We start from the raw sequence: 57,671 nt of genomic DNA, 5'->3' as shown, positions 1-57,671 counted from the left end.
GGCCGCGAGGAACTTCTTTTCCCTGGTTGTTTCCCCTATACTGGAAGCAATTAAGAGACGAATGGAAAAGAAGGAGGACAATCCGCATGAGTTTGATGAGGCACGCGATGCTGGGACCGCAGGAATCCCGGATCACCGGTTCGCATTTATCCGCGGCGCAGCGGCTGATCGATTACTATTTGCTGCCTGTCGAAAAAGAAAACTGGAACTTCAGCAAGCAGATGATCCATCTGGAACGGTATGCGGGCGAGGTGGGATTCGAACGGGCGGCGTCCCGGGTGCGTCTGGCGGATTATGCGCTGCACGGATTGTCCTTGTTGATTCTGTTTCTGATTCTGGGCACGGCGGGGCTGGATCTGGTCTGGCCTGCTCTTGAACTGCGCGAGACGGTGCTTGTCGGAGTCGCGGCCAACCTGGAAGCGGCCATGCTCGCGGTTGCGGCGCTGCTGATGTGGGTTGTCGCTTTGATGGGTCTGCGGCGTTCCCTGGGCAGGGAACAAGAGAAGCATCTTGTGCTGCTGTGGCAGCGTGTGCTCGAAGTCGTCAATCCCGCGCTCGATATGCCTGCGGATTCGCCTTACGAATTGTCCCAAGCGCTGAACGACTGGATGAACCGTCAGACGGCCCGGGACGAAGTCGCGAACCCGGACAGTCTGTTCTAATCTGTACCTATCTATCGGAATCGGTCACGGTGCAAGCGCGTCCGATTTCGTCGAAGTCTTAAGCGGTTTTCGAACGGGAGCTCCCGTCGGAAGCCGCTTTTTTGCCGCGCGGATACGGAAAAAGGCACCCGTTTCCCTGAGCTAAAACAGGCTTAGGACTGCACCGGATGATACGAACACGATGCAAACAGTTTGTTCTTCTGGTACACTGGGACTCAGACTAAATGCGATGGGGGAAAAGCCTTGAGAGAGCGAGCATCGGAAGAGCGGTGGAACGAAAAGATGATCAAATCGTTGTGCGGGGCAGGTCCCTATCGCAAAGGCGAGACTCTGTTTCGAGCGGGCAAAGTGGAGCTAAGCCGGCTGCCCGAAGAAGGCCCCGGCGTATACGAGGCTTTTGTCCGCGACGGAGAACTTCTGCATATCACGATACGCTTCGGAGCGGACGACGGGTTATTTGCGGAATGCGAATGTTCGGCGGGATTCGCTTTCGATCGCAGCTGCAAGCATACGGCCGCGGCTCTGCTGCAGCTGCTGCATCTGCGTAGGGAAGGCAAGCCGCCGGGAGCCCTTCAAAAAAGCGAAGACGATTCCGCGCAGGCCGAAGAGGAAAAAGGAGATCGGACAGGCGATTTCCCGTTCCTTCCGGAACATACGGAAATGCCGCCCGCAGCTGCCCGGACTCCGCAAACCGTTCGATCCGGATCCGCCGATGCCGACCGTCCCGAAGACCGGCTGGTCGGCCGCGTCATGGATTTGTTCCGTCAGCAGCCGAGAGCGCTGGCCGGCTCGCGTTCGATCTTCGAGTCGCGGCGGGAGCTGACGGCGGAATTCCGGATCTCGCCTTATCCGCACGGACCGCGCCGGGGACTGCTCGGTATCGAACTGCGGGTAGGCTTCGAACGGACGTATGCCGTGCCGGATATCCGGGAGTTTCTGGTCCGATTCGAACGGGGCGAAATCTATACGTTCTCGCGCCATTTCACGTACGATCCGGCGCGCGACTGCTTCGGTCTGCGCGACGATGCCGTGCTGCTGCGGTTGGCCGAGATTCGGCGCAGCGAGAAGATGCAGCGCGCTTCCGCGGGTGCGCTGTATACGGGCGAGATCGGCGATCCTCCGTCGCTGCCGCTGCCGCCGCACGCCTGGGACGGACTGTTTCCGCTGCTCGAAGCGGCCCCTTTGTCATCGATTCGAAGCGGCAGCCATACCTATCCCGGTGTGGAACTTTCAAGCGATCCGCTGCCGCTGCGCTTCGAGTTCGAACGACGCGGGGCAGAGGACCGATCGCTGCGTATGACCGCACGCGGTATGGCCGATACGCTGGTGCTGGAATCGTACGGACTGACGCTGCATGCGGGACAGTTTTACCGGTTGGGGACCGCGGAAGCCCGCCGTTTGGCCGATCTGCAGCAGATTCTGCGCATGGAAGAAGAATCGGGAGGCGAGGCGGAACGCGTGACGATTCCCGAAGCGCAGGTCGAAGCTTTTATGGAAAGGGTTGTACCGGGCCTGATGAAACTCGGCGACGTCTTCATGGATCACAGCGTATCCGATCAGGTGGTGCGGATTCCGCTCGAAGCCCGCATTTATCTGGACCGGGTGGCCGATCGCCTGCTTGCCGGATTGGAATTCCAATACGGCGATATCGCGATCAATCCTCTTGAGCGCGGAGGAGACCGGCGCGGGGAGAGCCGTATTCTGATTCGCGAAGGCGGCAAAGAACTGCAGATCCTCGAATTGATGGAAAATGCGGGCTTTACCCGGACGGAGAGCGGCTATTATATGCAGGAAGAAGAGCGGGAATTCGTTTTTTTGCATACGATTGTTCCGCATCTCGAACGGCTGGCGAAAGTGTACGCGACCACGTCCGTCAAGGAACGGGTGATCCGCGTCAATCCGCCGCCCAAGATCGCGGCGAACTTTGACGAACGCACCAATTGGCTGGAATTCCGCTTCGAGATCGACGGAATTCCCGAAGCGGAAATCCGCGAGACTCTCGCGGCTCTGCAGGACAAACGCAAATATTACCGGCTGCGCAGCGGGGCTCTGCTGCCGCTGGAGACGCAGGCTTTCCGTACACTGTTGGAGTTTCTGAACGGAAACCGCCCTTATCTGTCCGAAGAAGATTCGGCTGCATTTCGTCTGCCGGCTGCGGAAGGACTGCATCTGCTGGCCGAAGCATCCGGCACGGCAGACAGCCTGATCCGGGCCGATCGCGGACTGCGGCGGCTGCTGGACAGCCTGCGCAGTCCCGACCTGCTGGATTTCCCTGTGCCGGAATCGATGCTTCCGGTGCTGCGCGATTATCAGCAGACCGGCTACCGCTGGCTGAAGACGCTGGCGCATTACCGGCTCGGCGGCGTACTCGCCGACGACATGGGGCTGGGCAAGACGGTGCAGAGCATCGCCTATCTGCTATCGGTGCTGCCGGAGATCCGGCAGGACGGCCGCCCTGCCCTGGTCGTCGCACCGGCTTCGCTGCTCTACAATTGGCGCAGCGAACTGGAACGCTTCGCGCCGCAGATCCGCGCCGCGGTCGCCGACGGCACCAAGGCCGAACGCGAAGCGGTGCTCCGCCTGGCCGGAAGCGGGGAGACGGATGTGCTGATCGTCTCCTATCCGCTGCTGCGCCGGGATCTGGCGCAGTATGAGCGCCTGGATCTGCACACGCTGGTGCTCGACGAAGCCCAGGCGATCAAGAATCCCGACACGCAGACGGCCCGTGCGGTCAAAGCGCTGCGTGCCGGCTTCCGCTTCGCGCTGACCGGCACGCCGATCGAGAACTCGCTCGAAGAGCTGCGCTCCGTATTCGATTCGGTCCTGCCGGGGCTGTATCCCGACCGCAGAAAGTTTGCGGAACTGACGCGCGAACAGATCGCGAAGCGGGCGCGTCCGTTTCTGCTGCGCCGGCTCAAGTCGGACGTACTGGGCGAGCTGCCGGAGAAGATCGAGTCGATTCGGGTGACCGAACTGCTGCCCGAACAGAAAAAGCTTTATGCGGCCCATTTGGCGAAGCTGCGCTACGAGACGCTGGAGCATTTGGACAACAGCGAAGAACTCGGCCGCAGCCGGATACAATTTCTGGCCGGGTTGACCCGGCTGCGCCAGATCTGCTGTCATCCTGCGCTGTTCGTAGACGATTACGCCGGCCGGTCGGCCAAATTCGAGCAGCTGCTGGAGACCCTGGAAGAATGCCGACGCGCCGGCCGGCGCGTCTTGGTCTTCTCCCAGTTTACCGAGATGTTGGGCCTGATCCGGCGGGAACTGGGATACCGCGAGATGCCGTTTTTGTATCTGGACGGCAGCACGCCTCCCAGAGAGCGGGTCGAACTGTGCGATCGGTTCAATGAAGGCGAGCCGGACATTTTCCTGATCTCGCTCAAAGCCGGAGGCACCGGACTCAATCTGACCGGAGCGGATACCGTTATTCTCTACGACCTCTGGTGGAACCCCGCCGTGGAACGTCAGGCCGAAGACCGGGCGCACCGGATGGGACAGACGAAGGTGGTCCAGGTAATCCGCCTGGTCGCCAAAGGCACGGTCGAAGAGAAGATGCACGAACTTCAGCGGAAAAAGACAGCTTTGATCGACGACGTCATCCGTCCCGGCGAAGACAGCATCACCTCGCTGACCGATGCCGACCTGCTCGATCTGCTGAATACGGACTAACAAAAAGGACGGCGCATAAACGCGCCGTCCTCAGGCTGTCGAGAAAGTCCTATTCGTTTAGTAAGCTCGTCGGCTGCGGGAGAAATTCGTTCCGGTCGCGTGTTGAAATCGGGAAAAAGGATTGGATTTTAGCGGAATTTTCCCGATTAACGGTGCAAGTTCATATCCTGATTTTGGATGAACTTGCACCACAAAGGCGAACACTATCGTTCCTACACTGAATTTCTCCCTCCGCCTCCTTGCTTCTCTCGGAATCAGACTTTCTCGACACGTTGAGGACGGCGCATAAACGCGCCGTCCTTTTTGTTGATTCGGTTGAGAGCTATTCGCTTGGCAAAAGGGCCGCGATCAGATCTTGAAGCGTTCGATCGAGGTTTGCAGGTCTTGGGCCAGTTTGCTGAGATAAGCGGCGGAACCGGTCACTTCCTGGACGGAAGCGAGCTGTTCTTCGGTGGCGGCTGCCACGCTTTGAGCCATGTCTTTGGAACCCCCGGCAATTGCGGCGGACGATTCTACGGTAGCCAGCACCTGTTCCGAGCTTGCGGACATCTGCTCGGTTACGGCGGAGACTTCATGCAGCTGTACGGACAGATTGCGCGTGCTGCTCATGATTCCGTCGAATACGCGGGAAACGTCGTTCATGACGACCCGGCCGTTCTCCGCCTGATTGCGGCTGAGCTCCATACTTTGGAACGCGATTTTGGTCTCCGATTGAATATCATGGATAAGGCTTGAGACGCTGGATGAAGATTCCTGGGTTTGTTCGGCCAACTTTTTCACTTCGGCCGCGACGACGGCGAATCCGCGGCCTTCTTCGCCGGCCCGGGCTGCTTCGATGGCCGCGTTCAGCGACAGCAGGCTGGTCTGATCGGCAATCGCTTTGATGGTATCCGTAATTTCGCCGATACTGGTCGATTTTTCGTTCAGCGAAGTGACGACTTCGGACAGGCTTCCGATCGAGCGGTGGATTTGTTCCATTTCGCGAATAGCTTCTTCCAGCTTGCGATGGCCCTGCATAACATTGGCTTCCGAATCTTGGGAATCCGATGCCAATTCGGTTGCCGACTCGGCAATCCGCTGAATTCCTACGTTCATTTCTTCCATCGTGCGGCTCATCTCGACGGTGCCGCGCGCCTGGGACTCGGTTCCGTCGCTGATATCCTGAATCTGCGAAGAAATATGTTCCGTGGCTTGGGCACTTTGTTCGGAACTTGCGAGCAGCTGCTCCGAACTTGACGCGAGCGTCACGGCATTTTCCGAAATTTGCTTGACCAAGGCGCCCAGCGATTCGACCATCGTGTTGTAAGAACGGGTCAGGGCGCCGGCTTCGTCTTTGTACAAGTGAGTGCCGACGGCTGTGAAGTCTCCCTCCGCCGCCTGCTGCATCAAACCCTGAAGTTTGCGAATCGGGCCGGTAATCGAGCGGATAATGAACAGCGAGAGCAGGACCATGACAATAACTGCCGCAGTTACACTGGCGACACTAACCGTTTTTGACAAAGCTCCGGCCTGGATATTTTCTTCGTTGCTCTGCTTCGCAGCGGCTTCGGCCAGATCGGCCAGCTGGTTGTACAGCGCTTCAGTTTCGTTCTTTTTGGGCTCCAGTTTATTGAGGTAAAGTTGGTACGCTTCGGCATTGCGATTTTCCAAAGCGATTTCTGCGACTTCGTCTTGGAGCGCGCGGACTTCTTTGCGAGAACCCAGGATCGTGTCGTAAATGGTCTGCTCTTCCGCATTCAGTGCGAAATCTCCGTACGAGGTAAGAAGTTTGGAATTCCTATCGGAAGTTTCTTGGAAATGCTTGTTGAGCTCGGTGTTTTTATCCGGATCTTGATTGATCATGAGCTGCAGGATGTCGTTCATGATGCTATTGAAATTGGTCATGACCTGGTTGATCGATTTGACTTTCATCAGGCTTTCTTGGTACATGGCGCGCGAATTGACTGTCATCTGATTGACGTATACAAAACTGACCGTACCGATCAGCAGCAGAAATACGATAGCCGCCGCATTCAAAATGAAAAGCTTGGAACGAAGCTTGAGGTTGCGAAATACAGTCATCTTGTCACTCTCCATTGTTTTAAAATAGGTCGATCCGCAGGCTAACCCGTGCAAACTGCCGGATTTATTCTCTTATGTCATATTTATCAGCATATCCGGGTAACGGGTTAGCGAGGGAGATAGGAGGTTTTTCTTAATTTTGCGAAACGGAGCGGACTGTTTTTTGGAATCCGGCTATGCAAAAAAAACGCCGATTGGCGTCCTTTTCACAAAAACAGTATTCTTTAGGGTTTATCCGCTTGTCATCGGTCTGCATCAAAAGGGGAAGTCCGATCCGCACCGAAGGCGATGCCTGCGTCCAAGCGGGCCTGTTCGGCCACTTCCATGACGAGAACGGAACGACGCAGGGCTTCCAGGCCCTGTTCCCACTGGCCCCCGTGGTATATGGCGGCGAACGCCCGGAACTCTTGGCTCATATGATTGTCCGGCACGTCGAACGTAAACGTTTCTTCGCGGTCTTTCGTTTGGAGGGTGACCGAACTGCACAGATTGGGCGGACCGTTTACCCGGATCCTGCCGTTTTCGCCTTGAATGACCGTGAAGCATTCGCCGTCGGAGTCTTTTGCCGCGCAGCAGACGGCCGCGAATCCGCTGTACGCCAGCGTCAATATGCCGGATGTGTCGATGCCGTTGTGGCCGATATTGCCGATATAACGGGCTTCATTCGGGCGCCCGAACAGTCCGATCGCCGTATGCAGATTATAAATGTTCAGATCGTACAGCGCTCCCCCGGCAAGCGCCGGATCGAAAGCGGGCCGTACGCTGCCGTTCAGATAATCGCTGTAGCGTCCGGAACGTTTGGAGAAGCTGCTCTGCACAAGGCGGATCGGCGCGATCTGCGGCAGCAGCTCGCGGACGTGCAAATAATCCGGTGAATACGGAGTAACCACGGCTTCGAACACATACAGGGCACGGCTTTCCGCCAGACGCAGCAGCTCCCGGGCTTCTGCCGCCGTAGAGGTGAACGGTTTCTCGACGAGGACATGCTTGCCCGCTTCGAGCGCTTTTTGGGCATACCGATAGTGCAGACTGTTGACGATGCCGATATAGACGAATTCGACCGCCGGATCGGCCAGCATCCGCTCGTAGTCCGTATACACGGTGTCGATCCCGAAAGATTCGGCCAATTCTTTTCCCGCCGCAAGACTCTGCTCGCGTACGCAGATGGCGGTGACGTCAATCTCTTCGATAGGCCGCAGGGCATCCAGTGCCACCCGTACGATCATGCCGCTGCCGGTGATTCCAATTTTCATCAGGTGTTCCTCTTTTCCAAGAATGGGTGTAGGACTGTCATACTTGCGCAAGCGCTCCCGTCTAATCTATTGAAGGAACGGTCGGCCCGATTTGAACGGCCGTCTGCGTTCCCAATCCCCTATAGAGGAGTGTTTTCCCATGAAATCCATCCGTAAAATAGTCGCGCTGACCGCTTCCGTGATTCTGGCCGCACCGTTCGTTTCTCCCGACTCCGGTTTGTTCGCAAATCGGGCCCAAGCCGCGGTGCAAGCCGACTCTTCCACATCCGCATCCGTCGGCTCGCGTCCGGCGACCCAATCCTTTGCCCTTATGATCAAAGGGAAGAACGTGACCCGCAAAGCCCAATTAAAGCAAGGAAACGGCTATTCGCTGTATGTGGCCGGAGGATATACGTTCAGTCCCGCGAAAAACAAGCTGTACCTGACCGATTATCCGGCCTACCAAGCGCAGATCGAACCGCTGCCGGCGGGATTCGATATCGACAAGCTGCGTAAGCAGGGCCAAACGGAATTGAAAAAGTACGGCAAAGTCAACAGCTATGCAAACGATCAATTGTTCGAAAGCCCGATGGCTTCGGCGGATCTTTTTTTGCAGACAAGCGGCACGAAAGGCATTCATAACTACATCGTCTGGACGTCGGCAAAAGGGGATTCGTATCTGCTGCGCATCCACGTACCGGAAAGCGGATTTGCCGGAACGTTTAATCTGATCGCTTCGACGTCGTTGTCCACCCTTTTGCGGAACTGACCTATAAGGTCCTGGGGCCGCATGCCTATTATAGACGCTGCCAAACGATTGTAGAGTGGAGCGGCGGACATTATAATTAAGGTACAAATGAACGGCTCCGCCTCCGGTTTGTGTGTACTTGAGGTACAGGCCAAGCCGGAATCGGTACGGGAAAAGAGGGAATCCATGCTGCTTGAAAAACTGCGCCGCGCCGAAGGGTTGTCCGGGAGCGAACAAGAGATCGCGAAGTTTATACTCGAACAGCGGGAAGAGGTGCTGGGCATGACGATCCGTCAATTGTCCGAAGCAGCGTATGCGTCGAACCCGACCGTTGTGCGCTTATGCCGGAAGCTCGGAGTCAGCGGGTTTCGCGAATTGAAGATTGTGCTGGCTTCGGAGTTCGAGCGCACGGCCGGCCGGGAAACCGTCGATGCCAATCTGCCTTTTCGGACCCGGGAAACGTCGCAGACCATAGCCGCGAGGATGGCGGAACTGACCCAGGCGACGGTCCGGGAAGCGGGAGAGATGCTGGGCGGAGAAGACCTGGATGCCGCCGCGACGATGCTCGATCGGGCACGCGGCATCTATCTGTTCGCGACGGGCGATTCGATGGTGCGGGCGCTTGGTTTTCAGGGCAAGCTGCTGAAGATCAACCGTCCGGTGCAGATCAGCAATCTGATGCAGGAGCAGGGTTACCATGCCTATAATGCTTCGGCCGGAGACTGCGCCGTGTTTCTCACGTATCACGGCCGTCAATCCGGATATACGGAATATGCGGCAGGGATGAAGGAAAAAGGGGTAGATCTGATTGCGATTACCGCCAACAGCGAAGGAAGCCTGGCGAAGCTCTGCGACGTCGTGCTGCCGCTGCCGATCAGCGAAGAACCGATCCGGAAAATTGGAACGTTCTCTTCCCAGATTGCGATCGATTATGTGCTGAATGTGCTGTATGCGTGCGTCTTCAATCTCCAGTACGAAGACAATTTCGAGATCAAGCAGTCGGCGCAGGCTTATGTGGAGCGGATCCATCCGCTGTAAGCGTCCGTCGGCGCAAAAAAAAGCTGTTCCCTAACCGGGTACCGGTTAGGGAACAGCTTTTTGGTATACAGCGGCAGGCTGCTGGGCAGGGCGCTGGTTTATCGAATTTACATTTCTTTGCGGAGGACGGCGGACAGCTCTGCCGGAGCGTCGTCAGCGCGGCTCACGCGAATATGCTCTTCGTCCAGCGCAACGCGGACAGCCGTCACTTCTTCTTCGTCCAGCAGCAGATCGGTAATACCGTCTTCGACATGCTGCTGAATCATGCGGCGGAGAGGGCGGGCGCCGAAAGCCGGATCGTAGCCGAGTTCCGCCAGTTTGCGTTTGGCTTCGTCCGTCACTTCGAGTGAGATGCCGCGCGTCGACAGATTGGCCGAGATCTCGCCGAGCATATTGTCAACAATCACGATCAGATCTTGTTCCTTGAGCGAAGCGAACGGTACGATGCTGTCGAACCGGTTCAGGAACTCCGGACGGAAGTAACTGCCGAGCGAGCCGAGAATCGAACGCGTTTCGTCGGTCTTCGCCGTGAAGCCCATCGTGATCTTCTTCTCAGCGGCCGAGCCGGCATTGGAGGTCATGATGATGACCGTATCTTTGAAGCTGACCGTACGGCCTTGGCTGTCGGTCAGGCGGCCGTCTTCCATCACCTGGAGGAACATATGCTGCACATCCGGGTGGGCTTTCTCGATCTCGTCGAGCAGGATGATGCTGTACGGATTGCGGCGGACTTTCTCCGTCAGCTGTCCGGCTTCTTCATGACCGACGTAGCCCGGAGGCGAGCCGATCAGTTTGGACACGGAATGGCGTTCCATGTATTCGCTCATGTCGAGGCGGATCATCGATTCGCTGCTGCCGAACAGCTCGTCCGCGAGCGCTTTGGACAGTTCGGTTTTGCCGACGCCGGTCGGTCCGACGAACAGGAAGGATGCGATCGGTTTGCCGCTGCTGCGCAGTCCGGCCCGTCCGCGGCGAACCGCTTTGGACACTTTGTCTACAGCTTCGGTTTGACCGATGACGCGGTTCTCCAGACGAGCGGACAGATTTTTCATTTTGCCGCGTTCGTCCGCCTGCAGTTTGCCGACCGGAATACCGGTTTTGCGTTCGATGATCGCTTGAATATCTTCGACGGATACTTCAAGCACTTCTTCGCCGGAAGGTTCGCCGCCGAGACGTTTGTTCAAGGCGGTTTCTTCGTCGCGCAGTTTGGCGGCGCGTTCGTAGTCTTCTTCTCGGGCAGCGGCGTCTTTCTCCAGTTTGATCTGCTCGAGGCGGGCCTGGATCTCGTCGCTGCCGCCGGTGGAAGCGCGCAGGTTCAGCTTGGCGCCGGATTCGTCGAGCAGGTCGATCGCTTTGTCGGGCAGGAAGCGGTCCTGCACGTAGCGGCTCGACAAACGCACGCAGGCTTCAAGCGTTTCGTCGGAATAGCGGACGCCGTGGAACTGCTCGTATTTCGGACGCAGTCCCTGAAGGATCAGGAACGTTTCTTCGGCGGTCGGTTCGTTGACCATGACCGGCTGGAAGCGGCGTTCAAGCGCGGCGTCTTTCTCGATATGGCGGTATTCCTTCAGCGTGGTGGCGCCGATGACCTGAAGTTCGCCGCGTGCGAGTACCGGCTTGAGGATATTGCCCGCGTCCATGGAGCCTTCCGCGGAACCCGCGCCGACAAGCAGGTGAATCTCGTCGATGAACAGCAGGATATTCTGGCGCTGTTCCAGTTCGGCGATCAGCTGTTTGACCTTTTCTTCGAATTGTCCGCGGATGCCGGTTCCGGCGACCAGAGAAGCCACGTCCAGCGAATAGACTTCTTTGTTCAGCAGCTTCGAAGGCACCCGGCCTTCGGTGATCCGCAGCGCCAGTCCTTCGGCGATCGCGGTCTTGCCGACGCCCGGCTCCCCGATCAGTACCGGATTGTTCTTGTTCCGGCGGTTGAGGATCTCGATAACGCGGTCGATTTCTTCATCGCGGCCGATGACGGTATCGATCTTGCCGTCCCGCGCGGCATCGTTCAGATTGCGTCCCAACTGGTCCAGCAGGCCGCCGCGTTTGCCGCCCTGAGCGGAAGACTGCGGACGCTGCGAAGCGCCGTTCGACGCTTGATTCGACTGCATGAAGCCGCGGAACATTTCTTCGAACGAAGACGGACCGGAAGCACCGAATCCTGCCGTGAACGGCACCCCGCCGTTTACTTTGGCATAGCAGTCTTCGCAGAGAAACATTTTCTCGGATTTATTGTTAACGGTGAGGCTGAGACCGACGGTCGCTTGATTCTGGTTACAGTGTTGACAGCGCATGAAGGCATGCCCCTTTCAGGTTTGAGTTTGAAGTAAATAGGGAAGTGAAAGTCAAAGGGTGAAGCGAACGAAGATCGGAATTGAACAGACTCGAAAGGTTCTTTTCAAGGGAAAAGTTTGATCTTTCGCTCTGACTTTGACTTTCTTTGACCTTATTATACCGCAATAAAAAGCAGAGTCAATAGTTTTTCGGTTATTTTTAGTAAGTTTATTGTGAAAGGTGGGATAGGCTTTGAAAAAGGCTTGACCTTGGGTCTGACCCAACCTTTATAGTGAAAGCAGAAGGTCAGCGAAAGGGGTCCGAACATGAGCGACTTTTTGAGTATTCGGGAGTTTGCCAAGATGATGGGCGTATCGATTCATCAAGTACGTTATTTCGAGGAAAAAGGACTGCTGCTTCCCGCTTATGTCGAGCCAAACGGATACCGCCGCTACGGGACCGGCGAAATGTACCGGCTGGCGCATATTCTGCTGCTGCGCGAGCTGGATGTTCCCGTGGCGGAAGCCGGCCGGGCACTAAGCGAATACGGAGAGGAAGAATACGAAGAACTGATCGGAGCTTCGCTTAAGCGGGTTCGCGGAGAAATCGCCAGGCTGCAGCGGCTGGAACGATTTACGGAGGAACTGCTGCAGGAACGAAACCGGAGCAGAATCCCGGAGGCCGAGGGAGAGCTGAAGTTTCGTACGCTGCGGCGGCTGCGGCGCTGGGTGACGCTTGCTGCGGACGGACAGGGGCCGACGGCAAGAGAACTGTTGGAGGCGTCCGAACGTCCGGAGCGTTTGTTCGAGACGGATTTGTTCTATATAAGGCAGGGGCGCGGCACGGCTATGTATTTCGAGACGGCAGACAGCGATCCGGGCCAAAAGGATGATCTGCTGCTGGAAGAAGGGTTGTACTGGTGCGAGGCTTTTGCGGCGGAGGACGACAACGAGGTCGAGCTTCGGATCGAAGCGGCCTGTGGGCAGGTCCGCGAACGGTTCGGCCTGCAGCCGGACAGACTTATGCTGAAGGAGAAATCCTATCTTTCCCTGTTCGGCGGCGAAGCCGTGCAGGTGGAGCTGGAGATTCCCGTCGGAGCGCGGAAGGGCCGGGAGGAATCCGACGATGGAAACGAATAAACCGTCTGACGGCAGGGAAGCAGGGCTGTCTGCAACGATCCCGACCGGATGTAAGCTTCTCCGCCGCGAATCCGGTCCCGGAGACCCGCCGGCGATGCCGCGGATTCGGATTGCGGCCTGCGACGCCCGGAGCCACGAAGAGATCTGCGCCTTGTTGGCCGAAGCTTTTCACGCCAAGTTCCATACGCTGCTGCGTCTGGATCATCGGCGTACGGCGCAGCTGCTCGAGCGGGCCTGGCCGTTTGAACAGACGAACGGAACGCGGCAGTTTGGCTTGTTTGACGAAAGTTCCCTACCGGAGGACGGAGGAACGCCGCTCGGCACGATCGCACTCAAATGGCAGCCGGACAGCCTCAAGGGCGGCAGGCAGGACGGTGTCAAACAACCGGAACTGCGGCCTCTGCTGCGGGAATTCGGACCGGTCGCCGGACTGAGGTTTGCAGTCGGGATGGCGGTACTCGCTTACGAACCTCCGGCGGGAGAATGTTATATCGAACATCTTGGCGTACGGCCGGACTGCCAGGGCCATGGATTCGGAAGGCTGCTGCTGGAACACGCTGCGGATTTTGCCGAAAAAGTCGGATCGGGCAGCTTGTCGCTGCATGTGTCGCAGCGGAGCGAAGCCGCAGTCCGGCTGTACGAGAAAGCCGGCTTCGAATCCGTGCGCACCGAACGGCGGAGGTTGTGCGGGTATCTTTTGGGGGAGCCGCAGTGGCGGTTTATGATTCGCGGAATAAGAAAAGAGGAGACCTGAAGCATGAAGAAAACCGGGAAAAAGAAGCTGTGGATCGCAGGCGCTTCCCTGCTGCTTGTCTTGGCGGCGCTTGCGGTCTGGGCGGTCGTTGGAAATACGTACCGTATGGACGAACGTCCGGTCGTGATCGAGACGCCGGAAGGCCGTCTGACCGGCACGCTTGCCCTGCCGAAATCGCCGGACGGCCCGGTGGGGCTTATCGTGTTCGTACATGGCGACGGCCCGACGAATTCGACTTACGACGATGGATATAAGCCGCTGTGGGAAGCTTTTGCCGCGGAAGGCTACGCGTCGCTGTCGCTCGACAAACGCGGAGTAGGCGGTTCGGAAGGGGATTGGCTGGATCAGGATATGGAAGACCGGGCACAAGACACGCGGCTCGCGATCGAATGGGCGCGTTCACAGCCTGACATAGACCGCTCGAGAATCGGTCTATGGGGTGCCAGCCAAGCGGGTTGGGTGATTCCGAAGATTGTGCGGGACGAGCCGGAGCTGGCATTCAGCATTCTGGTCGCACCGGCGGTGAACTGGATCGAACAAGGGCGTTACCACACGCGGCGGACGATGGAGCGCAGCGGATCTTCGGCGGAAGAAATCGCGGCGGCCGAGCGGAAGAACGCCGACGTGCTGAAGCTGCTGCGGCGCGGGGCTTCTTACAAAGAATATCTGCGGGAAGCCGATTTGAAGGCAGCGGAAGCTTTATCAAAAGAACGCTGGACATTCATTTTGAACAATTTCGAGTCGGATTCCACCGCCGAATTGTCCGCATTCAAACATCCCGTGCATCTGGTGCTCGGCGGACAGGATCTCAATGTCGACTCCGAGGATACCGAAGCGGTCTACCGGGCTCATATCCCGAAGGAGCTGCTGAGCGTGACACGGCTGCCGGAAGCCGATCACTCGATGCTCAAACGCGGCTTGGCCGAGTCGGAGACGCTGATGACCCTCACCGCGATCTGGATGCCGAGAAAACTGTTCGACGACGGATATTTGAGCGATATGCGGCAGTTTTTGCGTACAATGGAAAAAACACAAACCAACTAAAGCAAAAAGTATGCCGGCCGGAAGAGCGGCGGCATACTTTTAGGAAGCGGGAAGGACCGATTAAAATGGGAAGTCTGTTTAAGCGGGTCAGCGTAGTGCATACTTTTTTGATTCAAGAAGGAAACATCCTGCTGCTCAAGCGTCAAAATACAGGGCATCAAGATGGACAATACGGTCTTCCCGCGGGCAAAATGGAGGCGGGCGAACAAGCTCTCGACGCCGCACTGCGCGAAGTATACGAAGAATGCGGCGTACAAATCCGGCGTGAAGATTTACGAATGACCGGGGTCATGCAGATCGGCGCGTCGGAACCAAGTCAAGACGAACGAATCGACTTTTTTTTCGAAGCGGAACGCTGGAGCGGAACCCCCGTCAATTGTGAACCGGACAAATGCTCGGAGCTGGCCTGGTTTCCTGCCGAACTTCTGCCTGGAAATACGATACCGTTCGTGCGGGAAGCTTGGAATCGTGCGCGTCGGGGCGAATGGTACGGAAGTTTCGCGATGGACAAAAACCTCCCGGTCGAATCGGGTCAAGAACTTATGGATCCGGGGAGAAGCCTGGAGTAGACGAAAGACTGCTGAACCCGCGAGGCCTGTCCGTTCCGGCTCGGCGACCAATCCGTTAGCGGGCTGACTCCTGTTCAAGCTTCAGCGTTTCGCCGCCGCTTGCGATGACCTGCTTGTACCAATAGAAGCTGTCTTTGCGGGAACGGTTCAGCGTGCCGCGGCCTTCGTTGTCTTTATCGACATGGATAAAGCCGTAGCGCTTCTTCATCTCGCCGGTGCCGGCGCTGACCAGGTCGATACAGCCCCAGGGGGTGTAGCCGATCAGGTCGACGCCGTCGATAATCGCTTCTTTCATTTCTTTGATATGCTCGCGCAGGTATTCGATCCGGTAATCGTCGTGGATCGAACCGTCCGCTTCTACCGTATCCACCGCGCCGAGGCCGTTCTCGACGACCATCATTGGCAGCCGATAGCGGTTGTACACGTTGTTGAGCACCCAGCGCAGGCCCTGCGGATCGATCTGCCATTCCCAGGCGCTCGCTTTGAGGTACGGATTTTTGAGACCCATCGACATATTGCCGCCGATTTTCTCCTGCTCCGGATCGGCGCTGACGCAGACGGACGAATAGTAGCTGAACGTGTAGAAGTCGACCGTGCCTTCGAGCAGCGTTTGTTCATCGCCTTCTTCGAAGACAAGCTCTACGCCTTTTTCCGCAAAATAACGCTTGGCGAAGCCCGGATATTGTCCGCGCACCTGCACGTCGCCGCACAGGAAGTTGCCGATATTGTCTTTTTGCTGCGCGAGCAGCACGTCGGCCGGATCGCTCGTCAGCGGGTAGGCGCACATATAGGCGATCATGCAGCCGATCTTGAAGTCGGGATCGATGGAATGACCCAGCTTGACCGCTTTGGCGCTGGCGACGAATTGATGGTGGAGCGCCTGAAAGCGGGCTTGATCGGTGCTGGAATCCGGATTCGTCAGCTCCATGCCGCCTTCCGGAATCATCGCACCGGCCAGGAATGTGCCGAGAGGCATAGTCAGGATATTGATCTCGTTAAAGGTCAGCCAGTATTTGACGATCCCTTTGTAGCGCTTGAACAGCGTCTCGCAGTAATGGACGTAGAAGTCGACCAGGCGGCGGTTCGACCAGCCGTTGTAATTCTTCGCCAGCGCGAACGGGGCTTCGTAGTGCGAGATCGTGACCAGAGGCTCAATGCCGTGTTTGCGAAGCTCGGCGAATACGCGGTCATAGAACTTCAAGCCTTCTTCATTCGGCTCCGTCTCGTCTCCGTTCGGGAAGATGCGGCTCCAGGCGATCGAGAGGCGGAACACTTTGAAGCCCATTTCGCCCAGCAGCGCAATATCCTCGGCATAGCGATGATAGAAGTCGACGGCTTCGTGGCTCGGATAATTTTCGCTTGGCAGCAGCTCCGTCGTGATACGGCGCGGCACCGTATGCGTGCCGGCCGTCATCATATCCGCGGTGCTCGGTCCTTTGCCGCCTTCGTTATAACCCCCTTCAAGCTGGTTGGCTGCGGTTGCGCCTCCCCACAGGAAGCCTTCGGGAAAACCGGTCGGAATCTTGTTCATGTTGTTCCTCCTTAATCGATTTTGAATAAATTCAGACCACAACGGTCAGCAGATGATCGGCGTAGCCGATATTTTTCTTTTCCGTTTCGATGACGTCCAGATAGCTGCCCGTATTCGAGATGATGATCGGGGTCGTCAGGATATAGCCTTCTTTGCGGATCGCGTCCATGTCGAATTCCATGAGCAGATCGCCTTTTTTGACGGCATCGCCCTGTTTGACTTTGGGAGTGAAGTGTCTGCCTTTGAGTTTCACCGTATCCTGGCCGACGTGGATCAGAATTTCGACGCCGGTGTCGCTGGTGATGCCGATCGCGTGTCCCGAAGAGAACAGGGAGGTCAGCACGCCATCAACCGGCGAGTAGACTTTGCCTTCAAGCGGTTCGATCGCGACGCCTTTGCCCATGGCTCCGGTCGAGAACGCTTCGTCTTTGATCGTGGACAAAGCGATGACATTCCCTTTCATCGGGCTGCCTACCGTTTCTTGTTGGATCACGGAATCGGTTTTTTTGATCGGCGTGTCGCTTTCCGTAACCGGATCGTCTTTGAACGTAAAAAGAGTGAGGACGACGCCGAGTACGAAACTGACGATAATGCCGATGATCGCTCCGTAGAAGCCGGCATCCAGTCCGTTCGGACCGATATAAGAGGGAATACCGAAGATGCCGAGGCCGCCGATACGGTAGCCCTGCGTGCCCATGGCGCCGATAATGCCGCCGCCGACCGCCGCCGCGATACAGCTGACGATGAACGGTTTTTTGCGCGGCAGCGTGATGCCGTAGATGGCCGGTTCGGTGACGCCGAAGATACCGGAGATGAACGCCGGGATCGACAGCGATTTAAGCTTTTTGTTTTTCGTTTTGAGCAGGATGGCCAGCACGACGCCCGTCTGGGCGAACGAAGCGCCGAACATGCCCGCGAGGACCGGATCTTTGCCGAGCAGGGTCAGGTTGTTGAGCGCGATCGGAACGAAGCCCCAATGCAGGCCGAATATGACGAACACCTGCCAGAACGCGCCCATGATGATGCCGGCCGCGATCGGGCTGAAGTTGTAGACGGCAAGCGTGCCGTTGCCGATCAGCGTGCCCGCCCAGGTGGCGATAGGTCCGATCAGGATAAACGTAAGCGGGACGATGACCAGCAGCGTGCAGAACGGAACGAGGAACGTCCGGACGACGCTTGGAATCGTATTTTTGAAAAATTTCTCGATCTTCGAACCTACAAAAGCCGCGATGATAATCGGAATGACGCTGGATGAGTAGGTCATCAAAATAACGGGGATGCCCAGGAACGTAATATAGACGGGCGATTCAAACAGCGTGCCGCCGAACAGCGTATACAGCGGCGTACTGCCGGGTGCCGATAGGGCGGTAATATTCGGATAGACGAGCGCTGCGCCGATTGCCATGCCGATAAAGTGGTTGCCGCCGAATTTCTTCGAAGCGGTGAAGCCCAGAAAGATCGGGAAGAAATAGAAGAGGCAGTCGCCGATCGCGTTCAGAATCTGGTAGGTGCCCGAAGCTTCGGTCAGCCAACCCAACGTCAGGAACAAGGCATTGAAGCCTTTGATCATCCCGGTCGCGGCCAGGACGCCAAGCGTCGGGGCGAATACGCCGGAGATCATGTCGACGAAGCGGCTGAACAAGCTCACTTTCTCGCCGGAACCCGAACCTTCGCTGTCGCCGGATTCGGAAGAGAACCCGCCGGCCGCGTTCACTTCCGCATAGACGTCCGGAACATGGTTGCCGATCACGACCTGATACTGCCCGCCGCTTTTGACAACCGTAACGACGCCGTCCATATTTTTGAGCACATCGGTTTGGGCTTTGCCCTCGTCTTTCAGTCTGAACCGCAGCCGGGTGACGCAGTGTTCCAGGCTGCTGACATTTTCCCGGCCGCCTACGTTTTGAATGATGTCTTTGGCCAACTTTTCGTATTTCCCCATGGTTCTCGCTCCTTATTAGGCAGATGGTCATCCAGGAAGAACTTATGAAAAAAGGCGAACCCCGGAAGCGCACGTCCCCGGAGGACAGGCTTCCTGTAGGTCTCGCCTGCTTTACCAGTCACGATCCGTCAAGGTATGAAATTGAATGCGCTTACGCAGTGCGGCAAGGATCGGCGGAATTCCGAATGTTCAGGGAGCCGCTTCCCGTGTTACGCGGTGGATATGCAGGGTCAGATACAGCTTTTCCTCGTCGGGCAGTTCGATCTGCAGATACTTTTCGACTTTGAGCATGCAGTCGTACGCCCGCTTGTACTTCGATTTAACCTGTTTCAGCAGAAAGTCGTCTTCGAGTTCGCCGCGCGCCGGCTGGTCGATCCGCTGAAAGAAAAAGCGAAGATGGGTGATAAAGCGTTCATAGCTCAGCGAACTTTCGTCCGGAGCCGAACCGTAGGTGTACTTGACGATGTTCAGAATATCGCTGATCTTGCCGGTCTGGGCGGAAATGTTCTCTGTCCGCCGCGAGGGCCGGTCGATCTGTGCATTGATCAGATGCATGGCGACATTCGCCGCTTCGTCTTCCGGAAGTGTTTTGCCGAGCGATTCTTCGATGAACGCCAGAGCCTTTCTGCCGATCCCGAATTCTTTCGGGTAGATGCGCCGGATTTCCCAGCTCAGCGGATTGGTCGTGGTGATACCTTCGTCGAGCAGCTTCAGCGCATTGTTCATGTGGTCGGTCAGCGTCACATAGATGTAATCGCTCAGCGGCACGTCGAGCATGTTCTTGCCGTATTCGATAATGTCGTAGCACAAGGAGATATACTCGGGCGGCACATCTTCCAGCAGCAGTTTGAATTTCTCCGAAGCTTCTTTTTGCTGAAGAACAAAAATCTTCTCGACCAGACTCTGGTCTACCGGTTCTCCGACTTTTTTTTTGAAAGCGATTCCGCGTCCCATGACCACGAATTCGCTTTTGCCTGTATCGCTTGCAATGATGGCGTTATTGTTAAAAATTTTACCGATAATCACATGCCGCCCTCCTTATCCAGCGAGATTGCGAAACGGGCAAGATAAGCGCTTACACCCCGAACTGCAAAAAAGGAAAGTTACGAAAAGAAGGCAAACCCCAGCACATGTACGCCTCGTACATGCAGTGGGTTTTGCCTTCTTCAGTAACAATCCCAACGCCATCATAGCAGGAACTACATCGCTTGACAAGAGAAAAAGTATGCGCTTTCTTCTTTTTTATTTTACCGCTGTAATCTTCTGCTGGTAGAGAAAAAAGCTGCAGGCGGCCGCAGCCGAGGTGGCGACAACCAGTACGATAAAGACCGGCAGCAGCATGGAACCAGGCAGGAAAGCCGAGAACAGCATCAGCAGGCCGCCTGCCATAAAGCAGAAAGCCATCCGCCGCCGGCCTTTGCGCCAGGGGTCGGAAGAAGGATTGGGTCCGCTCTCAGGGGAGGAAGCGTGATTTACCAGAGGCAGATAGTTGCCGACCGCGATAAATACGATACCGGTAACCAGCGGAGCAATGATTTGTTCGTCGACAGCGTAGCCCATGCCGTAGGCCAGAATAAGTCCGTGAACAAGAGCCAATCCCACATAAACGGCATTCATGACGGCGAACAGAGGGCGCTCCGTACGAGAGAAAGCCGGGTTCCGTTTCGTCAGGGAAGCGACCAGCAGGGTAAGAATCGTCAAGGCGAACAGCAGGGCCGGCATGATCGACACAGCGGCCATTTTGGACAGGAAAACGGTATTGTAGCGGGTGTTGGTTTCGATCAGATCGGGCAGCTTCGGATAAAACCAAACGCTGGCGGTCATAGAGAACATCAACAGAAGCAGGGGCAGAAATGTTTTTTTCATGGGTCACGCTCCCTCGTTCGAATTGAATTTCAACATCCAGGTCATCAATTCCTCAAACATGGTCAGATTGATCGAATAATGAATATGCTGGCCCTTTTTCTCGTTCACGACCAGTTCCGCCTGCTTGAGCAGATTCAAATGGTGGGAGATCGCCGGTTTGGTCATTTCGAAATGATCCGCGATTTCGCCGGCCGTCATATCTCTTTCTTTCAACATATCCAAAATAGTGCGCCGGGTTGGATCGGACAGGGCTTTAAAAGTGTCGTTGAACGACATGATTTCCTCCTTTCGGCTGCATTTAAGTATTTAAACAATTATTTAACAATTTAATAAAAACACGATTTTGAAACAAAGTCAATCCTTCTTATGGAAAATTTCCGATTGGGTTTTCCTGGTCCATCAAACGCCGGAGTTTAGCTTCGGTGGAGGTGCCGGAGGCCGGGGTATAGATGCTGAGCCGCAGATCGTCCTGCCCGGATGTACTGAGCGAAGTCAGTTCGTAGACCATCCGGCCCGCTTTGGCATGGCGGAATTCGAGATGGACCTCGGGAGCGTAGCTGACCTGCCCGTGTTCCCACATCTCCCGGAATTCCGGATACCCGGCCATCATTTCCTGCAAAAAGCGATCGTACCATCCGTCGCCGACATAACGGCCGTAGTAAGAGCGGAACAAGGACAGGAAGCTGCCGGCGAACTGTGTCCAATTAACGGCCAGACGCCGGAACTCGCGGCGTTCGAACAGCAACCGGATCATATTGCGTTCTTCGGCGGGGATCCGCTCGAAGTCCAGGAACACGAACGAAGCGGCCCGGTTCCACGCGACGATATGGCACATCCGGTCGGAGACGATGACGGGGCAGTCCGTCAGTTCGCCGATGATTTTTTGCAGGGAAGGAGGAATCGGCGAAGCGGCTCGCTCGACCGGATGGGCATCGGAGCCTCCGTCGGATGCGAGCGAATACAAATATTTGCGCTCGTCGGCGTTCATGCGCAGCGCAGTCGCCACGCAGTCGAGGACGGAAGGGGAAGCCTGGATATCGCGGCCCTGCTCGAGCCAGGTGTACCAGGTGGTGCTGACCCCCGCGAGCTGGGCCACTTCTTCCCGGCGAAGACCGGGGGTTCGGCGCCGGCTTCCGGCAGGAAGACCGGCCGATTCGGGCGAGATTTTGGCACGCTGGCTTTTGAGAAAAGCGGACAGCGCTTGAAGACGGGCAGCGGAATTCATGGACGACTCTCCTCTCGGCCGTCTATACGGGCAGTTCTTATACCCGTATAAACGATAACTTGTACTAGGATATTATCCATGCCATTATAGCGGTAAAGGAAGCCTGCGACAAGAAAACGAGAGGAGCAACAGAAGATGGAAAGCAAAAGGGAACGGGTTGTGATTACGGGAATGGGCGTGGTGACGCCGCTCGGCAGCGGGGTGGAGAAGTTCTGGTCGCGTCTGGTCGAAGGGCAGTCGGGAGTCGGTCCGATCGAAGCGTTCGATACGGCCAAGCACAAAGCGAAGATTGCGGGAGAAGTTCGGGATTTCGATGCGGCGGCGCTGCTCGGAGCCAAAGAAGCGCGCAAGCTGGACCGCTTCTGCCAGTTTGCGTTGGCTGCGGCCGACGAAGCCGTCGTGCAATCGGGACTGGATCTCGGGCAGACGGACCGCGAACGGATGGGCGTCTATATCGGATCGGGAACCGGAGGAATCGGCACGCTGATGGACCAAAGCGAAACGCTGGCCGCACGCGGGCCGGGGCGGGTCAGCCCTCTGCTGGTACCGGCGATGATTGCCAATATGGCCGCGGCGCTCGTCAGTATCCGCTACGGGGCGCTGGGTCCTTCGCTTGCGCCGATCACGGCGTGTTCGATCGGCAATACGGCAATCGGCGAAGCGTTCTACCAGATCCAGGCCGGCCGTTCGGATATCATCCTCGCGGGCGGCAGCGAAGCGGCGCTGACGGAGATCGCATTGGCAAGTTTCTCGAATGCGACGGCCTTGTCGACGCGTAATGACGAGCCGCAGCGGGCCAGCCGTCCGTTCGATGCGGAGCGTGATGGTTTCGTGATGGCGGAAGGAGCCGGCATTCTGGTGCTGGAATCGCTCAGCCACGCGCAGGAGCGGGGGGCGGTCATTCTGGGCGAAGTCATCGGATACGGAGCAAGTTCGGATGCCTACCATATGGTGGCGACGCCGGAAGACGGAAACGGAGCGGCCCGGGCGATGCGGACGGCACTCCGGGAAGCGGATATAAGCGCGGCGGAGATCGATGTGATCAGCGCCCATGCGACCAGTACGGTGATCGGCGACCGTTCGGAAACGGCGGCGATCAAGACCGTGTTCGGCGAAGACGCGTACCGGATCCCGGTGACGGCAAACAAGTCCATGACCGGGCATATGCTGGGGGCTTCGGGAGCGGTGGAAGCGGTGGCGCTGGTCAAGTCGCTGCAGACGGGACTCATTCCGCCCACCATCAACCTGGAACAGCCCGATCCGCTGTGCGATCTGGATTATACGGCGGGCGAAGCGAGAAAAGCGGAACTGCGGATCGCTATCTCGAACTCGTTCGGATTCGGAGGACATAATTCGGCGATTGTGCTGAAAAAGTATGAAGCGTAACAACAGGCGGAGCATGAACACGTAAAGAAAAGTCCAAGAAGTCGGCCCCGGGCCTGACTTCCTGGACTTTTTTGCATAGAACGGTTCTGCCGCTTCAATGGCTTCACGTGCGCGGGCGAAGCATCCGTCCGACCAAGAACAGCATTTGTTTGCGGGTAAAAAACCGGGACAGCTGGGAAGAGACAAAGTTTTGAAAACCGGGAATGACATAGACGCGGTTTGCCTGAAGCGAACGGAAAGCCGCTTGGACGACACCGGCGGGCGTGCCTCTTTTGCCGACGGAAGCTTCGTTCGCTCCGACTACGTTGAAGAATTCGGTTTCCGTCGATCCCGGGCACAAAGCCAGAAACTGTACGCCGCGTTTTCGGTTCTCTTCCCACAGCGCCTGGGTAAACGACAGGATAAAAGATTTGGTTGCGCCGTAGACGGCCATATTCGGCAGAGGTTGAAAAGCTGCGGTCGAAGCGACATTGATGACGATACCGCTTTTTCTTTTTAACATGTCCGGCAAAAACAAGTGCGTGAGATCGACGACGGCCAGCACATTGAGTCGGATCTCTTCATGCTGCCGCGCTCCAGAGAGCTGTTCGAACAGTCCATAGGTGGCGAATCCCGCGTTGTTGACCAGAATATCGACATGTAGGCCGCGCTCCGTACATTGTTGATACAGGCGGGCCGGCGCATCCGGTTGAGACAGATCGCAGACGATCGCTTCCGCTTGAACGCCGTATTGGTTGTGCAGCTTGGCTGCCAGGTCGATCAGTTTGGCTTCGGAGCGTGCGACCAGAATCACGGCATTTCCTCTTTTTGCAAATTCATGCGCGAAAGCTTCGCCGATCCCCGAAGAAGCCCCTGTAATTAATACCTGCTTGTTTGTTGTCGATTTCACGAAATGATCGCTCCCCGTATTCATTTTTGAAACAGTGTTTCTATATGAATCATTGTATTCGTCCTTGTTTTTAAAGTCAATTTAAATATTTGGGAGATTGGAACTGCCCGAATGGCGCACACTTGGCCGGGGTTCGATCTTTTTATTCGTTGGCATTTTGCAGAAACAGCCGCTAAAATAAAGAGCAGACAAAAATCGGCCTCGGAAAATTCACAGGCTAAGGGTGTGAAATCTTATGCAGGATCCGTCGACGGCGCTTTCCAAAAAGGAACGTGCGCTGACAACTTATCAAAAAGCCAAACTTCAGCATACCGAAACATTGAAGCTCAGCATGATCGAAGCGGCGGCGTCCATTTTGCAGGAATCCGGCGCGGAAGCCGTTACGATTCGCAAAGTCGCCGAGAAAATGGAATGTCCGACCAAGGTGATCTACAATTTGTTCGGGAGCAAGGAAGGGCTGGTCAAAGAGCTGTTCCTGGAAGGGTGTACGCTGCTTGCGGCTGAGTTTCAAGCGGTTCCGAAGCAGCAGGATCTCAAGCTTTATCTGTATGATCTGGGACAAGCTTATTGGGAATTCTCGCAGAAATATACCAGCTATTATAGAGTCATGTTCGGCGGGGCGTTCAGCGAATTCAAGCCGGAAGAAGAAAGTCTGCAGACCATGGTGACGGCGCTGGAGCAGGTGAACATTGTGGTGGCCGAAGCGATGGAGCAGGGTCTCATGGCCAAAGAAGATCCCAATCTTGTCGTGGGGCTGATCTGGGCTTCGCTGCACGGAGTGATCGATTTGTATCTGGGCGGACATCTTCCCGGTGCGGCGGCCGCGCAGCTTTTGTACGAAAAATCGATATCCGGCTTGACTCAAACCTTATTCGTCCAAGCAGACTGAAAAGCGATACGAATAAAAGATTTCCTTTAATGCCGCCTTTGCGGGTTTGTGCAAACGGCGGCTTATTGGAGGGTGAAAAGAAGGGTTGACTCGGTAAACGCTCTATGATATATTATTTCTTGTGAGAAAAACCAGATACGGGGCCTTAGCTCAGCTGGGAGAGCGCGTCGCTGGCAGCGACGAGGTCAGGGGTTCGAGCCCCCTAGGCTCCATATAAGCAGGACAGGAATAAACGGCCGTCGAAGGGTATCCACCTTTCGATGGTCGTTTTTTATTTGCGTGGATAGCTGGATAAACCGGTTTCGGTCTGTCAAAATAGACAGAAAGGGTAACGCTTTCAGGCTGCCTGTCAGCCGTAGATGAACCATTCCACTTATAAAGGAGAGTTACACGTATGGCACAATTCGATCACCTGTCCGCGCTGCTTCAATCTTTTTCCGAGACCGGTCCTGCCGGCGGCGCCTGCATGATCGCCAAGAACGGCGAAGTGGTCTACGAACATTATTTCGGACAAGCCAATCGAGCAAAAGGGATCGACACGGGGCCGGATACGGTATTCCGTCTGTATTCGATGACGAAAGTCATCGTCTGCGCCGCGGCCCTGATTCTGTTCGAGCGGGGCAAGTTCCTGCTGAACGAACCGCTGCACCGGTATCTGCCGGAGTTCAAAGACGTACAGAAAACGGTGACGGGTCCGAACGGGCAGGTGCATACCGAGCCGGTTCAGAATCCGATCCTGATCCGGCACGCATTCACGATGATGACCGGACATCCGTATCCGTACGGCGAATCGCTGTCCGTGCGCGAGATCAACCGGCTGCGGAACGAACTGCGCGAACGGACCGGAGGGCGCTACACGCTGCGGGACGAGATCCGGGCGACGGCGCAGGCTCCGCTTATGTTCGAACCCGGCACGCATTGGCTGTACGGATACGGACACGATCTGGTCGCGGGCCTGATCGAAGTAATATCGGGCCAAAGCATCGGCGAATTTCTGCAGAACGAAATCTTCGGACCGCTTGGCATGACCGATACGGGTTACCGCTACCGGGGCGATATCGAAGAACGTATGGCCGTGATGTATGAACGGGCGGAAGACGGTACGCTGACGCCCGCATCCGAGGAGATGGACGCGCTGCATCATCCCGATTCGCTGCTGGAATACGGGGGACAAGGGTTGTATGCGACTGCTCGTGATTACCTGAAATTCGCCACGATGATGGCGCAGGGAGGAACGCTGAACGGAGTGCGTATCCTGGGCCGCCATACGATCGACCTGATGCGAACCAACCACCTGGACGCCGCGCAGATGCAGGACTTCGGAGGTTCCTATTCGGCCGGTTACGGCTACGGGCTGGGTGTCCGGACGCTGATCGACCGGGCGGCGGGCGGCAGCAGCAGTCCGCTCGGCGAATTTGGCTGGACCGGCATGGCCGGCACCTGGACTTCGATCTCGCCGGAGACGAATACGGCGATCGTCTATATGCACCAGATGCTGCCGAACATGGAAGAGCATTATCATCTGCGCGTGCGCGCGGCGGCTTACGGAGCGCTGTAGCCGAAGACGAAGTGTACGCAGTTTGAGCGTACTCTTTTATCCAAACTTCAGCGAAGCCGCAGACAGACCAAAAAACCGAACCGCGAAAATGCGGTTCGGTTTTTTCTTGAAAAGACTGCGCCTTATGAAGCCGCAGCGCCTCTGTCGATTACTATTGAATCGTAGGCGGCATGGCCGGCGGTTCGTTCTTCTTGGCCGCGGACGCTTTGCCGCCCGGTTCAAGCGGAACTTCCAGAATATCGAGCAGGAAGATGAAGATCGGCACACCGACGATCAGGCCCCATGCGCCGAGGAAATGCTCGCCCAGCAGCAGGATCAAGAACGTGAAGAAGATCGGCAGATGCGTCTTGTTCGACATGAATTTCGGGTTGAGAATATACGCTTCGATTGCATGCAGGACGACGATCATAATCAGGATATAGATGATCATCTTGAAGCCGCCGATGTTGAAGGCAATCGCGCACAGCGGAATCAGCGAGATGACAACGCCCATAACCGGAACAAGGCCCAGTACAAAAATCATCAGCCACAATGCGAACAGATTCGGGAAACCGAGAATCCACAGGAACACAAGCGACAGCAGCGAATTGGTCAGCGAGATCATGAACTGCACCTCGATCACCTTGCCGAACGAAGTCACGAATTTGCGTCCGAAGTATTCAAGTTCCGTGAAGAAGTAAGCGGCTTTGCTGTAGCGAAATTTGGACATCAGCGAGGTGACTTTGTCTTTTTCCAGATTGAAGAACAAACTCAGGATAAAAGCGATAAACAGATTCAGGCTCCATTTGCCGATATCGCTCAGCGTGTGCAGCAGGAAATCGAAACCGCCTTCGACATAACTCGCGATATCGAATTTCTTGAGGGAATTCATGATATAACGGGTGAATGCGTTATCCGGCAGCGCCAGGTTGGACAGATTGTTGTAGAACGAGATGACCTGATTGATAAGCTGCTGGATTTCGTAGATAAATACGGGAAGATAGCGGTAAATCCCGAATCCGAGTGCGAATACAAGCAGCGCATAAGTCAGGAGCAGCACCAGTTTGTTGTTAATCTTGATCCGGTCCGTACCTTTGCGAACAAAACGGTGCAGGCGGTTCATCAGGTAAGTGAGGATAAAAGTGATCAGCAGCATGCTGAGCATGCTCCGGAGCATAATAAGCAGCACGACAGCCAGAATCAGCGCCAGTGCTCTGCGAATTCCCGGAATGTAGAAAAAATCTCTGAGGGCCTTCATGAAATCGCGGTTCTCTCCTTCGGAATCAGACTTTTCAATGCGCCGGCGAAGCTTCGCCAACAGCAAATATATACTTATAGTTTAGAGGCTGGCACCCTGTAAAAGCAAGGTCGGAAAGCAGGCGATTTGGCATCGGCAAAAAGAAAAAAAGAAGGATTGACCGTCCGGGCGAAAATGTCCTTATAATAACGGATAAAAGGGTAAAAGCGGAGAGGAGAACGGCGGATGCGAGAAAAGAACCGAATGTGCCGAAGCTGCGGCGACGAATTTGCGGTGAACGACCGTCAAATGGAAAGGCTGCTGGCTTCGCCGGCGTTTGCACCGGAACTCAGAGTGAATCAAGCCGAATATGAAGCGAGGCTGCAAGCCTGCGGCGGCTGCCCCAAATTCCAGGGCGGCACCACCTGCATGCTCTGCGGCTGCCTCGTTCCCGTGATCGCCTACCTAAAAAGCAAAAGCTGCCCGTTTCCCGGGTTGGACCGGTGGGCAGCTTCGGCGGGTTCTTAACGAACCGAGTCGTGATAACGGGTCAGATTGCCTGCCAAATCCTGCATGGATTCGCCGGTCTGCTGCAGACGTTCGATCACATCGGTAAAGGTCGTTACGAGATTGGCTTGTTCCTGAGAAGAGGCGACAATCTGGGAGATCTCGTTTTCCATGACGCGGATCGAATCCTGAACGTCTTTGAGTGCGATTTCGATATCGGCGGTGGCGCTTTTGGAATGGACGGCGAGCTTTCGTACTTCGGTAGCGACGACGCCAAAGCCCGCACCCAGCTCGCCGACGCGTGCCGCTTCGATCGCGGCATTCAGGCCGAGCATATTCGTCTGATCGGAGATTTCCTTGATGAGTGTCGCGACACTGTTGATCTTGACCGATTTTTGCACGGCAGTCTGGGTGTTGGTCAGGATTTGTTCGCTTGTGGCTTGAAGTTCCTGGGCGTGGGCGGCCACGTGCTGCACCATATCGACCAGATGGCTTGCGATCGAATGGTTGTCGGCCGCAATGCTCTTGAGCTTCTCCTGGTTGGTCTGATCGTACGTTACGGTCAGGACGGCGGCGACTTCGTTTTGTTCAAGCAGGGGGATAATCACCGCATGAAGCGGATAACCATAACCGAACATGTCGGCCGGATATTCGGCGAGGGAAGGTTCTTTGCGGCCTTTGAGCGCACCGAAATCTTCAAAACCGGGATACAGTTTGTCTCCGGTCTTGAGACCGAGATCGAAATTGCCGGATTGGACATAATAGAGGATGTGGGAATGATCGTAGATCGTGATAGCTGTGTTCTCGCGCATCATTTGACTCAGGTAAGGGACAACCTGCATCATGGAATCGACTATAGTCATGCTTGGGTTCACTTTCCTTTCTGTATGGGCAAACGGAAAAAAGGAATCTGTCGGCTGCAAAGAAAAATCAGGCTTATGTTCCTAAGCCCTTCGTATCACTCGAATATAGAGATAGCAGACGGAAAAAACCATGTAAAAGCTGGAAAATACCGAAAATTAGTGACAAAGAACTAGTATGGTTACAAATCGAAAACGTTTCAGTCAAAAAAAGACCTCCAATGCGCATTCTGCACGGAGGTCTTTGGCGTGGATGAAATTCGGTTTAGGAAGCGGAACGTGTCTCATTTGGAAGCGTGTTTTGCGATTCCTGGGAAGACTTGCGGACCGGAGAGATGGTCCAGTAAGCGGCACCCACGAAAAACGCTCCGCCGACGATATTGCCCAGAGTGACCGGAATCATGTTGTGCAGCCAACCGGCGAGCGTAATCGTTGCCGGGTGGCCCGGCAGCAGAAGCGCCGTGCTGAGCAGCGTCATATTGGCCACGCTGTGCTCATAGCCGCTTGCGATGAAGGCGAACAAGCACCACCAGATCAGCATGATCTTGGCTGCATCGTTCGTAGTCCGGCTGGCCATCCAGATCGCCAGGCAGACGAGCCAGTTACAGAGAATCCCGCGGAAAAACAGTTCCATAACCGGCAGGCTCATTTTTTTGGCGGCCGCAGCGAAGATCAAATGCTCCGGTGCGATGCCTTTGAACAGTCCGGTTCCAAGCACGAGCAGGCTGAGCACGACGGCCCCCGCCAGATTGCCGAAAAAGACGAGTGTCCAGTTTTTGCCGAGATCTTTCATCGAAGTGCGCCGGGCCAGAGTCGAAGCGGTGAAGAACATATTGTTGCCGGTAAACAGTTCCGAACCGGCAAAGATCACGAGGGTGAGGGCAATCCCGAACGAAGCGCCCATCACCAGCGGCTGAAACGGCGACTTGATCGCGGCCAGCGGAGCGCCAAGCGAGAAGATCAGGATAATGCCGAGACCGACGAACGCACCGGCCAGCATGGCGCTGATCCAATAACGCAGCGGATGCTCATTCATGAAATCTCTTTTTTTGACTGCGGCTTCGACAACGGACTTTACGCTTTCGGTAAACATAGGGGTCAGCCTCCTGGGCATGGGAATGGACAACATGGATCAAACTTTGAAACGGAACGGCCGCCGAATCTATGCTCGGCCGTTCCGGATGAATAGGCGATGACTATTTGAATACGACGACTTGGCCGCTCTGTACCTCGACGCGGAACGTGTTTACTTGACCGGAATCCGGTTCCTGCACGAGACCTGTTTTCAGATCGATTTTCCAATCGTACAGAGGGTCGTAGATGTAATGGCCGGATACGATCGATTCCGCCAGCGGGCCGCCTTTCGGATGCGGATTGCGGTTCTCGACCGCATAGAATTCGTCATCCGAAGTGCGGAATACGGCAATCTCGGTCTCGTCGAGCAGGAAGACGCGTCCGATCCGGCTCGGAAAGCCGTCGATCGAGTCAAGCGCGATAGGTGCGGCATTGAAGGATTGAGTCATGGTCAAGCTCCTCTCGAAATCTGTTTAGGCTTGCGGAACGACCGGTTTGGCCGTTTCGAACAATTCGCTGCGCAGTTTTTTGTCGTTCAATACTTGTTTCCACGGATCTTCGACGAAAGTCAGGGCATGTTCGATGCTGTCGACCAATTTGCGGCGATTTTCGGCGTCGGCAACCGTTTTGGCGTAGATATCTTCCAGCCCGATCCGTTCTACCCATTCCGATGTCCGTTCCAGGTAGTTGCCGGTCTCCCGGTAGTACTGCATCACGGCGGCGACCGTATCGGTCAATTCCTCGTCCGTTTTCACTTTGCAGAGCGAGTCGGCCAGACGGGCTTTGATCCCGCCGTTGCCGCCGACGAAGATTTCCCAACCGCCGTCATTGCCGACGATGCCGATATCCTTGGTGCACGATTCCGCACAGTTCCGAGGGCAGCCGTTGACGGCGATTTTGAATTTGGCCGGGAAGTCGAGCCGTTCGAATTTGCGTTCGAGCATCGCGCCGACCGCCATGGAATCCTGCGTGCCGAAGCGGCAGTACTGCGAACCGACGCATGTTTTGACGGTCCGCAGCGATTTGGCGTACGCATAACCGGAAGGCATATCAAGTTCTTCCCAGACTTTCGGCAGGTCTTCTTTTTGGACGCCGATCAAGTCGAGACGCTGTCCGCCGGTGACTTTAACCGCTTTGACATTGTATTTGACCGAAACGTCGGCGATTTTCTTGAGGTCTTCCGGAGTCGTGACCCCGCCGTACATTCTCGGAACAACCGTGTAGGTTCCGTCTTTTTGGATATTGGCGTTCATGCGTTCGTTGACGAAACGCGATTCTTTCTCGTCTTTGTGTTCGCCCGGATAGATGACGCCCAGGTAGTAGTTGACGGCAGGACGGCACTTCGAGCAGCCTTCCGGGTTGTGCCAATCGAGAACGTGCATGACTTCTTTGGTCGTGCGCAGGCCTTTTTCCTTGATGCTGGCCACGATCTCCTGACGACTCATCGGCGTACATCCGCAGATACCGGTCTTGACCGTTTTCTGGAAGCCGTCTCCGAGCACGAAGCTGAGGATTTGTTCGACAACCGGTTTGCAGCCGCCGCACGAGCCGGTCGCTCCGGTGCACGCTTTGATTTCGTCGACCGTCGTCAGGCCTTTTTCCATAATGACGTCGACAATAACTTTTTTGGTGACGCCTTTGCAGCCGCAGACGATTTCGTCGTCGGCCATCTTCTCGACAGCCGCCGTCTTGGACTTGCCGCCGCAGTGGCCGCCCGTACCCATCAGATCGCCGTAGATTTCGTCGGTCATCTCCGCGGCTTCACGAACGTGTTTTTGCAGCGAAGCCGATTCCGTGACATCGCCGAACAGGACGGCACCGACGATTTTGCCTTGATCGAGCAGGATCTTTTTGTAGGTGCGTTTCCATTCGTCTTTGGCCGCGATGACCGTATGCTGGGGACCTTCGATAAATTCGCCGGCCGAGAAAACGTCCACGCCGGAGATTTTGAGTTTGGTCCAGGTGATCGAACCGTTGTACCCTTCCGTTTCGATGCCGCAGATATGTTTCGCAAGCACGCTGCCCTGCTCGAAGAGCGGAGCGACGAGTCCGTAGCACATGCCGCGGTGCTCCGCGCATTCGCCGACCGAGTAGACGTCGGGAGCCGAAGTACGCATGAAGTCGTCGACCAGGATGCCCCGGTTGGTCTCGATGCCGCTGACTTCGCCGATCTGTTTGTTCGGACGAATGCCGACGGCCATGACCACGAATTCGGCTTCGAGTTCTTCGCCGTCCGTAAATACCAGTTTGCGTACGCGGTGATCGCCCTGCATTTCCGCTGTCGATTTGCCCATCGCGAATTTGATGCCCTGGCGTTCCAGCTCGGTCTTGAGCATGGCGGAAGCCTGGCTGTCCAGCTGGCGTTCCATCAGATCGTCCATCAGGTGAACGACGGTGACGTCCATGCCGAGACCGACGAGGCCTTTGGCCGCTTCGAGACCGAGCAGTCCGCCGCCGATCACGGCTGCTTTCTTGTACTGCTTCGCCGCGTCGAGCATCTGGTCGCAGTCCGCGATATCGCGGAATCCGACGACGCCTTCGCGTTCGCTGCCGGGAATCGGAAGCATCAGCGAGTTCGAACCTGTGGCGATCAGCAGCTTGTCGTAAGACTGCGTCAGGCCTGTATCGGTAAGAACCGTTTTGCCCGCCGTATCAATATGAGTCACCGTGGTGCCGGTATGCAGCGTAATGCCGTTCTCCTTGTACCAGCTCCAGTCGTTCAGCACGATATCTTCGAGGGATTTGCTGCCTTCGAGCACGTACGACAGCATGATGCGGTTATAGTTGGGGTGGGGTTCGCTGCCGAATACGGTAATCTCGAAACGGTCGGTCAGTTTCAGGATTTGTTCCAGCGTGTTGATACCGGCCATACCGTTGCCGATGACGACGAGTTGTTCTTTTGCGGTGTTCATAAGAAAAGGCCTCCTTGGCGTTTGAATTCGGTGAGAGGGAGAGACGCTTCAGTAAGAGCAAGCGATTCGCCGGGTTAATGTGATAATCTTCACAAGTTAATTCTTGGGAAACGGCGGGGCCGGAAGATCCGGTAAGCCGCCGCTATTTCAAATTTGATCTAACCTACGGCCTTATTATATTTAATTAAAATTCAAAGGGTTTGTGACTGGAATCACATCATTTGTGAATTTTTTCACTGATATTTGTCACAACTTTTTTGAATACTGCCCAAGTCCGGTTTGAAGCGGGTGTACGGGAACTTTCGGACAGAATTACTTCTAATTTTATATATCGGGATCTTTTAATGAAATGATTAGAAAAACGAATAAAAATCCCAATAGCTGTATAAAGTGCTTAAACTGCGGATTTCGCTTGCATTATGAAACGGGCGGCTTTAAGATTTGATTGTACGTACAACTGGGCGGAATCCCGAGTCTGCTTTGCAGATCGACTTTGCTTGCCTAAGCAGGGTTGTCGTCGAAAAGAAGTTCGAACCGCAAATACAGACCGAGGTGAATGAAGATGAACAAACGGCTTCCCAAATATATGATCTTAAAAAATGAACTCTTGAGCTGGATCGAAAGCGGAAGACTGTCGCCCGGAGGCCAGGTTCCGTCGGAAAACGAAATCGCCGAACAGTTTTCGCTCAGCCGCCAGACCGTTCGCCAGGCCTTCTCGGAACTCGAACGCCAGGGTCTTCTTGAACGGGTACAGGGCAAAGGGACGTTCGTGCGAAGAGCCGGCGTTCGGGACGAAGCGTCGCAGCCGAGAACCATCGGTATCGTAACCACGTATATTTCCGACTATATTTTTCCGCATATCGTGCGCGGGGCGGAAGCGGAACTGCGCAGCCGCGGTTACCGGCTTCTGCTGGCCAGCACGGATAACGACAAGGAGAAAGAAATGGAGTGCCTGCGCCTGATGCTGAGCGAACCGCTCAGCGGTTTGATTATCGAACCGACCAAAAGCGCCGAAGGCAACCCCAATCTGCCGTTCTATCTGTCGATGCAGTCGAAGAATCTGCCGTTTCTGATGATTAATGAAAGCTACCGCGAACTGGAAGTGCCGTGTCTCAAAGTGGACGACGAGCTGGGCGGTCTGACGGCGGCCCGTTATCTGATTAAACAAGGACATACGCGGATTGCCGGATTTTTCAAGACGGACGATCTGCAGGGAGTCAACCGTCTGCGCGGATTCATGCATGCGCACCGGGAAGCGGGCATCCCGCTGGCTCCCGATCATGTCGTCACGTATACGACGCCGCAAAAAGGCGATCTGCCCCTGAAGCGGGCGAGAGAACTGCTCAAAGGTCCGGATCGTCCGACGGCGCTTGTCGCCTACAATGACGAACTGGCCGTTCCGCTGATCCATGCCGCACGGGAGCTGGGTCTGTCGGTACCCGGCGGCGTGTCGGTCGTCGGCTTCGACGATTCGGCCCTGGCGCTGGCCTCCGGCATTCCGCTGACGACGCTAACCCATCCCAAAGAAGAGATGGGCCGCGAAGCGGCGAGGCGGCTGATTGCTATGATCGAAGGCGGATCTTTGTACGCGGCAGGCGAGGCGGAAGACAAGCTCTATATTCCGGAATTGATCGAGAGAAACTCGGCGGCGCAGCCGCAGCGCGGATAGAAGGCGTGCCCGGTTCGTCGATCGGCATCTGCCGGCCGCCGTTTTCTTGCCTGCCCGATCCCCGTACCCGTGCCGGGCAGAATTCGCTTCCGGCAGAGTTCCCTTTGGCAGGAGAAAAGATTTTTCTTGCCAAAAGGCTTGCCATCCGCCTGCCGTCTGTGTTATATTATTCGGGCAGGGCAAAACGCCCGGTTTACTATTATGCGGTCGTGGCGGAATTGGCAGACGCGCACGGTTCAGGTCCGTGTGGGTTAACACCCGTGGAGGTTCGAGTCCTCTCGACCGCATCACGTTTGATCGAAAGCCGTCGGTTTCCTTTTGGGAAATCGGCGGCTTTTTTTGTTTTTCCAAAGGGGATGCGGCGTTCCGCAGGCGTCCGGCTGATTTCCTTTCCGGCAAATGAGGTAAAGATACCAGAGCGACGGGATCGACTATCGATCCCGTCCGGAGTACGAATCAAATTTGCAGTGCGAACCTTCATTATGAAGCGCCAAGCACCAAGGAGGACCGCAGCATGAGTGTATCCCATCATTCCCATTTATCCGAATCCGATCGCGATCCCCTCGATATGATCCGCGTCCGAGGAGCCAGCGAGAACAATCTGAAAAACGTCGATCTCGATATTCCGCGCGACGCGCTCGTCGTGTTTACCGGCGTATCGGGCTCCGGCAAATCGTCGCTCGCGTTCGGCACGCTGTATGCGGAAGCGCAGCGGCGCTATCTGGAGTCCGTCGCCCCGTACGCCCGCAGGCTGATCCAGCAGGCCGGAACGCCGAAGGTCGAAAGTATCGAAGGACTGCCGCCGGCGGTCGGGCTTCAGCAGCAGCGCAGTGTTCCGCAGGAGCGCTCCACCGTGGGCAGCCTGACCGCCATCTCCAACGTGCTGCGCATGATGTATGCGCGTGCCGGCGATTACCCGGCGGGGCAGTCGGTGCTGTACGCCGAAGACTTCTCGCCGAACACGCCGCAGGGAGCCTGCCCGGAGTGTCAGGGGCTCGGGCGGATCTACGACGCGACCGAAGCTTCCATGGTTCCTGATCCGAGTTTGAGTATCCGGCAGCGGGCGATCGCTTCGTGGCCGGGCGCATGGCACGGACAGAACCTGCGCGATATCCTGATCTCGCTCGGCTACGATGTGGACAAGCCGTGGCGCGAACTGCCGCAGCAGGACCGGGACTGGATTCTGTTCACCGAAGAGAAGCCGTCCGCGCCCGTCTACCCGGATCTCGACTACGAGCAGATTCAGGCAGCAATCCGTTCCGGACGGAAGCACGATTACATGGGCAATTATACCGGCGCGCGCCGGCAGCTGCTGCATATGTACGCTTCCGCCGACAATCCGGGGCGCCGCCAGCGGCTCGAACCTTATCTGGTCGTCGGTCCCTGCCCGCTCTGCCGCGGAAAAAGATTAAAGCAGGAGGCGCTGTCCGTAACGTTCGGCGGACTGGACATCGCCGATCTGTTCCGACTGCCTGTCACGGAGCTGAAGGACCGACTGGAAAAAGCGGTGTTGGCCCATGAAACGCCGCAGCCCGATGCCGTACATCAAAGAGCGACGGAAAAAGCGCTGATTGCCCGGCGTCTGGTCGAAGACGCGGCGGGGCGGCTGGATCGGCTGATCGCGATCGGCGTCGGCCATCTGTCGCTGGACCGTCCGGCACCGACGCTGTCTTCGGGCGAACTGCAGCGGCTGCGCCTGGCGACGCAGCTGATCTCCAAGCTGTTCGGCGTCGTATACGTGCTGGACGAGCCGTCGGCCGGCCTGCACCCCGCCGACGGCGAAGCGCTGCTGGAGTCGCTTGCGGCGCTGCGGGACGCGGGCAACTCGGTATTTGTGGTCGAGCACAATCTCGACATCATGAAGCATGCGCAGTGGCTGGTCGATATCGGACCGGAAGCGGGCGAACGCGGAGGGCAGGTGCTGTACAGCGGGCCGCCCGCCGGCTTGGCCGACGTGGACAGCTCGATCACGCGGCATTATCTGTTCGCGGAGTCGGCTTCGGCGCTCAGAGAACGCCGGACGCCGGAAGGCTGGCTGAGGCTCAAGGGGGTTTCTTACCATAACCTGAACGGATTGGACGTCGAGATTCCGCTCGGCTGCCTGACGGCCGTTACCGGCGTATCGGGTTCGGGCAAGTCCAGCCTGATCTCCGGCGCGCTGCCGGCGCTTCTGGCGCCGCATCTGGGCAGCCTGCCTGCCGAACCTTTGGAAGAAGTCGAAGAAGAGCAGCCGGGCGAGATTGCGGGCGAAGCGAGCGGGGATCTCGATTCCCTGCGCCGCCTCGTGCGGATCGACCAGAAGCCGATCGGCCGGACGCCCCGCTCCAACCTGGCGACCTACACCGGATTGTTCGATCATGTCCGCAAGCTGTTCGCCGCCGCGCCGCTCTCCCGGGAGCGGGGGTACAAAGCGGGCCGTTTTTCTTTCAACGTGGCGGCCGGACGCTGCCCGTCGTGCGAAGGGCAGGGCTTCGTCCAGATCGAGCTGATGTTTCTATCGAGCCTGTACGTGCCTTGTCCGGAATGCGGAGGAGCGCGCTATAATGCCGAGACGCTCGAAGTGACGTGGAACGATTTGACGATCGCGGACGTGCTGGCACTCACCGTGGAGGAAGCGGTAGACGTCTTCTTGGAGCAGCCGGCCATTTCGCGGCCGCTGTCGGTACTGCTCGATCTCGGACTCGGCTACCTGAAGCTCGGCCAGCCCGCGACGGAACTGTCCGGCGGCGAATCCCAGCGGATCAAGCTTGCGGCCGAACTGCAGCGCACGCAGCGCGGCCGGACGCTCTATCTGCTGGACGAGCCGACCAACGGCCTGCATCCGGTCGATGCCGACCGCCTGCTGCGTCATCTGGACGCGCTGGTGCGCGCCGGGCATACGGTAGTTATGGTCGAGCACAATATGCGGATCGCGGCCCAGGCCGACCGGATCCTCGATATCGGTCCCGGAGCGGCTGCGGAAGGAGGGACGGTTGTCGCGGCCGGTACGCCGGAAGAAGTGGCGGCTTCCACAGACAGCCGGACCGCTCCTTACCTGCTCGAACATCTGGCGTCGGATTACTCCGCAAGCTGACGCCGCGCAGCAAGAAAGCGACCTATTTTGCGCGGATTGGACATCTTGTGATACAAGTTAGCTTCTTCGGGGTAATAGAGTAAGGTGAAGACGAAGGAGGGCACGGCCTGGCCGGTGCATTAGCCCTTTCCCGAGTCGATTTGTCCAATTCCAAGGAGGTCGAGTAATATGAGTAAAGCACTTGAAGCTGAGAAAAGAACCGGTTTTAAACGTTCCGATATGAAAGTACTGCGCGAGAGCGGACGTGTTCCGGCTGTCGTATACGGCAAGAAAGCGGACGGCCTTGCCGTTCACGTTGACGGCAAGGATCTTCTGCGCCACGTGCAAAGAGGCGGCGCCGACATCTTCTCGCTGAATGTCAAAGGCGGTTCGGCATCGCAGGTCATGATCAAAGACGTGCAGCGTCTGAACGGACGTATCATTCACGCCGATTTCATTCAGATCGACAAGAACACGCCGGTTCGCGCGACAATCGCGATCGATTATCAAGGCGAAGCCAAAGGCTCGAAAGAAGGCGGGATCTTCCAGATTCAAGCCAACGAGCTGGAAGTCGAAGCACTGCCTAACGATCTCCCGCAATCGCTCGAGATCGATGTTACGCACCTGGAAATCGGCGACAAACTGACGGCGGCTGATCTCAAGCTGTCCGACAAGGTCAAGCTGGTTTCTTCCGAAGACGAAATTCTGGCTTCCGTCGTGGTACCGCAGGTCCTCGAGGAAGATACGGAAACTGCAGGCGAAGAAGCCGAAGTGGCTCCGGAGCGCGTAGGCGACGAAGAGAAAAGCGAATAATACGAAGGCTGCGGCGGATTGATCCGCCAAGCCCTCTGCAATCAAACGGAGAACCGTTTTCCCCCGGGGGAGAACGGTTCTCTTTTCGTCGTGGGCCCTGCAAGAAGCCGGGTGCTGCAGCGGATTTGGCGGAGGAGGCCGCTTTTTTCGGGAAATCGCCTTCCCCGTTTTTGGCTGTAACCGCTCACCTTATGATATAGTTTCTTTGTGAGCTTTTTCTGAAGCCTGAACAGCCCTATACTGCATCGGGAGATGAGAAAATATGATCAGACATATCGTGTTCTTTAAATTGAAAAACCGTTCGCCGGAAAGCGTGGCGGAAGCGGCGGACGTGCTGCGCAGCATGGAAGGCAAGATCGAACAGGTCAAAACGCTGGAAATCGGAACCGATATTTTGCGTTCGGAGCGTTCGTTCGATATCGCGCTGACGGCAACCGTCGATACGCTGGACGATCTTCAGGCGTATACGACGCATCCCGTCCACCAGAAGATTATCGAATACATCAACGGCGTCAAAGAAATCTCGCTGGCGGTCGACTACGAAGTCTAGTCGGCGTAAGCGTGAAAGACACGGGGGGAACCGGTATTGTATTACGTGAATCGGGAACAAATCGAGAAAAGGCTGCTGTCGCTGCCGCAGACGATCGAAGCGATGCGCCTGGTCGCGGCCGAATGGGAAGGGTCCCTGCTGCAGGGACTTGCCCAGGAACGGGCTCTGCATCTGGCGCTTGAAGCGGTAACGGACATCGGAAGCTATCTGATCGACGGCTTTATCATGCGCGATGCGGGCAGCTATGAAGATATTATCGATATTATCCACGGGGAATCGGTGATCGACGACAAGCTGCACGAGCAGATGCGGCAGCTGGTCCGACTGCGCCGCCCGCTGGTACAGGATTACTACGAATGGAATCGGGCGGCGCTGCATCCGCTGACGATGGAACTGCCCGCCGCACTCGAACGGTTTGGGGACCGGGTCAACCGGTACCTGCTCAGCGAGCTTGCCTAGAAAGGCCCGCATTGAGCATGCAGACCCGACAGGACACGGAGGAGGAAGCTGGACTATGGCCGATTCGGCAGGACAACCAAGAGAAGGCAAACGAATGAAACCGGGGTTTCTTCCGGTGTACGCGGTAGAGCTGCTGTTCCGCGAAGAACCGAAGCTCGATGTTTCGAACATTTTGCATAATATTCATCACCGCATCAAAAGAACCGCCATCAATACGGGACCGTTCCGCGAAACGGAACAGGTGGAGAACGAAGCGCTGCAGCGCAAAGAAACGACGGGCAGCGACAACTTCGAGCTGGCGGCCGTTTTTTACCATCCCGATTATTCTATCGCTTTCACCGATGCCGAAGTTCCGGCCCAGACCCGGCTGTTCCAGCCGCGGCCGATCCGCGAAGAACTGAATTGGGACAGCGTGCTCCAGCAGAGCTGGAAATGGGAAGGCGGAGCGGAGCGGCTGGGAGAATACCGCTACGCGGTTACGCTGTGCGACTGGTATGCCGCCATGCTGCCGTTTGTCCGGCGGATGGAGATGTTCCAGGCCGTACTTGCAAGCGTCATCGAGACGACAGGCTGCGACGCCGTGTACTGGCAGCCCAGCGGGCAGCTGGTCGACGCGGGCGCGTTCCTCACGGCCTATCCGACCGAACCGCTGTATGGGGCGCTTAACGTACGGGTGTACCAGATGCAGCGCCAAGACGAAGTGCTGGTCGATACGCTGGGCCTGAGTTCGCTCGGGATCCCGGATATTCAATGCCGGGTCGTGGGACTGACGCCCGACCGGGTCATTCCGATGATCTACGGCGCTTCCTACTATCTGTACGGCAGCGGCGGCGAAGTGGAAGACGGCCAGCTGCTCGGCGGAGCGGGACTGCGCTGGCTGTGCGAACAGCAGCCATCCGTGTTGGCACCCGAGCGGATCGTCGTCGATCTGAATCCGGGGCACCCGTATTACGCGGGGACGCAGACCGAAGATCCGGTCGGTTTTGAACCAGAAGAGGAAGATGAAGACGAGGGCTCGGGTTACCGGCTGCGCGAAGAAGACGGGACCGAGTTCCGTTCCGAACGCGAATACCGGATACAGGAGCAGAAAGCGTCTCCCCCGGGCAGCCGGAATTCGGAAGAACGGGAAGAAGCCGGCGCTTCGAACGGAAACGACGGACGGCAGGCCTAGATATCCGGCCGCTTCCCAAAAAGCCGCTTGCGGCCGCAACAACCCTTCGCTATGATAGGGATTAGACTTAATTTCAACCCCGGTCCGAACCATGCAGCACCGCTGCATAGAGTCCGGATGCCCGGGAAAACGATATGAAGGAAGCGTGTACTCGTGCAGCAAGCTATTGCGATAATGGATTCGGGAGTCGGCGGTCTGACCGTGGCCAGAGAGGTCATGCGTCAGCTGCCGAGAGAGCAGATCGTCTATTTCGGGGATACGGCGCGTACGCCTTACGGCCCGCGGGATCTCCAGGAAGTTCGCGCATTTACGGAGCAGATCGTCGATTATTTGATGACGTTCAATCCCAAGATGATCGTCATTGCCTGCAATACGGCTACGGCCGCGGCGCTGGAGACGATTACGGCCAAAGTCGATATTCCGGTCGTGGGCGTGATTCATCCGGGAGCGCGCGCGGCCATCAGCAAAGCGAGCAGCGGCATTATCGGGGTAATCGGGACCAAGGGAACGATAGACAGCGGAGCTTACGCCCAGGCGCTGAAGCAGATTTCGCCGTTCGTCAATGTGGTGAGCCGCGCTTGTCCGCCGTTTGTGCCGCTGGTCGAACAAGGACATTTCAGCGGCCGCGCCACTTACGAGATCGTCAAGAACGAGCTGCTGCCCCTGCGTGCCCTGCCGCTGGACTGCCTGATTCTGGGCTGTACGCATTATCCTTTTCTCGCGGATACGATCCAGCGGGTCATGGGACCGTCCGTCAGCCTGATCAGTTCGGCCGAAGAGACGGCCCGCGAAGTCAGTACCCTTTTGTATGAAAAAGGACAGCTGGAAACCGGAGACGCCATTCCCGTACATCGGTTCCTGCACAGCGGCGAATCCGATATGTTCGAGAAAATCGCGCAAAAGTGGCTCGCCGAGTATATCGCAAGAACCAAAGCCATCTGGCAGGTCGCATCGTTCTGATGCCAAGCTGCCGGATCGGCCTTATTCTATTGCAAGCCTCGGCTGCGGCCGCAGGCGGAAGGAGTCTGTCATGAAAGTCAAAATCACGCGCAACGCCGCGAAGAAACTGCTGGAAGAACTGAACAAGGAAGAGAACAAGGATATGAACATCCGCGTTTTCGTCACGCATTCCCACGGCGACCATGCCCACTACGGCATGGATCTCGACAAGCAAAAAGACGGCGACGAACGCGTCTCGACGGACAAGGATATCGACGTGCTGGTAGACGCCAGCGAACCGATGCTCGACGGAATCAAGATCGACTATCTGTACAGCGCCCAGGAAGAAGGGTTCGTGATTACGAATCCCGCCATGGGCAACCACGGCGACCACTAGGGTCTGCCATAGAAGAAGGGAACAATCATGGCCAACGATATTCGCGTTTGCGATAAATGCCAGCATGTACGCATGAAAACGATCGTGCCGAAGCTGAAAAAAATGGCGCCCGACGCCGAGATCAAAGTCGGCTGCAAGTCGTACTGCGGTCCCTGCGGCAAGCGGGCGTTCGTCTTTATCAACGGACGCTACGTGAGCGCTCCGACAGAAGACGAAGTCCTGGCGAAAGTGGCTCCTTTTATCAAAAAAGCCTGACCGATTCGGCGCTTGGCGCCGCTTGGTCCGCCGATCCTACAGCAAAGCCCCGAAATCCGTTCAGACGGACTTCGGGGCTTTTGCTATAGAGGTTAAAAGGGATGAACGGAATCCGGCAGGCCGCCGAAAGCGCCGTCTGTCCGCTTAACGGCCGGCTTCCCGGTCACTTTTCAACTCCGGAATCAGATCGCGGGAGATCACGTCATCGGAGATGGACAGCCGCTTCGAAGCTTCCTCGAAACCGGAACGCGCCCGCTCGACATCCGTTCGCTGCCGCTTCTTCAAGTCGTAGCAGATTCCGTTCTCGAATACGCCGTCCGCGGAAGGGGTGTAATAGATCTCCCCGTCGGTAAAGGCGCCGCTGCGCAGCACGACCAGGCGGTTCCCGTCGGCGCGGCGGTCAAGCAGATCGTTGCCCATCAGGAAATAGTCTCCGGCGTCGATCCCGAGCAGCGGGAGCAGCGTCGGCATCAGATCGAGCTGCCCGCCCGGCTGGTCGTACGTACCGGCCAGCGCGCCGTCCGGCAGATGGACCAGCAGCGGAACCTGTGCCATCAGCTGTTCATAATCGAATTCGGACAGCTCGCGGCCGAGCAGTCGGCCCGCCGCTTCACGGTCGTCCAGCGAATAATCGTGGTCGCCGTAGAAGACAAAGATCGTGTCGTCCCAGAGTCCGTCCTCCTTCATTCGGTTCACCATATCGCCCAAGGCGGAATCCACATAATGCACGGACTGGAGATAGTCGCCGAACGTTGTGCCCGCATATTCGCCGACATCGAGCTTTTCTTCTTCCTGAAGCGCCAGATTGTACGGATGATGGCTGGACAATCCGATCAGGAACGAGTAGAAAGGCTGCGGCGTATCTTCCATAAAGCCGACCGACTGGTTCAGGAAAGAACGGTCGCCCAGCGACCAGCCGAGCGGCTCGTCGATCCGATAATCTTTTTCCGTATAAAAACGGTCGTAGCCCATCTCCTTGTACATGCGGTTGCGGTTCCAGAAACTGCCGTCGTAGGCGTGGTAGACGTTGGCCGTGTAGCCGTGCTCCTTGAGGATCGACGGCATCGTATCGAACGCGTTGTCCGCATAGCGGATAAACACCGAACCCGAAGGCAGCGGATGCAGGGAGAAGTTGGCGGCCAGATCGGCATCGGAGGTGCGTCCCTGACCCGTCTGATGATAGAAATTGTCGAAGTACAGACTGTCGCTCCGGAGCGCATCCAGATTGGGCGTGATCGGCTGCCCGTTTATTTTTTTGCCGACAAAAAAGTTCATAAACGCTTCGCCCTGTACGGTGACGACGCTGCTGCCCGCATATTTGCCGAAAAGTTCGCCCGAATGCGAGCGCTGCTGCCGGCTGGCGGCATACCATTCGCGGATTTCGTCCAGGCGTTCGGCGGGCAGATCCTGGCCTTTGCCGATAGCTGTCTGTGCGTACCGGTAAGCGTCGATCCCGTGAAAAGCGAACAGACCCGTTACGTTGTACAGCGACATGTTCCACCAGTTGTTCTCCAGCAGATTCTTGGCCCAAGTTTGGGAAGCATGGCGAATCGGGAAAAAGGCGGCGGAAAAACCGATAACAAGCACCAGCAGGCCGGCGGCGAAGCGCTGCAGAAGCCGTACGCTGCGGCGCGAACGCGTCTGCGTGCCGGCTCCGACAGCGGCAGAGGCGCCGGAGAAATTCCGCCGTTTACGGCGCCGGCCCGACCAAGCCCACAGCGCGGCCGCCAGCAGAAACGGCCAATCGGCAAACAGCCACAGATCCTGCCAGCACAGCAGCTCGGCGATACTGCCGCCCAGCGATTCGACCTGCCCGGCCTGGAGCAGCACCGGAACGGTCAGGAAGTCGCCGAAGTAGCGGAAGTAGACGAGGTCCGAGAAGATCAGCGCCGTCAGCAGCAGGTCGAGCAGGGCCAGGGCAAGCAGACGTCCGCCGGGCGGCAGCCAGAATACCCAGAACGACAAAGCAAGCAGGCTGCCCGCCGCGATCAGCGTGTCGGTCCCGTTCATGTCGATATAGGGCAGCTGCAGATTGCCGTGCAGCAGGCGAAGCTTGCCGAGCATCAGCAGGACGAACAGGATATAGGCGGCGGAGATATAGAGAAAGCCCGGCTTAAAGCCGGGCTTGTTCCGAATGTCTCGGATATTCGGTAGGCGCAATGAAAGACCTCCTTGCTCTTAACGGCGCGGAGGCAGCGGTCCCAGGAACTGCAGGAACTGGCACTCGATGCGTCCGTTGTACAGCTTGCGGCGTTTGTCGGCTTTTTTGCCGAAATTCTGTTCGAAGTTTTCCGTCGGCGTGATCGCGAAGAACGACCAGTCCTGCAGATCGAGCGCGGCGCGTCCGAGCTGTCGGATCATTTTCTCGACTTCGTCTTCTTCGCTCAGCCGTTCGCCGTAAGGCGGGTTGGTGATGACGCAGCCGTATTTGCCTTCGGCTTTGAAGCGGGCGACCGGCTGCGCGGTAAACGTAATCTCGCTGCCGAGTCCGGCGCGCTTGGCGGAAGCCCGGGCGATCTCGATCGCTTCCGGATCGATGTCGCTGCCGCCGATGTTCAGCGGGATATCGTCGCGCACGGCGTCGAACGCTTCTTCGCGCGCCTGCGCCCACATCTCTTCGGGTACGAAGTCCCAGCGTTCGGACGGGAAGCTGCGGCGCAGTCCCGGCGCGATATTCCAGGCGATCAGCGCGGCTTCGATCGGCAGGGTGCCGGAACCGCAGAACGGATCGTAGAACGGACGGTGCGGACCCCAGCGGCTGAGCAGGATCAGCGCGGCGGCCATCGTTTCCTTGAGCGGCGCTTCGACGGTCGTCTTGCGGTAGCCTCTCTTATGAAGCGAAGGGCCGGTCGTGTCGAGCGTAATCGTCGCCACGTCGCTGAGCAGCGAGACTTCGAGCGTGTACAGCGGGCCGTCTTCGTCGAACCATTCGGTGCCGTACGATTCTTTCATTTTTTCGACGACGGCTTTTTTGGTGACGGATTGACAGGCGGGCACGCTGGACAGCTGCGATTTGTACGAACGCCCGTTGACCGGGAATTCGCCGTATTCGGGAATGAAGCCCGCCCAATCGACGGCTTTGACGCCCTGGAACAGATCTTCGAAAGTCAGCGCGGGGAACTCGGCCATTTTGATCAGGACCCGGTCGGCCGTGCGCAGCCACAGGTTGGTGCGGCAGATGTCGGCGGGTGTGCCGGTAAAGGTGACGCGGCCGTTCTCCGTACGCGCGTCGGCGTAGCCGAGGTCTTTCAGTTCGCGTGCGACGACCGCTTCGATGCCCATCGGGCAGGTGGCGATCAAGGTTAAAGTTTCTGGGATTCTCATGAATTCAGCTCCGTTTAATAATAAAGATAAGAGGCTTCGGTCAGCCGGTTCCGGGCAAGAATCATCGGTTCCGTGCTTGTGCAGCCTGCAGGAAAATCGTACAATCGTTAGATGGGAAGTCGGAGGACGCCAGCGATGCGGCCGGACGCGGATACGCGTATCCGGGGCATTCGCGCGCTCAATGCTCAATCTAGTATAGGGGAACAAGGTTCCCGTTACAATAACGGATACCCACAAAGCTTAAGGGAAAATGGAGAGTGGAAAAAATGAACGACCCGCATATGAACGCCGAAGCGGCCGAGGCTTATATGGAAAGTTTGGCGAACGAAGACGAGCTTCTGCTCAAAATCAAGCAGGCGATCCACGATGCGCGGATGCCCGACGTGTCGGTAGCGGCCGGTTACGGGAAGATGCTGACGCTGCTGGTGACGCTGTCCGGTGCCAAACGCATTCTGGAGATCGGGGCGCTGGGCGGATACAGCGGAGTCTGCATGGCCCGCGGCATGGCGGAAGACGGCACATTGACCTCGCTCGAATTGAAAGCCGAGTACGCGAAGATGGCCGCCGGCCATTTGGAGGAAGCCGGTTTCGGCGGGCGGACCCGTTATCTGGTCGGCCCGGCGATGGACAGTCTGAAGAAGCTGCGCGAAGACGGAGAGACCTACGATTTCTTTTTCATCGACGCGGACAAACTGAATTACGTCAACTACCTCGACATGGCGCTTGAAATGGCGCGTCCGGGCGCGATTATCGTAGCCGACAACCTGCTGCTGCGCGGCCGCACGCTCAATCCGGAGCGCAACGGTCCCGCGATTCTCCGAGTGCGCGAATTCAACCGCCGCATCGCGGAAGATCCGAGACTGATCGGAACGCTGCTGCCCGCCTATGACGGATTTTCGGTCGCAATGGTGAAGAAAGCGTGAACGTTGGATGATAAAGCCGCCGAACCCGTTTCCAAACGTCCGGTTGGGGTGGATAATTAAATAGGTACGAAATCGTCAACGAATCGACGCAAACTCGCCTTGAGAGAAATGTCTTAAAGGCGCATAATTAAAATTGAATGCTTTTGCGAAGAGCGATTATCCGGTATTGGAGGACCCCATCGACATGACTTATAACGATCGTTTTATCCGGGCCTGTTACGGCCGGGAGGTAGACCGTCTGCCTGTGTGGTATATGAGACAGGCCGGCAGATACGATCCGGAATATCGCAAGATCAAGGAAAACTATTCGCTGCTCGAAATCTGCCGGCAGCCGGAACTTGCGGCCGAAGTCACACTGATGCCGGTGCGCAAGCTGGGTGTGGACGCGGCGATCCTGTACTCGGACATCATGAATCCGGTCGCTTCGATCGGCATCGACTTCGATATCGTCAAGGATGTCGGTCCGGTGATCGACAATCCGATTCGCAGCGCGGCCGATGTGGAGCGTCTGCGTCCGATCGACGTGGAAGGCGATCTCGGCCACGTCCTGGAAACGATCCGCATCCTGAACCGCGAGCTGGACGTGCCGCTGATTACGTTCGCCGGGGCTCCGTTTACGATTGCCAGCTACCTGATCGAAGGACGCCCGTCGAAAAATTACATCCGCACGAAAACGATGATGTACAGCGAACCCCAGCTCTGGTTCTCCCTGATGGACAAATTGGGAGACATGGTGATCGCTTATCTGCGCGCGCACGTATTAAACGGAGGGAAAGCGTTCCAGCTGTTCGACAGCTGGGTGGGCGCTTTGTCGCCGCAGGATTTCACGCATTACGTCCTGCCGACGATCACGCGCATCTTCGACGAATTGTCGGCGATGCCGGAACTTGCGGACGTACCGAAGATTTACTTCCCGGGCGTCAGCTCGGGCGAACTGCTGCCGACGCTGCGCGGACTGAAAGCGAACGTGATCGGACTGGATTGGAGAGTCTCGATCGCGGAAGGCCGCAGACGGCTCGGCGCGGGCTTCGCGGTGCAGGGCAACCTCGATCCGTTCATCCTGACCGGACCGCAGGAGCTCATTCATGAGCGCGCCGCCCGAATTATCGACGAAGGCGTGCAGGAACCCGGTTTTATTTTCAATCTGGGGCACGGTCTGTTCCCTGAAGCTTCGCTGGAGAAGCTGCGCGAGCTGACCGGTTATGTGCATGATTACTCCGCGGAAGCTCTGGCTGTCCGAAGCGCCCGGAGCTGAACGGATCGCGCCCGCCGTTTGGTTGATGCGTTGACAACGAAGCTTTGAACGCAAGAACGAGATCGCGAAGGGAGACACGAACATGAAGAAGAAAATCGGAGTACTCGTCTTGTCTTACGGCACGCCGAAGAGCCTGGACGACGTCGAAGCCTACTATACGCATATCCGCCGGGGCAATCCGCCCGCGCCGGAACAGCTCAAAGAACTGAAAGACCGCTACGAGGCGATCGTGGGCGGGGTATTCCCGCTGCGCGAAAACACGGATCGCCAGGTGGAACGCATGCAGGAAGAATTGAACAAGTTCAATCTGCCGGATGCGGAATTCGTCTGCTACCAGGGCTTGAAGCATACCGATCCGTTTATCGAAGACGGCGTGCGGAACATGGCGGCGGACGGCATTAAGGAAGCGGTCGGCATCGTACTGGCGCCGCATTATTCGACCATGAGCGTCGGCACCTACATTAAGCGCGCCAAAGCGACGGCGGAAGAAGTCGGCGTGCAGATGAGCTTTATCGAGAGCTACCATCTGCATCCGAAGCTGATCGAAGCGTTCTCGCAGCGCGTATCCGCCAAGCTTGATCTGTTCGAAGAGATCGGCGCCAAGCGGGACGAAGTCAAAGTGCTGTTCAGCGCGCACAGCCTGCCGGAACGTATCTTGACGATGGGAGATCCGTACCGCGACCAGCTGCTGGAGACGTCGGAAGCCGTCGCGGCCGCGGCCGGCGTGACGAACTGGCAGTTCACCTGGCAGAGCGCCGGACGGACGGCGGAGCCTTGGCTCGGCCCGGACGTGCTGGAGACGATGAAAGACCTGTCCGAACGCGACGTGCGCTACATGCTCGTATCGCCGCTCGGCTTCGTGTCGGACCATCTGGAAGTGCTGTACGACCTGGACATCGAAGCCCAGGAAGTCGCCGAAGAACTGGACGTGCGCGTGATGCGGATCGATTCGCTCAACACGGACCCGCTGTATATGGAGACTCTGGCCGAATGCGTGTTGGCCGAATGCCGCAAGGAGGCGCTTGTTCATGGCTGAACAGCGTAAAGTCGTCATTATCGGTGGAGGCCTGACCGGGCTCAGCGCCGCTTTCTACACCCGGAATTTGCTGCGGGACGCGGGCTTCGAACCGGTCGTGACCGTGCTTGAAAAAGGGAATACGTGGGGCGGCAAGATCGAGACGCTGCACAAGGACGGCTTCGTCATCGAAAAAGGCCCGGATTCGTTCCTGGCCCGCAAGACGGCGATGGTCGACCTGGCCAAAGAACTCGAGATCGATCATGATCTGGTGACGACCAACCCGGAAGCCAAGAAGACCTATCTGCTTCACAAAGGCAAACTGCACGCGATGCCTCCGGGCCTCGTGCTCGGCATCCCGACCCAGATCAAGCCTTTTCTGGCCAGCAAGCTCGTATCGCCGGCCGGCAAGCTGCGCGCCCTGATGGATTACGTCATGCCGGCCCGGCGCAGCGAGGAAGACGAGTCGCTCGGCGACTTCATCGAGCGCCGGCTCGGGCATGAAGTGCTGGAGAACGTCACGGAACCTCTGCTGGCGGGCATCTATGCGGGCGACACGCGGCATCTCAGCCTCAAGTCGACGTTCCCGCAGTTCGGCACGGTCGAGCGCGAACACGGCAGCCTGATCCGGGGCATGACCACCGGCCGCAAGCCTGTCGAGACGCATACCGGCACCAAAAAAAGCATGTTCCTGACGTTCCGCCAGGGGCTGCAAAGCCTCGTGCACGCACTCGTCAACGAGCTGTCGGGCACGGTCGATCTGCGCGCCAACACGGGCGCGGCGTCGATCGCCAAGCTTCCGGAAGGCGGCTATACGCTGACGCTCGAAGACGGCGGTACACTTGAAGCGGATTCGATCATCGTCACGACGCCGACGTTCGCCGCGTCCAGGCTGCTCTCGCCGCATGTGGATACGGCCGCTCTCGACGCGATCAACTATGTATCGGTTGCGAACGTCGTACTGGCTTTTGATAAAAAAGACATCCGGACGACCTTCGACGGTTCCGGCTTCCTCGTGCCGCGCAAAGAAGGACGGAACATCACGGCCTGCACCTGGACGTCGACCAAATGGCTGCACACAAGCGCGGACGACAAAGTGCTTATGCGCTGCTACGTCGGACGTGCCGGCGAGCAGGAAGCGCTCAAGCAGGATGACGCCGGACTCGTGGAGCTGGTGCGACAAGACATCCTTGATCTGATGGGGATCGACGCGCAGCCGCTGTTCACGGAAGTGACCCGGCTGAACCAGTCCATGCCGCAGTATCCGGTCGGCCACCTGCGCCAGATCGAAGGACTGCGCGAGCAGTTGGCGGAGCGGCTGCCGGGCGTATATATCGCCGGCGCCGGTTACGACGGCGTGGGTCTGCCGGACTGTATCCGCCAGGCCAAAGCGATCTCCGCGGAACTTGCGGCAGCGGCGGCTCCGGCCGCAGCTGTCTCCGCCGTGTAAACGGACCTTATTCTTCTTCGCAGCCGCTTCAGCCGTTCCCGTGATCGCAAGATACGGGAGCGGCTTTTTGCTGTGCCTGCCGATTTTGTGTTCCCGGCTTCTCCTTCTGCCGGATAACCTGCTATAATGAACAATAGTTTTCCCAAGAACGGCCGCAGCAAGTCCGCGGACCGAATGAGCGGAAGGAGATTTTGCATCTTGACTGTTCCTGTCCCTTCAAGAACGACCCGGGCCCGTGCCGCCCGCAAGCACAGGCGCCGGGGACTGCTCGTTGTCAATTTGACGCTGTTGATCCTGATCCTGTCGGGTGGGACGCTGCTCTATGCACGGGAACAAGCCGCGGATTCGGCCTCTTCGAATCCGGAACTGACCGCCGGGTCGGCAGTAGGCGCGGCGGCTCCGGCCGCCGGCGGACTCGCCGCAGCGGTCGCGGAGCCGATGTCAGGCGGAAGCAAGTCCGTCAGCTTGAACTTCGCCGGAGATGTAATCTTCTCGGGCAAAGTGCAATCCCTGCTGGAGAAAAAAGGCTACGATTATCCGTACGTTTACGTACGCGACCGGTTTAAGAACGACGATTTGACGGTTATTAACCTTGAAACGCCGGTTACGGCATTGACCACCAAAAGCGCCGACAAAAGCTTTGTTTTCAAATCCCCGCCGAAGGCACTGGGCCCGCTCAAGAACGCGGGCGTCGATGTCGTCAATCTGGCGAACAATCATACGCTTGACCAGGGAATCCGCGGTCTGCTCGATACGATCGCCAACCTGGACAACAAAGGCATTGCCCATGTGGGGGCGGGCAGAGACGCTTCGGCCGCTTACGCTCCGGTTATTGTCGAGCGCAAAGGCATCAAGATTGCGATCGTCGGGGTCAGCCGCGTGCTGCCCGAGAGCGATTGGGCGGCCGGGGCCGGACATGCCGGCGCAGCCAGCGCTTACGATCCGGAAGCCGCGGCGCGAGCCGTGGAAGCGGCCAAACGGAAGGCCGATGTGGTGGTGGCCGTCGTGCACTGGGGCAAAGAGCGGGTCGACAAGCCCGACTCCAACCAGACCGTGCTGGCCCACCGGATGATCGATGCCGGAGCCGACCTGATTATCGGGGGCCATGCGCATGTGCTGCAGGGCTTCGAGCAGTACAAAGGCAAGTGGATCGCTTACGGCACGGGCAACTTTATCTTTACCCGCTCGGGCAATGCCAAGACCTGGGAGACCGGCGTCTTCCAGGCGGAGTGCAAGAAGAACGGGGACTGTTCGCTTAAACTGGTTCCTTACTGGGCCGAGCTCGGACAGCCCGTTCCCATGAAAAAAGCAGACGCCCAAAAGCTGCTGCGGCGGATCGACGAATTGTCTCCGGGCGTCCGGATCGGCGAAGACGGACAAGTCCGTGCGCAGAAATAACGTCTGTTCGGATTGGGAGATGACATGATGTTGGACAATCCTTGCGTGGCCCATCGGGGATTCTCGGGAATAGCCCCCGAAAATACGCTGGCCGCAATCCGGCTGGCGATGAAGATTCCCGAAGTGCAGGGGATCGAGATCGACGTTCAGCTGTCGCGCGACGGCGTACCGGTCGTAATTCACGACTTTACGCTCGGCCGCACAACGAACGGCAGCGGAACGGTCCGGGAACATACATTAAGCGAACTGAAGCGTCTCGATGCCGGAAGGTGGAAAGCGAGAGCCTTCACCGGAGAGCGGATTCCGACACTCGACGAAGTGCTGGAAGAAGTCCGGGGCCGCCTCCGCGTCAATATCGAACTCAAGACGAACAAACAAACCTATGCCGGACTGGCTTCGGCTGCGGTAGAAGCGGTCAGGCGGTGCGAGATGGAAGAGCAGGTATACTTCACCTCGTTCGAACCGGGCGCGCTGATCGAGGCGCGGCAGAACGCCCCTCATATCCCGCGTGGACTGATCGTCGACACGCGTTCGGCGGATCTGGATCGGCGGCTGGACGAATACGGCTGTACGCTGCTGTCGATCAAGCACGGCAGGGTAGATCCGGTCTTTGTCCGTTCCACTCTGGAGAGCGGGATCAAGATGATGGTCTGGACCGTAGACCGGATCCGACGCATGCGCGAATTGGCTTCCATGCATCCGGAGCTGATGCTCTGCACCAACCGGCCCGACCGCTGGCTGCTGGCGCGCAGGCTGCCGCTTCTGAATAGGCCGAATACCCGGCGCCGCTGGCTGGGATTATGAAGAAACGTTCCGCTCGACTATACTAACGAGAAGGTGGGCCTTGTCCATGATCGCTGTAACGAACGTATATTGTGTAGGACGCAACTACAAGAAGCATGCTGAAGAGCTGGGCAACGACGTACCGACCGAACCGATGATCTTCCTCAAGCCGTCCCATGCCGTCTGCGCGATGGACGACGAAGTGGTCGAACTGCCGCAGGATCGCGGCGAGATTCATTACGAGGCGGAACTGGTGCTGCGGATCGGCCGCGCCTATACGCCGGGCATCCGGGTCGAAGAGATTGCGGCTTCGATCGCGCTCGGTATCGACTTTACGCTGCGCGATGTGCAGTCCAAGATCAAAGCCAAAGGCCATCCGTGGACAGCCGCCAAAGGCTTCCGCAATTCCGCTCCGCTGACCGGCGAGATCGAATTCCCGGAAATGGGGACGCTGGAAGAAGCCTGGTTCTCGCTGCGCAAGAACGGTGAGACCGTGCAGCGGGGCAGTATCCGCAACATGATCTTCGATCTGCAGACCCTGATCGATTATATCGGCGAGCATTACGGTCTCGGAGAAGGAGACCTGATCTATACCGGCACTCCTGAAGGCGTCGGACCGACCGTGCCCGGCGACGTGCTGGAATTGTATTGGAATGAAGAAAAATGGGGCGGCTGCACCGTCGGATAATCCCTTGTCAACACTAAAGGTAGGTTTACGCTCCCCTGAGATTTCGTACTTGAAGCGTGTACGAAGTCTCCGACGGAATCGCACCTAAAGCGTGTGCATTTCAGGAAAACGTAAACCCATGATTAAGAGTTGAAAGGGTACTCGTACCTTGACCGAATTAAATCTAAGGTTTGCGTTCATCGGAAACACGCAGGGTTCAAGCGGGTTTTCGAGGGGCGTAACCTAACATCATTATCGGTCAAGGTACTAGACGGATGCTGCCTGCCTCGGGGAGGCGTATCATCAAGTGGATTGGATCATCGGAGCGGCCGGCGCCTGTCTGGTAGCGGGGGCGGCTTATGCCAAGCGTTCCCTGTCGGCTTCCGGGGCGATCGCGGCCCTTATTATGGGTACGGTATATTATGGAGCGGGCGACCTGTTCTGGTTCGGACTGCTGCTGCTCTTCTTCGTCACTTCAAGCGTCCTGTCCAAAGTCAAACAGGCGGAGAAGCGTCAAGCGGAGCAGATGTACGAAAAATCGGGCCGGCGCGACGCGGTGCAGGTGCTCGCCAACGGCGGCATCGGCATGCTGCTGTGTCTGGCTAATTATATCTGGCCTTCGCCGGTCTGGTTCGGTCTGTTCGTCGGCGTGATGGCGACGGTAACGGCCGATACGTGGGCGACGGAATGGGGCAGTCTCAGCCGCAGGCCGCCGCGTTCGATCGTGACGGGCAAGCCGCTTCCGGCGGGCACGTCGGGCGGCGTATCGCTGCGGGGCAGCTTGGCGGCGGTCGTCGGCGCGGGCATGATCGGCACAGCCGGAGCGGTGCTGCTGCTCTGGATGGACAACGGTCCGGACTGGCCGCTGTGGGCCTGGATTCCGGCGGGAGCGATTGCGGGTACGTTCGGCGCTTTTGTCGATTCGTATCTGGGCGCAACCGTGCAGGTCATGTACCGCTGCCCGTCCTGCGGCAAAAGTGTGGAGAGCCGTACCCACTGCGGAACGTCCACGGTTCGCTACCGCGGTTGGCCGCTGATGAATAACGATGCGGTGAACCTGCTGTCTTCGGCGGCCGGCGGAGCGCTTGCGCTTGCCGTGATGATTCTGGCGGGGAGGTGGTTCGGATGAGTGGAGCGCAGCGTGAGAAACACGAGGTGATTCTGGATTCGGCGTTTGAGATTTTTGGTCAAAAAGGATTCTATGAAACCAAAATCTCGGATATCACCGAACATGCCGGAATCGCCAAAGGCACCATGTATCTGTATTTCAAAAGCAAAGAAGAGCTGTTTATCGCCGTGACCAAACGGGACTGGGAGAAGTTTCTGCGCGATCTGCAGTTCCGGATCAAGCAGGCGGATGGCCTGATGCCCAAGCTCCAGCAGGTCGCCGAACATCACCTGGAATACTATTATGAGCGTAAATCGCACGGCAAGCTGTTTTTTCATGCACCCAATAACGATCCTGAATTGATGCGTTTGATGCACGGTTTTCTGACCCGGTATATGGCGGCGGTCAAGGAAGTGCTGGAAGAAGCGGGCATGCCCGATCCGGACTTCTATGCCAAAGCGTTTATCGGGATGCTGGATCGCCTCAAAATGGACATTCTGTTCGAAGGCGAATTCACGCGCGAAGAACTGCAGCAGCGGGTCGAGCAGACCGTTCGGCTGTTCATGCGGGGCAGTGAAGCGGAATTAAGTTGAAATGACGTCCGGACTTCCGCGGGCTGCGGGAGTTCGTTTTTTGGATAAAGACAAGCAATGGGATCGACGAAAGGGGAACAACCGGCAATGAATATCATGACCGTTGAACAAGTATCGAAAAGTTACGGAGAAAAGGTGCTGTTCGACGAAGCTTCGTTCGGAATGGAAGATCAGGATAAGATCGGATTGGTCGGCGTCAACGGCACCGGCAAATCGACGTTTCTCAAGATTATCGCAGGACTCGAACAGCCGGATTCCGGCCAGGTTGTCAAAAGCGGCGGCGTCCGCGTCCGTTATCTCGCCCAGAATCCGGATTTTGATCCGGAACTGACCGTTCTGCAGCAGCTGCTGCACGGCGAAGGCGAAGAACTGGCGGCGGCGCGTGCTTACAGCGAAGCGACTTTGCTGTTCGACACGGACCCCAATTCCGAGAAATTCCAGCAGCTGCTGATGGATACGGGACAAGAATTGGATCGTCTGAACGCCTGGAGCCTCGAGAGCGAAGCCAAAAGCGTACTGTCGAAGCTGGGACTCGATATTTTTGACGCCAAAATGGGGACGCTCTCGGGCGGTCAACGCAAACGTGTCGCACTCGCGGCAGCGCTTGTTCAGCCGTCCGAACTGCTGATCCTCGACGAGCCGACCAACCATATCGACTCCGAATCGGTAGCATGGCTCGAGACCTATCTCAAAAAGCGCCGCGGCGCCCTGCTTATGGTGACCCACGATCGCTACTTCCTGGATCGGGTCGCCGACGTGATGCTGGAACTGGATTACGGCAAAATGCACCGGTATACGGCAAACTATTCGCGTTTTCTGGAACTCAAATCGGAACGCGAAGAACGCGAATCCGCGACCGAAGACAAGCGCCGCAACCTGCTGCGCAAAGAGCTGGCCTGGATTCGCCGCGGCGCCAAAGCCCGTTCGACCAAGCAGAAAGCGCGGATCGACCGCTTCGAGCAGCTGCAGGACGACAAGCCGCAGCAGAAGAGTGACAATCTGGAGATGGCGAGCATGTCCACGCGTCTGGGGCGCAAAGTGCTGGAGATCGACCATATCAGCAAAACGCTGGCCGGACGCCTGCTGATCGACGATCTGCATTATATGACCGTGCCCGGCGACCGGATCGGCATCGTCGGTCCGAACGGACGCGGCAAGTCGACCCTGCTGAACCTGATCGCGGGAGATCTGGAGCCGGACAGCGGCCAGATCGACCAAGGTTCGACCGTACGGATCGGCTACTTCCGCCAGGAACCGGCCGAGATGGATCCAAGCATGCGGGCGATCGATTACATCAAAGAAGCGGCCGAGACCGTCAAGACGGACGAAGGCACCGTAACCGCGTCGCAGATGCTGGAACGTTTCCTGTTCACGCCGACTGCCCAATGGACGCCGATCGGCAAACTGTCCGGCGGCGAACGCCGCCGTCTGTACCTGCTGCGTATTCTGATCACCGCGCCGAACGTCCTGCTGCTGGACGAGCCGACCAATGACCTGGACATCCAGACGCTGACGGTACTCGAAGATTATCTCGACGATTTCCCCGGCGTCATGATTACCGTCTCTCACGATCGCTACTTCCTGGATCGGGTCTGCGACAAACTGTTCGCCTTCGAAGGCGGCGGCAAAGTCGCGATCCACGCCGGCAATTACAGCGAATACATGGAGCGTACCGGCGGCAGTTCGCTGCAGGACGGCATGTCCGCAGGCGGCAAAGGCGGCCTCGCCACCTCCGCCGATATGAGCGCCGTCAAAGCGCCGGCGACTGCCGCTCCGGCAGCCTCCGCAGAACCGGCTGCCGCTTCGGGGGGGAAGAAGGTCAAGTTTACTTACAGCGAACAGCGCGAATACGACGGCATCGACGCTTCGATCGAAGCCGCCGAGCAGAAGATCGCCGACCTGGCGGTCCAAATGGACCGCTCCGCCAGCGACTCGGCGAAGCTGCAGGAATTGATGCAGCAGCACGCCGCCGCGGAAACCGAGCTTGAAGGACTGATGGAACGCTGGGCTTACCTGAACGAGCTGGCCGAGCAGATTGCGAAGCAGGGGAAGTAAGGGTTCGGTGTGAAGGATAGATAGGTCGTTTGGGCAAGATGGGTAGGAGCGGAAGGATTAAGGTCTTTAGATGGGTATCCATCTAAAGGCCTTTTTTTGATATGGGAATGTGTATACCTTCTTCCAGATCGATGATAAAATGGGGGAGCGAGCGATTGAGCTTGGGGGATTGGAATGGTTCGGGAATACGGTAGGGGATGTTGGTTGTAGGAAGTACGGGAATATCTGTGTAGATGAGCGTTGGCGAAGTTCGGGAATAAGTCGTTATGTGTAACTTCTGAAGGGCGGATTTAAGATCGATTTAGAAGCTGATAATTGCTGAAGGTCTGATCAGATCGACGAAGCGGATTCGGAATCGAAGCGCGCCCGGCGTGAGCAAAGCAGACGAAGCGGATTCGGAGTCGAAGCGCGCCCGGCGTGAGCAAAGCAGACGAAGCGGATTCGAAAACGAAGCGTGCCCGGCATGAGCAAAGCAGACGAAGCAGACTCGGAAACGAAGCACGCCCGGCGAGAGTAAAGCAAGCGAAGCAGATTCGGAAACGAAGTATACCCGGTGATGAGAAGACCTTTGAAGGTAACGCAAGAAGACAGAAGCAACACATAACATAATATTCACGCTGCGAGCATTCGCTCTTGGTCCGGCATGTGCCGGACACTCGACATACGTCGAGTCGTGAATACAGGAACGTTATGTGCAACTCCCAAAGACGATTAAAAACTTTTTCAAACCGAGGTGAATCCTCATTA

The 57,671-nt window shown here is 57.2% G+C and carries 48 protein-coding genes and 2 tRNA genes; 33 read left to right on the top strand and 17 right to left on the bottom strand.

Features of this window, described 5'->3' with window-relative positions; all coding sequences use genetic code 11:
- Window positions 1-86 precede the first annotated feature (86 nt).
- Together HRQ60_RS09000 and HRQ60_RS08995 are read left to right on the top strand one after the other, a co-directional pair.
- Complete coding sequence (locus tag HRQ60_RS09000) at window positions 87-662, top strand: DUF6097 family protein (RefSeq protein WP_172195476.1); 576 nt, start codon at window positions 87-89, stop codon at window positions 660-662.
- 282 nt (window positions 663-944) lie between these two features.
- Window positions 945-4,334 (top strand): SNF2 helicase associated domain-containing protein, encoded by a 3,390-nt coding sequence (locus tag HRQ60_RS08995; protein ID WP_172195475.1) that lies wholly within the window; start codon window positions 945-947, stop codon window positions 4,332-4,334.
- Between the two features lie 348 nt (window positions 4,335-4,682).
- Here HRQ60_RS08995 and HRQ60_RS08990 read toward each other — a convergent pair whose 3' ends face one another.
- A complete protein-coding gene (locus tag HRQ60_RS08990; protein ID WP_172195474.1) occupies window positions 4,683-6,395 on the bottom strand; it encodes a methyl-accepting chemotaxis protein in 1,713 nt (570 codons plus the stop codon).
- A gap of 242 nt (window positions 6,396-6,637) precedes the next feature.
- On the bottom strand, window positions 6,638-7,648 hold the full coding sequence (locus tag HRQ60_RS08985) for a Gfo/Idh/MocA family protein (protein ID WP_172195473.1): 1,011 nt from the start codon (window positions 7,646-7,648) through the stop codon (window positions 6,638-6,640).
- A 139-nt stretch (window positions 7,649-7,787) separates the two neighbouring features.
- Between HRQ60_RS08985 and HRQ60_RS08980 the strand changes: the two genes are divergently transcribed.
- Both HRQ60_RS08980 and HRQ60_RS08975 read left to right on the top strand, forming a co-directional pair.
- Window positions 7,788-8,396, top strand: coding sequence for a hypothetical protein (locus HRQ60_RS08980; RefSeq protein ID WP_172195472.1), 609 nt, complete (start codon window positions 7,788-7,790; stop codon window positions 8,394-8,396).
- A gap of 165 nt (window positions 8,397-8,561) precedes the next feature.
- Entirely contained in the window at window positions 8,562-9,413 is an 852-nt protein-coding gene (locus tag HRQ60_RS08975; RefSeq protein ID WP_172195471.1) for a MurR/RpiR family transcriptional regulator, read from the top strand.
- A 107-nt stretch (window positions 9,414-9,520) separates the two neighbouring features.
- Here the strand turns inward: HRQ60_RS08975 and HRQ60_RS08970 are convergent, their stop codons facing one another.
- Complete coding sequence (locus HRQ60_RS08970) at window positions 9,521-11,707, bottom strand: ATP-dependent Clp protease ATP-binding subunit (RefSeq protein ID WP_172195470.1); 2,187 nt, start codon at window positions 11,705-11,707, stop codon at window positions 9,521-9,523.
- 306 nt (window positions 11,708-12,013) lie between these two features.
- Between HRQ60_RS08970 and HRQ60_RS08965 the strand changes: the two genes are divergently transcribed.
- The 4 genes from HRQ60_RS08965 (at window position 12,014) to HRQ60_RS08950 (ending at window position 15,193) form a co-directional block, all read left to right on the top strand.
- Window positions 12,014-12,826: a MerR family transcriptional regulator gene (locus tag HRQ60_RS08965; RefSeq protein ID WP_172195469.1), complete on the top strand. Its 813-nt coding sequence runs from the start codon at window positions 12,014-12,016 to the stop codon at window positions 12,824-12,826.
- Complete coding sequence (locus HRQ60_RS08960) at window positions 12,813-13,580, top strand: GNAT family N-acetyltransferase (RefSeq protein ID WP_172195468.1); 768 nt, start codon at window positions 12,813-12,815, stop codon at window positions 13,578-13,580. The genes HRQ60_RS08965 and HRQ60_RS08960 overlap by 14 nt, the downstream gene beginning before the upstream one ends.
- A 3-nt stretch (window positions 13,581-13,583) precedes the next feature.
- On the top strand, window positions 13,584-14,624 hold the full coding sequence (locus tag HRQ60_RS08955) for an alpha/beta hydrolase family protein (RefSeq protein ID WP_172195467.1): 1,041 nt from the start codon (window positions 13,584-13,586) through the stop codon (window positions 14,622-14,624).
- 65 nt (window positions 14,625-14,689) lie between these two features.
- Window positions 14,690-15,193, top strand: a complete 504-nt coding sequence (locus tag HRQ60_RS08950; RefSeq protein WP_172195466.1) for an NUDIX hydrolase — start codon at window positions 14,690-14,692, stop codon at window positions 15,191-15,193.
- A 55-nt stretch (window positions 15,194-15,248) separates the two neighbouring features.
- Here HRQ60_RS08950 and HRQ60_RS08945 read toward each other — a convergent pair whose 3' ends face one another.
- From HRQ60_RS08945 to HRQ60_RS08920, 6 genes are all read right to left on the bottom strand, one after another.
- Window positions 15,249-16,724, bottom strand: coding sequence for a glycoside hydrolase family 1 protein (locus tag HRQ60_RS08945; protein WP_172195465.1), 1,476 nt, complete (start codon window positions 16,722-16,724; stop codon window positions 15,249-15,251).
- A gap of 31 nt (window positions 16,725-16,755) precedes the next feature.
- Entirely contained in the window at window positions 16,756-18,666 is a 1,911-nt protein-coding gene (locus tag HRQ60_RS08940; RefSeq protein WP_172195464.1) for a beta-glucoside-specific PTS transporter subunit IIABC, read from the bottom strand.
- A gap of 189 nt (window positions 18,667-18,855) precedes the next feature.
- Window positions 18,856-19,692 (bottom strand): BglG family transcription antiterminator LicT, encoded by an 837-nt coding sequence (gene licT, locus HRQ60_RS08935; protein WP_172195463.1) that lies wholly within the window; start codon window positions 19,690-19,692, stop codon window positions 18,856-18,858.
- 216 nt (window positions 19,693-19,908) lie between these two features.
- The gene (locus HRQ60_RS08930; protein WP_172195462.1) at window positions 19,909-20,532 is read right to left on the bottom strand and encodes an SdpI family protein; all 624 of its coding nucleotides are present in this window, start codon (window positions 20,530-20,532) and stop codon (window positions 19,909-19,911) included.
- 3 nt (window positions 20,533-20,535) lie between these two features.
- A complete protein-coding gene (locus tag HRQ60_RS08925) occupies window positions 20,536-20,808 on the bottom strand; it encodes an autorepressor SdpR family transcription factor (RefSeq protein ID WP_172195461.1) in 273 nt (90 codons plus the stop codon).
- Between the two features lie 88 nt (window positions 20,809-20,896).
- Window positions 20,897-21,757 carry a helix-turn-helix transcriptional regulator gene (locus HRQ60_RS08920; protein ID WP_172195460.1) on the bottom strand — a complete coding sequence of 287 codons (861 nt, stop codon included), beginning with the start codon at window positions 21,755-21,757 and terminating at the stop codon, window positions 20,897-20,899.
- 135 nt (window positions 21,758-21,892) lie between these two features.
- Between HRQ60_RS08920 and fabF the strand changes: the two genes are divergently transcribed.
- Window positions 21,893-23,143, top strand: a complete 1,251-nt coding sequence (gene fabF / locus HRQ60_RS08915; RefSeq protein WP_172195459.1) for a beta-ketoacyl-ACP synthase II — start codon at window positions 21,893-21,895, stop codon at window positions 23,141-23,143.
- A gap of 103 nt (window positions 23,144-23,246) precedes the next feature.
- Here fabF and HRQ60_RS08910 read toward each other — a convergent pair whose 3' ends face one another.
- On the bottom strand, window positions 23,247-24,032 hold the full coding sequence (locus tag HRQ60_RS08910; protein ID WP_425501637.1) for an SDR family NAD(P)-dependent oxidoreductase: 786 nt from the start codon (window positions 24,030-24,032) through the stop codon (window positions 23,247-23,249).
- 235 nt (window positions 24,033-24,267) lie between these two features.
- On the opposite strand from HRQ60_RS08910, the gene HRQ60_RS08905 reads away from it, so the two are divergent.
- The 3 genes from HRQ60_RS08905 (at window position 24,268) to HRQ60_RS08895 (ending at window position 26,479) form a co-directional block, all read left to right on the top strand.
- A complete protein-coding gene (locus tag HRQ60_RS08905; RefSeq protein ID WP_172195457.1) occupies window positions 24,268-24,921 on the top strand; it encodes a TetR/AcrR family transcriptional regulator in 654 nt (217 codons plus the stop codon).
- Between the two features lie 139 nt (window positions 24,922-25,060).
- A tRNA-Ala gene (locus HRQ60_RS08900) sits at window positions 25,061-25,133 on the top strand.
- Between the two features lie 182 nt (window positions 25,134-25,315).
- The gene (locus HRQ60_RS08895) at window positions 25,316-26,479 is read left to right on the top strand and encodes a serine hydrolase domain-containing protein (RefSeq protein WP_172195456.1); all 1,164 of its coding nucleotides are present in this window, start codon (window positions 25,316-25,318) and stop codon (window positions 26,477-26,479) included.
- Between the two features lie 151 nt (window positions 26,480-26,630).
- On the opposite strand, the gene HRQ60_RS08890 is transcribed toward HRQ60_RS08895, so the two are convergent.
- The gene (locus tag HRQ60_RS08890) at window positions 26,631-27,716 is read right to left on the bottom strand and encodes an AI-2E family transporter (RefSeq protein ID WP_172195455.1); all 1,086 of its coding nucleotides are present in this window, start codon (window positions 27,714-27,716) and stop codon (window positions 26,631-26,633) included.
- Between the two features lie 225 nt (window positions 27,717-27,941).
- On the opposite strand from HRQ60_RS08890, the gene HRQ60_RS08885 reads away from it, so the two are divergent.
- Complete coding sequence (locus HRQ60_RS08885) at window positions 27,942-28,223, top strand: DUF6171 family protein (RefSeq protein ID WP_246281244.1); 282 nt, start codon at window positions 27,942-27,944, stop codon at window positions 28,221-28,223.
- On the opposite strand, the gene HRQ60_RS08880 is transcribed toward HRQ60_RS08885, so the two are convergent.
- The 4 genes from HRQ60_RS08880 to nirB all read right to left on the bottom strand — a co-directional run bounded on the left by HRQ60_RS08880 (window position 28,220) and on the right by nirB (window position 33,048).
- The gene (locus HRQ60_RS08880) at window positions 28,220-29,065 is read right to left on the bottom strand and encodes a methyl-accepting chemotaxis protein (RefSeq protein ID WP_172195454.1); all 846 of its coding nucleotides are present in this window, start codon (window positions 29,063-29,065) and stop codon (window positions 28,220-28,222) included. The genes HRQ60_RS08885 and HRQ60_RS08880 overlap by 4 nt on opposite strands.
- A gap of 262 nt (window positions 29,066-29,327) precedes the next feature.
- Complete coding sequence (locus tag HRQ60_RS08875) at window positions 29,328-30,155, bottom strand: formate/nitrite transporter family protein (RefSeq protein ID WP_172195453.1); 828 nt, start codon at window positions 30,153-30,155, stop codon at window positions 29,328-29,330.
- Between the two features lie 103 nt (window positions 30,156-30,258).
- Window positions 30,259-30,585 (bottom strand): nitrite reductase small subunit NirD, encoded by a 327-nt coding sequence (nirD, locus tag HRQ60_RS08870; RefSeq protein ID WP_172195452.1) that lies wholly within the window; start codon window positions 30,583-30,585, stop codon window positions 30,259-30,261.
- A 24-nt stretch (window positions 30,586-30,609) separates the two neighbouring features.
- Entirely contained in the window at window positions 30,610-33,048 is a 2,439-nt protein-coding gene (nirB, locus tag HRQ60_RS08865; RefSeq protein WP_172195451.1) for a nitrite reductase large subunit NirB, read from the bottom strand.
- A gap of 556 nt (window positions 33,049-33,604) precedes the next feature.
- On the opposite strand from nirB, the gene HRQ60_RS08860 reads away from it, so the two are divergent.
- The 10 genes from HRQ60_RS08860 (at window position 33,605) to HRQ60_RS08815 (ending at window position 42,353) form a co-directional block, all read left to right on the top strand.
- Window positions 33,605-34,717, top strand: coding sequence for a GntR family transcriptional regulator (locus tag HRQ60_RS08860; protein ID WP_172195450.1), 1,113 nt, complete (start codon window positions 33,605-33,607; stop codon window positions 34,715-34,717).
- 203 nt (window positions 34,718-34,920) lie between these two features.
- A tRNA-Leu gene (locus HRQ60_RS08855) sits at window positions 34,921-35,004 on the top strand.
- A gap of 227 nt (window positions 35,005-35,231) precedes the next feature.
- On the top strand, window positions 35,232-37,790 hold the full coding sequence (locus tag HRQ60_RS08850; RefSeq protein WP_172195449.1) for an excinuclease ABC subunit UvrA: 2,559 nt from the start codon (window positions 35,232-35,234) through the stop codon (window positions 37,788-37,790).
- Between the two features lie 168 nt (window positions 37,791-37,958).
- A complete protein-coding gene (locus HRQ60_RS08845; protein WP_172195448.1) occupies window positions 37,959-38,582 on the top strand; it encodes a 50S ribosomal protein L25 in 624 nt (207 codons plus the stop codon).
- 262 nt (window positions 38,583-38,844) lie between these two features.
- Entirely contained in the window at window positions 38,845-39,132 is a 288-nt protein-coding gene (locus tag HRQ60_RS08840) for a Dabb family protein (RefSeq protein WP_172195447.1), read from the top strand.
- 36 nt (window positions 39,133-39,168) lie between these two features.
- The gene (locus HRQ60_RS08835; protein ID WP_172195446.1) at window positions 39,169-39,591 is read left to right on the top strand and encodes a DUF86 domain-containing protein; all 423 of its coding nucleotides are present in this window, start codon (window positions 39,169-39,171) and stop codon (window positions 39,589-39,591) included.
- Between the two features lie 55 nt (window positions 39,592-39,646).
- Entirely contained in the window at window positions 39,647-40,762 is a 1,116-nt protein-coding gene (locus tag HRQ60_RS08830; RefSeq protein ID WP_172195445.1) for a DUF4261 domain-containing protein, read from the top strand.
- 153 nt (window positions 40,763-40,915) lie between these two features.
- Window positions 40,916-41,722: a glutamate racemase gene (racE, locus tag HRQ60_RS08825; RefSeq protein ID WP_172195444.1), complete on the top strand. Its 807-nt coding sequence runs from the start codon at window positions 40,916-40,918 to the stop codon at window positions 41,720-41,722.
- A gap of 70 nt (window positions 41,723-41,792) precedes the next feature.
- Complete coding sequence (locus tag HRQ60_RS08820) at window positions 41,793-42,098, top strand: HesB/IscA family protein (protein WP_172195443.1); 306 nt, start codon at window positions 41,793-41,795, stop codon at window positions 42,096-42,098.
- Between the two features lie 27 nt (window positions 42,099-42,125).
- On the top strand, window positions 42,126-42,353 hold the full coding sequence (locus HRQ60_RS08815; protein ID WP_172195442.1) for a YuzB family protein: 228 nt from the start codon (window positions 42,126-42,128) through the stop codon (window positions 42,351-42,353).
- 144 nt (window positions 42,354-42,497) lie between these two features.
- On the opposite strand, the gene HRQ60_RS08810 is transcribed toward HRQ60_RS08815, so the two are convergent.
- Both HRQ60_RS08810 and HRQ60_RS08805 read right to left on the bottom strand, forming a co-directional pair.
- Window positions 42,498-44,513 (bottom strand): LTA synthase family protein, encoded by a 2,016-nt coding sequence (locus tag HRQ60_RS08810; protein ID WP_172195441.1) that lies wholly within the window; start codon window positions 44,511-44,513, stop codon window positions 42,498-42,500.
- An 18-nt stretch (window positions 44,514-44,531) separates the two neighbouring features.
- Window positions 44,532-45,677, bottom strand: coding sequence for a THUMP domain-containing class I SAM-dependent RNA methyltransferase (locus HRQ60_RS08805; RefSeq protein WP_172195440.1), 1,146 nt, complete (start codon window positions 45,675-45,677; stop codon window positions 44,532-44,534).
- Between the two features lie 266 nt (window positions 45,678-45,943).
- On the opposite strand from HRQ60_RS08805, the gene HRQ60_RS08800 reads away from it, so the two are divergent.
- From HRQ60_RS08800 to HRQ60_RS08755, 10 genes are all read left to right on the top strand, one after another.
- The gene (locus HRQ60_RS08800; RefSeq protein ID WP_246281243.1) at window positions 45,944-46,600 is read left to right on the top strand and encodes an O-methyltransferase; all 657 of its coding nucleotides are present in this window, start codon (window positions 45,944-45,946) and stop codon (window positions 46,598-46,600) included.
- Between the two features lie 184 nt (window positions 46,601-46,784).
- Complete coding sequence (gene hemE / locus HRQ60_RS08795; RefSeq protein WP_172195439.1) at window positions 46,785-47,855, top strand: uroporphyrinogen decarboxylase; 1,071 nt, start codon at window positions 46,785-46,787, stop codon at window positions 47,853-47,855.
- Window positions 47,856-47,937: 82 nt separating this feature from the next.
- The gene (gene hemH / locus HRQ60_RS08790; RefSeq protein ID WP_172195438.1) at window positions 47,938-48,891 is read left to right on the top strand and encodes a ferrochelatase; all 954 of its coding nucleotides are present in this window, start codon (window positions 47,938-47,940) and stop codon (window positions 48,889-48,891) included.
- On the top strand, window positions 48,884-50,320 hold the full coding sequence (gene hemG / locus HRQ60_RS08785; RefSeq protein ID WP_172195437.1) for a protoporphyrinogen oxidase: 1,437 nt from the start codon (window positions 48,884-48,886) through the stop codon (window positions 50,318-50,320). The genes hemH and hemG overlap by 8 nt, the downstream gene beginning before the upstream one ends.
- Before the next feature lie 198 nt (window positions 50,321-50,518).
- Window positions 50,519-51,718 carry a CapA family protein gene (locus HRQ60_RS08780; RefSeq protein WP_246281242.1) on the top strand — a complete coding sequence of 400 codons (1,200 nt, stop codon included), beginning with the start codon at window positions 50,519-50,521 and terminating at the stop codon, window positions 51,716-51,718.
- Window positions 51,719-51,745: 27 nt separating this feature from the next.
- Window positions 51,746-52,522, top strand: coding sequence for a glycerophosphodiester phosphodiesterase (locus HRQ60_RS08775; protein ID WP_172195436.1), 777 nt, complete (start codon window positions 51,746-51,748; stop codon window positions 52,520-52,522).
- 46 nt (window positions 52,523-52,568) lie between these two features.
- The gene (locus tag HRQ60_RS08770; protein WP_172195435.1) at window positions 52,569-53,189 is read left to right on the top strand and encodes a fumarylacetoacetate hydrolase family protein; all 621 of its coding nucleotides are present in this window, start codon (window positions 52,569-52,571) and stop codon (window positions 53,187-53,189) included.
- 286 nt (window positions 53,190-53,475) lie between these two features.
- Window positions 53,476-54,297, top strand: coding sequence for a DUF92 domain-containing protein (locus tag HRQ60_RS08765; RefSeq protein WP_172195434.1), 822 nt, complete (start codon window positions 53,476-53,478; stop codon window positions 54,295-54,297).
- Window positions 54,294-54,869, top strand: a complete 576-nt coding sequence (locus tag HRQ60_RS08760) for a TetR/AcrR family transcriptional regulator (RefSeq protein ID WP_172195433.1) — start codon at window positions 54,294-54,296, stop codon at window positions 54,867-54,869. The genes HRQ60_RS08765 and HRQ60_RS08760 overlap by 4 nt, the downstream gene beginning before the upstream one ends.
- 87 nt (window positions 54,870-54,956) lie before the next feature.
- The gene (locus tag HRQ60_RS08755; protein WP_172195432.1) at window positions 54,957-56,924 is read left to right on the top strand and encodes an ABC-F family ATP-binding cassette domain-containing protein; all 1,968 of its coding nucleotides are present in this window, start codon (window positions 54,957-54,959) and stop codon (window positions 56,922-56,924) included.
- Window positions 56,925-57,671 lie beyond the last annotated feature (747 nt).

This window comes from Saccharibacillus qingshengii, from assembly GCF_013185195.1.
Classification (GTDB): Bacteria; Bacillota; Bacilli; order Paenibacillales; family Paenibacillaceae; genus Saccharibacillus; species Saccharibacillus qingshengii.
The sequence above is the reverse complement of the archived record's forward strand: the minus strand, read 5'-3'. Positions and strand labels throughout refer to the sequence as shown.

Coding starts and splice junctions, on each gene's coding strand:
- HRQ60_RS08805 (WP_172195440.1), bottom strand. CDS start 45,677: ATGAGAATCCCAGAAACTTTAACCTTGATCGCCACCTGCCCGATGGGC.
- HRQ60_RS08980 (WP_172195472.1), top strand. CDS start 7,788: ATGAAATCCATCCGTAAAATAGTCGCGCTGACCGCTTCCGTGATTCTG.
- HRQ60_RS08925 (WP_172195461.1), bottom strand. CDS start 20,808: ATGTCGTTCAACGACACTTTTAAAGCCCTGTCCGATCCAACCCGGCGC.
- HRQ60_RS08850 (WP_172195449.1), top strand. CDS start 35,232: ATGAGTGTATCCCATCATTCCCATTTATCCGAATCCGATCGCGATCCC.
- HRQ60_RS08995 (WP_172195475.1), top strand. CDS start 945: ATGATCAAATCGTTGTGCGGGGCAGGTCCCTATCGCAAAGGCGAGACT.
- HRQ60_RS08940 (WP_172195464.1), bottom strand. CDS start 18,666: ATGGGGAAATACGAAAAGTTGGCCAAAGACATCATTCAAAACGTAGGC.
- HRQ60_RS08945 (WP_172195465.1), bottom strand. CDS start 16,724: ATGAACAAGATTCCGACCGGTTTTCCCGAAGGCTTCCTGTGGGGAGGC.
- HRQ60_RS08955 (WP_172195467.1), top strand. CDS start 13,584: ATGAAGAAAACCGGGAAAAAGAAGCTGTGGATCGCAGGCGCTTCCCTG.
- HRQ60_RS08885 (WP_246281244.1), top strand. CDS start 27,942: ATGCGAGAAAAGAACCGAATGTGCCGAAGCTGCGGCGACGAATTTGCG.
- HRQ60_RS08845 (WP_172195448.1), top strand. CDS start 37,959: ATGAGTAAAGCACTTGAAGCTGAGAAAAGAACCGGTTTTAAACGTTCC.
- hemE (WP_172195439.1), top strand. CDS start 46,785: ATGACTTATAACGATCGTTTTATCCGGGCCTGTTACGGCCGGGAGGTA.
- fabF (WP_172195459.1), top strand. CDS start 21,893: ATGGAAAGCAAAAGGGAACGGGTTGTGATTACGGGAATGGGCGTGGTG.
- HRQ60_RS08815 (WP_172195442.1), top strand. CDS start 42,126: ATGGCCAACGATATTCGCGTTTGCGATAAATGCCAGCATGTACGCATG.
- HRQ60_RS08820 (WP_172195443.1), top strand. CDS start 41,793: ATGAAAGTCAAAATCACGCGCAACGCCGCGAAGAAACTGCTGGAAGAA.
- HRQ60_RS08990 (WP_172195474.1), bottom strand. CDS start 6,395: ATGACTGTATTTCGCAACCTCAAGCTTCGTTCCAAGCTTTTCATTTTG.
- HRQ60_RS08965 (WP_172195469.1), top strand. CDS start 12,014: ATGAGCGACTTTTTGAGTATTCGGGAGTTTGCCAAGATGATGGGCGTA.
- hemH (WP_172195438.1), top strand. CDS start 47,938: ATGAAGAAGAAAATCGGAGTACTCGTCTTGTCTTACGGCACGCCGAAG.
- HRQ60_RS08975 (WP_172195471.1), top strand. CDS start 8,562: ATGCTGCTTGAAAAACTGCGCCGCGCCGAAGGGTTGTCCGGGAGCGAA.
- HRQ60_RS08880 (WP_172195454.1), bottom strand. CDS start 29,065: ATGACTATAGTCGATTCCATGATGCAGGTTGTCCCTTACCTGAGTCAA.
- HRQ60_RS08755 (WP_172195432.1), top strand. CDS start 54,957: ATGAATATCATGACCGTTGAACAAGTATCGAAAAGTTACGGAGAAAAG.
- nirB (WP_172195451.1), bottom strand. CDS start 33,048: ATGAACACCGCAAAAGAACAACTCGTCGTCATCGGCAACGGTATGGCC.
- HRQ60_RS08775 (WP_172195436.1), top strand. CDS start 51,746: ATGTTGGACAATCCTTGCGTGGCCCATCGGGGATTCTCGGGAATAGCC.
- HRQ60_RS08770 (WP_172195435.1), top strand. CDS start 52,569: ATGATCGCTGTAACGAACGTATATTGTGTAGGACGCAACTACAAGAAG.
- HRQ60_RS09000 (WP_172195476.1), top strand. CDS start 87: ATGAGTTTGATGAGGCACGCGATGCTGGGACCGCAGGAATCCCGGATC.
- HRQ60_RS08890 (WP_172195455.1), bottom strand. CDS start 27,716: ATGAAGGCCCTCAGAGATTTTTTCTACATTCCGGGAATTCGCAGAGCA.
- HRQ60_RS08860 (WP_172195450.1), top strand. CDS start 33,605: ATGAAGATGAACAAACGGCTTCCCAAATATATGATCTTAAAAAATGAA.
- HRQ60_RS08930 (WP_172195462.1), bottom strand. CDS start 20,532: ATGAAAAAAACATTTCTGCCCCTGCTTCTGTTGATGTTCTCTATGACC.
- HRQ60_RS08840 (WP_172195447.1), top strand. CDS start 38,845: ATGATCAGACATATCGTGTTCTTTAAATTGAAAAACCGTTCGCCGGAA.
- HRQ60_RS08960 (WP_172195468.1), top strand. CDS start 12,813: ATGGAAACGAATAAACCGTCTGACGGCAGGGAAGCAGGGCTGTCTGCA.
- HRQ60_RS08875 (WP_172195453.1), bottom strand. CDS start 30,155: ATGTTTACCGAAAGCGTAAAGTCCGTTGTCGAAGCCGCAGTCAAAAAA.
- HRQ60_RS08895 (WP_172195456.1), top strand. CDS start 25,316: ATGGCACAATTCGATCACCTGTCCGCGCTGCTTCAATCTTTTTCCGAG.
- HRQ60_RS08760 (WP_172195433.1), top strand. CDS start 54,294: ATGAGTGGAGCGCAGCGTGAGAAACACGAGGTGATTCTGGATTCGGCG.
- HRQ60_RS08985 (WP_172195473.1), bottom strand. CDS start 7,648: ATGAAAATTGGAATCACCGGCAGCGGCATGATCGTACGGGTGGCACTG.
- HRQ60_RS08920 (WP_172195460.1), bottom strand. CDS start 21,757: ATGAATTCCGCTGCCCGTCTTCAAGCGCTGTCCGCTTTTCTCAAAAGC.
- HRQ60_RS08830 (WP_172195445.1), top strand. CDS start 39,647: ATGGCCGATTCGGCAGGACAACCAAGAGAAGGCAAACGAATGAAACCG.
- HRQ60_RS08950 (WP_172195466.1), top strand. CDS start 14,690: ATGGGAAGTCTGTTTAAGCGGGTCAGCGTAGTGCATACTTTTTTGATT.
- nirD (WP_172195452.1), bottom strand. CDS start 30,585: ATGACTCAATCCTTCAATGCCGCACCTATCGCGCTTGACTCGATCGAC.
- HRQ60_RS08905 (WP_172195457.1), top strand. CDS start 24,268: ATGCAGGATCCGTCGACGGCGCTTTCCAAAAAGGAACGTGCGCTGACA.
- HRQ60_RS08970 (WP_172195470.1), bottom strand. CDS start 11,707: ATGCGCTGTCAACACTGTAACCAGAATCAAGCGACCGTCGGTCTCAGC.
- HRQ60_RS08800 (WP_246281243.1), top strand. CDS start 45,944: ATGAACGACCCGCATATGAACGCCGAAGCGGCCGAGGCTTATATGGAA.
- hemG (WP_172195437.1), top strand. CDS start 48,884: ATGGCTGAACAGCGTAAAGTCGTCATTATCGGTGGAGGCCTGACCGGG.